42 protein-coding genes and 1 tRNA gene (2 of these 43 cut by a window edge) are annotated in these 57,671 nt (G+C 71.0%); 26 read left to right on the top strand and 17 right to left on the bottom strand.

Annotated features, from left to right (window positions below; genetic code table 11):
• The 6 genes from ACWGJY_RS07280 to lgt all read left to right on the top strand — a co-directional run.
• On the top strand, window positions 1-1,647 hold the 3' portion of the coding sequence (locus tag ACWGJY_RS07280; RefSeq protein ID WP_453259789.1) for a hydantoinase/oxoprolinase family protein. The gene continues 465 nt to the left of window position 1, outside the view; the window shows 1,647 of its 2,112 coding nt (coding positions 466-2,112); its start codon lies off the left edge, out of view; its stop codon occupies window positions 1,645-1,647.
• Window positions 1,644-3,425: a hydantoinase B/oxoprolinase family protein gene (locus ACWGJY_RS07275; RefSeq protein WP_453259788.1), complete on the top strand. Its 1,782-nt coding sequence runs from the start codon at window positions 1,644-1,646 to the stop codon at window positions 3,423-3,425. The genes ACWGJY_RS07280 and ACWGJY_RS07275 overlap by 4 nt, the downstream gene beginning before the upstream one ends.
• 12 nt (window positions 3,426-3,437) lie before the next feature.
• Window positions 3,438-4,769 carry an MFS transporter gene (locus ACWGJY_RS07270; RefSeq protein ID WP_453259787.1) on the top strand — a complete coding sequence of 444 codons (1,332 nt, stop codon included), beginning with the start codon at window positions 3,438-3,440 and terminating at the stop codon, window positions 4,767-4,769.
• Between the two features lie 58 nt (window positions 4,770-4,827).
• Window positions 4,828-5,403, top strand: a complete 576-nt coding sequence (locus ACWGJY_RS07265; protein ID WP_453259786.1) for a cysteine hydrolase family protein — start codon at window positions 4,828-4,830, stop codon at window positions 5,401-5,403.
• Between the two features lie 201 nt (window positions 5,404-5,604).
• A complete protein-coding gene (locus ACWGJY_RS07260) occupies window positions 5,605-6,537 on the top strand; it encodes a DsbA family protein (protein WP_453259785.1) in 933 nt (310 codons plus the stop codon).
• Window positions 6,538-6,668: 131 nt separating this feature from the next.
• Window positions 6,669-7,808, top strand: coding sequence for a prolipoprotein diacylglyceryl transferase (gene lgt / locus ACWGJY_RS07255; protein WP_453259784.1), 1,140 nt, complete (start codon window positions 6,669-6,671; stop codon window positions 7,806-7,808).
• 164 nt (window positions 7,809-7,972) lie between these two features.
• On the opposite strand, the gene ACWGJY_RS07250 is transcribed toward lgt, so the two are convergent.
• Window positions 7,973-9,289, bottom strand: a complete 1,317-nt coding sequence (locus tag ACWGJY_RS07250) for an ADP-ribosylglycohydrolase family protein (protein WP_453259848.1) — start codon at window positions 9,287-9,289, stop codon at window positions 7,973-7,975.
• 759 nt (window positions 9,290-10,048) lie between these two features.
• Between ACWGJY_RS07250 and ACWGJY_RS07245 the strand changes: the two genes are divergently transcribed.
• The 3 genes from ACWGJY_RS07245 to ACWGJY_RS07235 all read left to right on the top strand — a co-directional run bounded on the left by ACWGJY_RS07245 (window position 10,049) and on the right by ACWGJY_RS07235 (window position 17,137).
• A complete protein-coding gene (locus ACWGJY_RS07245; RefSeq protein ID WP_453259847.1) occupies window positions 10,049-10,780 on the top strand; it encodes a VIT1/CCC1 transporter family protein in 732 nt (243 codons plus the stop codon).
• A 290-nt stretch (window positions 10,781-11,070) separates the two neighbouring features.
• Complete coding sequence (gene gltB / locus ACWGJY_RS07240; protein WP_453259783.1) at window positions 11,071-15,684, top strand: glutamate synthase large subunit; 4,614 nt, start codon at window positions 11,071-11,073, stop codon at window positions 15,682-15,684.
• Window positions 15,677-17,137 (top strand): glutamate synthase subunit beta, encoded by a 1,461-nt coding sequence (locus ACWGJY_RS07235; RefSeq protein ID WP_453259782.1) that lies wholly within the window; start codon window positions 15,677-15,679, stop codon window positions 17,135-17,137. The genes gltB and ACWGJY_RS07235 overlap by 8 nt, the downstream gene beginning before the upstream one ends.
• A 172-nt stretch (window positions 17,138-17,309) precedes the next feature.
• Here ACWGJY_RS07235 and ACWGJY_RS07230 read toward each other — a convergent pair whose 3' ends face one another.
• Window positions 17,310-17,909, bottom strand: coding sequence for a hypothetical protein (locus tag ACWGJY_RS07230; protein WP_453259781.1), 600 nt, complete (start codon window positions 17,907-17,909; stop codon window positions 17,310-17,312).
• Between the two features lie 67 nt (window positions 17,910-17,976).
• Here ACWGJY_RS07230 and ACWGJY_RS07225 point away from each other — a divergent pair, with 67 nt between their 5' ends.
• Window positions 17,977-18,738 carry an ArsR/SmtB family transcription factor gene (locus tag ACWGJY_RS07225; RefSeq protein ID WP_453259780.1) on the top strand — a complete coding sequence of 254 codons (762 nt, stop codon included), beginning with the start codon at window positions 17,977-17,979 and terminating at the stop codon, window positions 18,736-18,738.
• Window positions 18,739-18,754: 16 nt separating this feature from the next.
• Here ACWGJY_RS07225 and ACWGJY_RS07220 read toward each other — a convergent pair whose 3' ends face one another.
• Window positions 18,755-19,336 carry a MarR family winged helix-turn-helix transcriptional regulator gene (locus ACWGJY_RS07220; RefSeq protein WP_453259779.1) on the bottom strand — a complete coding sequence of 194 codons (582 nt, stop codon included), beginning with the start codon at window positions 19,334-19,336 and terminating at the stop codon, window positions 18,755-18,757.
• 68 nt (window positions 19,337-19,404) lie between these two features.
• Between ACWGJY_RS07220 and ACWGJY_RS07215 the strand changes: the two genes are divergently transcribed.
• Entirely contained in the window at window positions 19,405-20,139 is a 735-nt protein-coding gene (locus tag ACWGJY_RS07215) for an SDR family NAD(P)-dependent oxidoreductase (protein WP_453259778.1), read from the top strand.
• A 72-nt stretch (window positions 20,140-20,211) separates the two neighbouring features.
• On the opposite strand, the gene ACWGJY_RS07210 is transcribed toward ACWGJY_RS07215, so the two are convergent.
• Both ACWGJY_RS07210 and ACWGJY_RS07205 read right to left on the bottom strand, forming a co-directional pair.
• On the bottom strand, window positions 20,212-20,688 hold the full coding sequence (locus tag ACWGJY_RS07210) for a PPOX class F420-dependent oxidoreductase (RefSeq protein WP_453259777.1): 477 nt from the start codon (window positions 20,686-20,688) through the stop codon (window positions 20,212-20,214).
• A 266-nt stretch (window positions 20,689-20,954) separates the two neighbouring features.
• Window positions 20,955-21,443, bottom strand: a complete 489-nt coding sequence (locus ACWGJY_RS07205) for a hypothetical protein (RefSeq protein ID WP_453259776.1) — start codon at window positions 21,441-21,443, stop codon at window positions 20,955-20,957.
• Window positions 21,444-21,605: 162 nt separating this feature from the next.
• Here ACWGJY_RS07205 and ACWGJY_RS07200 point away from each other — a divergent pair, with 162 nt between their 5' ends.
• Window positions 21,606-22,340, top strand: coding sequence for an MBL fold metallo-hydrolase (locus tag ACWGJY_RS07200; protein ID WP_453259775.1), 735 nt, complete (start codon window positions 21,606-21,608; stop codon window positions 22,338-22,340).
• A gap of 154 nt (window positions 22,341-22,494) precedes the next feature.
• Complete coding sequence (locus tag ACWGJY_RS07195) at window positions 22,495-23,190, top strand: alpha/beta fold hydrolase (protein ID WP_453259774.1); 696 nt, start codon at window positions 22,495-22,497, stop codon at window positions 23,188-23,190.
• 252 nt (window positions 23,191-23,442) lie between these two features.
• On the opposite strand, the gene ACWGJY_RS07190 is transcribed toward ACWGJY_RS07195, so the two are convergent.
• Complete coding sequence (locus tag ACWGJY_RS07190; RefSeq protein ID WP_453259773.1) at window positions 23,443-24,339, bottom strand: hypothetical protein; 897 nt, start codon at window positions 24,337-24,339, stop codon at window positions 23,443-23,445.
• Window positions 24,340-24,604: 265 nt separating this feature from the next.
• Between ACWGJY_RS07190 and ACWGJY_RS07185 the strand changes: the two genes are divergently transcribed.
• The 3 genes from ACWGJY_RS07185 to ACWGJY_RS07175 all read left to right on the top strand — a co-directional run bounded on the left by ACWGJY_RS07185 (window position 24,605) and on the right by ACWGJY_RS07175 (window position 29,298).
• Window positions 24,605-25,414 (top strand): S1 family peptidase, encoded by an 810-nt coding sequence (locus ACWGJY_RS07185; protein ID WP_453259772.1) that lies wholly within the window; start codon window positions 24,605-24,607, stop codon window positions 25,412-25,414.
• Window positions 25,415-25,625: 211 nt separating this feature from the next.
• A complete protein-coding gene (locus tag ACWGJY_RS07180; protein WP_453259771.1) occupies window positions 25,626-25,856 on the top strand; it encodes a hypothetical protein in 231 nt (76 codons plus the stop codon).
• A 340-nt stretch (window positions 25,857-26,196) separates the two neighbouring features.
• Window positions 26,197-29,298: an endo-alpha-N-acetylgalactosaminidase family protein gene (locus ACWGJY_RS07175; RefSeq protein WP_453259770.1), complete on the top strand. Its 3,102-nt coding sequence runs from the start codon at window positions 26,197-26,199 to the stop codon at window positions 29,296-29,298.
• A 61-nt stretch (window positions 29,299-29,359) separates the two neighbouring features.
• Here the strand turns inward: ACWGJY_RS07175 and ACWGJY_RS07170 are convergent, their stop codons facing one another.
• Window positions 29,360-31,171 (bottom strand): beta-galactosidase, encoded by a 1,812-nt coding sequence (locus ACWGJY_RS07170; RefSeq protein WP_453259769.1) that lies wholly within the window; start codon window positions 31,169-31,171, stop codon window positions 29,360-29,362.
• A gap of 211 nt (window positions 31,172-31,382) precedes the next feature.
• On the opposite strand from ACWGJY_RS07170, the gene ACWGJY_RS07165 reads away from it, so the two are divergent.
• The 6 genes from ACWGJY_RS07165 to pyk all read left to right on the top strand — a co-directional run bounded on the left by ACWGJY_RS07165 (window position 31,383) and on the right by pyk (window position 40,601).
• Window positions 31,383-32,270 carry a helix-turn-helix domain-containing protein gene (locus ACWGJY_RS07165; protein ID WP_453259768.1) on the top strand — a complete coding sequence of 296 codons (888 nt, stop codon included), beginning with the start codon at window positions 31,383-31,385 and terminating at the stop codon, window positions 32,268-32,270.
• 203 nt (window positions 32,271-32,473) lie between these two features.
• Complete coding sequence (gene pepN, locus ACWGJY_RS07160) at window positions 32,474-35,059, top strand: aminopeptidase N (RefSeq protein WP_453259767.1); 2,586 nt, start codon at window positions 32,474-32,476, stop codon at window positions 35,057-35,059.
• A gap of 200 nt (window positions 35,060-35,259) precedes the next feature.
• Window positions 35,260-36,693, top strand: coding sequence for a pyridoxal phosphate-dependent decarboxylase family protein (locus ACWGJY_RS07155; protein ID WP_453259766.1), 1,434 nt, complete (start codon window positions 35,260-35,262; stop codon window positions 36,691-36,693).
• The gene (locus ACWGJY_RS07150) at window positions 36,690-38,126 is read left to right on the top strand and encodes a lysine N(6)-hydroxylase/L-ornithine N(5)-oxygenase family protein (protein ID WP_453259765.1); all 1,437 of its coding nucleotides are present in this window, start codon (window positions 36,690-36,692) and stop codon (window positions 38,124-38,126) included. Before ACWGJY_RS07155 ends, ACWGJY_RS07150 begins: the two co-directional genes overlap by 4 nt.
• Window positions 38,127-38,294: 168 nt before the next feature.
• A complete protein-coding gene (locus tag ACWGJY_RS07145; protein WP_453259764.1) occupies window positions 38,295-39,020 on the top strand; it encodes an SIMPL domain-containing protein in 726 nt (241 codons plus the stop codon).
• A gap of 144 nt (window positions 39,021-39,164) precedes the next feature.
• Window positions 39,165-40,601, top strand: a complete 1,437-nt coding sequence (gene pyk / locus ACWGJY_RS07140; RefSeq protein WP_453259763.1) for a pyruvate kinase — start codon at window positions 39,165-39,167, stop codon at window positions 40,599-40,601.
• Between the two features lie 52 nt (window positions 40,602-40,653).
• Here pyk and ACWGJY_RS07135 read toward each other — a convergent pair whose 3' ends face one another.
• The gene (locus tag ACWGJY_RS07135; protein WP_453259762.1) at window positions 40,654-41,427 is read right to left on the bottom strand and encodes a transcriptional regulator; all 774 of its coding nucleotides are present in this window, start codon (window positions 41,425-41,427) and stop codon (window positions 40,654-40,656) included.
• Between the two features lie 109 nt (window positions 41,428-41,536).
• A tRNA-Leu gene (locus ACWGJY_RS07130) sits at window positions 41,537-41,611 on the bottom strand.
• 94 nt (window positions 41,612-41,705) lie between these two features.
• On the opposite strand from ACWGJY_RS07130, the gene ACWGJY_RS07125 reads away from it, so the two are divergent.
• Window positions 41,706-42,371 (top strand): ANTAR domain-containing response regulator, encoded by a 666-nt coding sequence (locus tag ACWGJY_RS07125; protein ID WP_453259761.1) that lies wholly within the window; start codon window positions 41,706-41,708, stop codon window positions 42,369-42,371.
• A gap of 90 nt (window positions 42,372-42,461) precedes the next feature.
• On the opposite strand, the gene ACWGJY_RS07120 is transcribed toward ACWGJY_RS07125, so the two are convergent.
• From ACWGJY_RS07120 to ACWGJY_RS07090, 7 genes are all read right to left on the bottom strand, one after another.
• Window positions 42,462-43,178, bottom strand: a complete 717-nt coding sequence (locus ACWGJY_RS07120; protein ID WP_453259760.1) for an ABC transporter ATP-binding protein — start codon at window positions 43,176-43,178, stop codon at window positions 42,462-42,464.
• Window positions 43,175-44,053, bottom strand: a complete 879-nt coding sequence (locus tag ACWGJY_RS07115; protein ID WP_453259759.1) for an ABC transporter ATP-binding protein — start codon at window positions 44,051-44,053, stop codon at window positions 43,175-43,177. Before ACWGJY_RS07115 ends, ACWGJY_RS07120 begins: the two co-directional genes overlap by 4 nt.
• A 4-nt stretch (window positions 44,054-44,057) precedes the next feature.
• A complete protein-coding gene (locus tag ACWGJY_RS07110; protein ID WP_453259758.1) occupies window positions 44,058-45,854 on the bottom strand; it encodes a branched-chain amino acid ABC transporter permease in 1,797 nt (598 codons plus the stop codon).
• 5 nt (window positions 45,855-45,859) lie between these two features.
• Window positions 45,860-46,789 carry a branched-chain amino acid ABC transporter permease gene (locus ACWGJY_RS07105; protein WP_453259757.1) on the bottom strand — a complete coding sequence of 310 codons (930 nt, stop codon included), beginning with the start codon at window positions 46,787-46,789 and terminating at the stop codon, window positions 45,860-45,862.
• 306 nt (window positions 46,790-47,095) lie between these two features.
• Window positions 47,096-48,316: a branched-chain amino acid ABC transporter substrate-binding protein gene (locus tag ACWGJY_RS07100; RefSeq protein WP_453259846.1), complete on the bottom strand. Its 1,221-nt coding sequence runs from the start codon at window positions 48,314-48,316 to the stop codon at window positions 47,096-47,098.
• A 499-nt stretch (window positions 48,317-48,815) separates the two neighbouring features.
• Complete coding sequence (locus ACWGJY_RS07095; protein WP_453259756.1) at window positions 48,816-49,289, bottom strand: PaaI family thioesterase; 474 nt, start codon at window positions 49,287-49,289, stop codon at window positions 48,816-48,818.
• 144 nt (window positions 49,290-49,433) lie between these two features.
• Window positions 49,434-51,734: an FdhF/YdeP family oxidoreductase gene (locus ACWGJY_RS07090; RefSeq protein ID WP_453259755.1), complete on the bottom strand. Its 2,301-nt coding sequence runs from the start codon at window positions 51,732-51,734 to the stop codon at window positions 49,434-49,436.
• Between the two features lie 285 nt (window positions 51,735-52,019).
• Here ACWGJY_RS07090 and polA point away from each other — a divergent pair, with 285 nt between their 5' ends.
• Window positions 52,020-54,758: a DNA polymerase I gene (gene polA, locus ACWGJY_RS07085; RefSeq protein WP_453259754.1), complete on the top strand. Its 2,739-nt coding sequence runs from the start codon at window positions 52,020-52,022 to the stop codon at window positions 54,756-54,758.
• A gap of 122 nt (window positions 54,759-54,880) precedes the next feature.
• Here polA and ACWGJY_RS07080 read toward each other — a convergent pair whose 3' ends face one another.
• Complete coding sequence (locus ACWGJY_RS07080) at window positions 54,881-55,180, bottom strand: hypothetical protein (protein WP_453259753.1); 300 nt, start codon at window positions 55,178-55,180, stop codon at window positions 54,881-54,883.
• Window positions 55,181-55,396: 216 nt separating this feature from the next.
• On the opposite strand from ACWGJY_RS07080, the gene ACWGJY_RS07075 reads away from it, so the two are divergent.
• Together ACWGJY_RS07075 and ACWGJY_RS07070 are read left to right on the top strand one after the other, a co-directional pair.
• On the top strand, window positions 55,397-57,241 hold the full coding sequence (locus tag ACWGJY_RS07075; RefSeq protein ID WP_453259752.1) for a lytic transglycosylase domain-containing protein: 1,845 nt from the start codon (window positions 55,397-55,399) through the stop codon (window positions 57,239-57,241).
• A gap of 331 nt (window positions 57,242-57,572) precedes the next feature.
• Window positions 57,573-57,671 carry the 5' portion of an SPW_0924 family protein gene (locus tag ACWGJY_RS07070; protein ID WP_362608132.1) on the top strand. The gene runs 36 nt beyond the window's last position, so the window shows 99 of its 135 coding nt (coding positions 1-99); the start codon lies at window positions 57,573-57,575; its stop codon lies off the right edge, out of view.

Below are 57,671 nucleotides of genomic sequence, written 5' to 3'. Positions count from 1 at the left end.
GCGGATCAGATCCGTGTCGCAGGCATCGAAGCCGTCGCCGTGTGCCTGATCAACTCCCATGTCCGCCCCGACGAGGAACAACGCGTGGCAGCTGAACTGCGCGATCTGCTGCCCGGGGTGTACGTCACTGCCTCCGTCGACATCTCTCCGCAGATGCAGGAGTTCGAGCGCACCAGCACAGCGGTCGTGAACAGCTACGTAGGGCCGCAGGTGCGCGACTACGTCACCGCGCTCAGCGAAGGGCTGCACCACGCGGGCATTACCGAGCCTCTCATGATCATGCAGTCCAGCGGCGGCCTCCTCGACGCGCCTTCCGTGGTGGAGCGCCCTGTTCAGATCATCGAGTCCGGCCCCGCAGCAGGCGTCATCGCCGTCCAGAAACTCGCCCAGCTGATGAAACTCGACTCTGTCGTGGCATTCGACATGGGCGGAACCACTGCCAAGGCTTCTCTCATCGAGGACGGAGAGCCATTTGTCGCTGCCGACTACGAAGTCGGCGGGGGCATGAACCTCACCCGCAGCATGGGCAGAGGCGCCGGCTACACCGTGCGTGTCCCGTCCATCGACATCGCCGAAGTGGGCGCCGGCGGAGGCAGCATCGTGTCCACCGATGCGGGAGGCTCCCTGAGGGTCGGCCCCGAGAGCGCGGGATCCCGGCCAGGCCCTGCTTGTTACGGCAACGGCGGCGACAGCCCCACCCTCACGGACGCCAATGTCGTACTGGGCTACCTGAGCCCCCAAGCCATCGCAGGCGGCCGCGTGGCCATCCGGCCGGACCTCGCGGAGAAATCCCTCGTAGCCGTCGCCCGGCAGCTGGACGTGGACATCCCCTCCGCCGCGCGCGGCGCCTACGAAGTTGCGGTCTCCAACATGACCAAGGCGGTCAAGGCCGTCACCAGTGAACGAGGCCGTGACCCGCGGGACGCCGTCATGGTGGCCTTCGGCGGGGCAGGCCCGCTCTACGGTGCGGCGCTGGCCAAGGAACTGGGCATCGACACTGTCATCGTCCCCGTACATACGGGACTGTTCAGCAGCCTCGGTCTCCTCGTGGCCGATACGGCACGGCAAATGGTGGTGCCTTACCGGCCCGAATTCGAGCAACTCGGTGCGCTCTCGGCTGAGTTCGACCGTATGGCCGAGGACGTCACGCGTGCGCTGCGCGAGGCCGTGCCGGGCTCCGAAGCTGATGTTCAGTGCATCCTCGACATGCGGTATCACGGCCAGCGGTTCGAACTCCCGGTCACGGTGCCGAACGGCAGCCTCACGCCCACCCTTATGGCCCAGGCGCGCGGGCAGTTCCACGCCGAACACCGCCGCACCTACGGCCGTGCGGGCAGCGATGACCTCGTCGAGATCGTGAATATCCGTGTCCGGGCCAGGGTGCGCAACCCCCTCACCATCGACCGCGCCCTGCATCTCGCGCCGGCGGCATCCAGGCCCGCAACCACCCGAGCGTGCCGGTTCGACCGAACGGAGACCACTCGGGTCATCGCCCGCACGGAACTCCACTCCCACCCCGTATCCGGGCCGCTGGTCATCGAGGACATGGATTCCACGACCCTCGTGCCGCCGGGAGCCACCGCACACCTCGACAGCCTCAACAACATCGTCATCAGCTGGACCACTGCCACGAAGGAATCGTCATGAGCCCGCGCCCCGTCCGTGACGCCGCCACGTTCGAGGTGTTCCGCAACGCAGTATCCGGACTCGCCGACGAGATGGCGATCACCATCCTGCGTACTGCCCACTCCCAGATCGTCGCCTCCAGCATGGACTTCTCCGCTGCGCTGTGCGACGCCTCCGGGCGGGTCATCGCCCAGGCCAACACGTGTCCCGTGCACCTCGGCTCCATCCCCGAGGCGATGCGTGCCGTCCGTGACGCCTTCGGGGACACCGTCCGCCCCGGCGATGTCTATCTCCTCAACGACCCTGACCTGGGCGGTATGCACCTGCCGGACATCTTCGCCGTCGCGCCGGTGTTCACCGACGGGCAGGACCTGATCGGCTACTCCGTCACTGTCGTCAACCACGCGGACGTGGGCGGATGGGCCGCAGGCTCCATGGCCGTGCAGTCCACGAGCATCTTCGCCGAGGGCGTTCAGATCCCGCCGTCCCGCCTCGTGGAAGCGGGCACGCTCAACGAGACGTTCCTTGCCCTGATCCTGCGCAACGTACGCGAGCCGGCCCTGCTGCGCGGCGACCTCGAAGCGCAGCTCGCCGCCTGTCACGCCGGCGGCGAGGGTTTGAAGGACCTTGCCGAGCGGCACGGTGGCGAGGAGTTGTCGGCCTTGACCGACGAACTTCTCGACTATTCGGAGACGCTCCTGCGAGCCGCACTCGCGCAGGCACCCGACGGCAGTTACGCGTTCGAGGACTACATCGACGACGACGGTCTGGGATCGCCTCCCATTCCCTTCAGGGTCACGGTGACCATCGCCGACGATGCGCTGCACCTGGATTTCACCGGATCGTCCCCCCAGGTCGCCTCGGCTCTCAATGCCACGGTTTCCTTCACCCAGTCCGCGTCCTACGCCGCCGTCCAGGGCGCCCTGGGATCCGATATCCCCGCCAACAGCGGTTTCTACCGTCCCTTCACCTTCACCATCCCCGAGGGCTCCATCCTCAACGGCAAGCGGCCCTCAGCCCGCGGCGCACGGGGCTTGGTCGCCTACCGCATCATCGACACCGTCCTCGGAGCACTGGCACCGGTCTTCCCGCACCGTGTGCCGGCTGCCGGCGACGGGGGTCCCGACTCCATCGCCATCGGCATCACACAGCAGGACGGATCCAGCGCGGTCCTGTGGGACGTCCTGTGCGGGGCCTGGGGAGCCAGACCCGACCGTGACGGTGTGGACGGCATCAGCCCACTTGGCGCGAACCTCGCCAACACACCGGTCGAAGAGCTTGAGCAGTCCGGGCACCTGCGCATCGACGGCTACGGCTACCTCCCCGACACCGGCGGCCCGGGGCGGTGGCGCGGCGGCCTGTCGACCTTCCGCGACATGACGATTCTGCACGCCGAGGCATCCGTACAGATCCGCTCCGACCGGCGCAAGCACCTGCCCTACGGCCTGGAGGACGGAGGTCGGGGCGCGCCGTCGTCCAACATCCTCAACGGCGGCACGGCGCAGGAAGAGATCCTGCCGGCGAAGGTCATCAAAACCCTGACCGCCGGCGACCGCCACCGTCACCTCACTGCCGGAGGAGGAGGCCACGGCAGTCCCTTCACCCGCGACATCGACCAGGTCCTCCACGACGTACTGGAGGGGAAAGTGACCGTCGCCGGAGCTGCCCGCGACTATGGCGTGGTCGTCGTCCCCGACGGAACCGTCGACGCCACTGCCACGGACGAACTCCGCTCCGCTCAGCGCGCAGGCGCTCATCCCCCGTGCCCGGCCGCAACTCCGACCACCCGCATCCCATGAGAGGTCACTGTCATGGCTGAGGTCATCGTCCCCGCTCTCCACGACCGATCCATGCGCCGTGTCTGGCGCAAAGTAGGCGCGCGCATCATCCCGTTCATCGGCGTCGCCTATGTCATGAGCTACATCGACCGCGCCAACCTCGGCTACATGGCCGAGCCCCTCACCAAAGAGCTGCACATCTCCAGCTCACAGATGGGGCTGGCCTCGGGACTGTTCTTCATCGGCTACGTCCTCGTCGAGGTGCCCAGCAACATGATGCTGCGCAGATTCGGGGCGCGGCGGTGGATCACGCGCATCCTCGTCACCTGGGGAGCGGTCACGATGGCGACAGCAGCCGTCCAGAGCGTCGGACAGCTCTACGCGATGCGGATCCTCCTCGGCTTCGCCGAAGCGGGCCTGGCCGCGGGGATCTTGCTCTACATGACCTTCTGGTTCCCCCGCAAACAACGGGCCTGGGCCATGTCGGCGTTCTTCATGATGATCCCCCTCTCCGGCATCTTCGGCTCGCCCCTGGCCGCCGCACTCCTGTCGTGGGGGAAGAACCTCACGGGACTTACCGGATGGAGGTCGCTCTTCCTCGTCGAGGGGGGCCTCACCATTCTGGCCGGAATCCTCATCTTCACCATGCTGCCCGACAAGCCCAGTGAGGCGAAGTGGCTGACAACGGCCGAGAAGGAGGCGATCGAGCGCCGGCTCATGCAGGAGAAGGCTGATCAAGAGAGCCACGGTGCACTCTCGGGAGTGTGGCAGGCGCTTTCCAGCGGGCGTGTCTGGGCCCTCGCGCTGGCCTTCTTCGCGATTGTCTTCGGGCTGTATCCCATTGCGTTCTTCCTGCCCACGATGATCTCCACCCTGACCGGAAGCATCTCCGGCGCATCGAATGCCGGCAGCGTGCTGCTCGCCGGCATCCCGTCCGCGATCGCGATCGTGGCCATGCTGACCTGGCCGAGGGTGACATCGCGCAAGTCGGTGGTGTTCTCCACCGTCGTGCCCATGGCCATGGGCATCCTTGGCCTGCTGCTGGCCACGTTCACCCGCAACAACGTCCTGTTCATCACCGCGTTCTGCCTCAGCATCTCCGGCATCTACACCGCCATGCCACAGTTTTGGCGCCTGCCTCCGCTGTGTCTGACGGGCGCAGCTGCCGCCTCGGGCATCGCTCTGATCAACTCCGTCAGTAACGTCAGTGGCTTCATCGGCCCCTACCTGACCGGAGCCATCGCCTCCGCAACAGGCAGCTACACCTACGCCCTGCTGACCATCGCGCTCATCATGGCTGCCGGAGTGGCGATCCTGCTCACCGCCGGGCGCCGGGCAGAGGAGGCAGGGACCGATCAGCCGTAGCCGTAGCCGTAGCCGTAGCCGTAGCCGTAGCCGTAGCTTGAGAAGAGGAGCAGATCACATGACCGACCGTGCCCGAACGGCACTTGTCGTCGGAGACATCCAAGCGGGCGTCTTGGCGAGCTACCCCTTCGTCCGGGAAACCATCGGTGCACTGCAGTCGCTCCTACCCGCAGCACGGCATCACGGTCTTCCTGTGATCTTTGTGCGCACCCACCTGCGAGCCTCCGGAATCGATGTCTCCGAAAACAACCTGCTCTTCCAGGGGTTTCACCAGGCCGGAAGCCTGTTCCACGAAGGAACGCCGGACACCGGGATCGCCGCTGAGCTGGACGTGCGTCCAGATGAGGCCATCGTCGGGAAGCGGCGCACCAGCGCCTTCACGGGCACCGACTTCGACCTGCTCCTGAGGGCCCAGCGCATCGACTCACTTGTGCTGACCGGCGTGGCGACCAGCGCGATGATCGCCGCAACGCTCTTCGACGCTCTCGATCACGACTACCGCGTCACCGTGGTGAGCGACGCCTGCGCCGACGCCGAGCCGGATGTCCATGACTTCTTCATGGAGCGCGTCTTCCCCGTACGCGGCGCTCGGGTAACGACATCGCAGGCATGGCTCGACGACCTGGAAGCATAAAAGTCCGACAGGCCCCCGCCCGTACCGCCCGCAAACCCACGGCAAGCCCGAGCACTCCCACCGCACCATGGCCGGCGGTACGGCCGGCGGCAGTGCGCGCGGCCGGTCCGGCGGTACGCAGGCCCGGCTGCTGTCCCTCGATAGGGCGAACATCGGTGCGGAGGGGTGCGGCGGCACCCCTCCGCTTCGTTGTCCAGGGGCGTGAGCCAGAAGAACCATGAGGGTAAGAAATCCGCCCGCGAGCGGCTGCAGGAACAGCGGGAAAAGGAGAAGGCGCGCGCCCGGCGCGGCCGGCAGGCCATCGTCGCCGGATCGGTGCTGGTGGTGCTGGCGATCGCCGGCGGCATCGCCGTCTGGGCGACCTCGTCCGGCGGCAGCGGGAGCAGCTCCGACAACGAGACGGCCCGCCCGAAACAGGCGAGCGGCGGCAGCAGACCCGCCATCACCGTCGGCGTACCCGACGCCCCCTCCACACTCACCGTGTGGGAGGACTTCCGCTGCCCCGCCTGCCAGCAGTTCGAGACCGGCTTCCGTCCGGCCATCCACGAGCTGGAGGACTCCGGCCGGCTCAAGAGCGAGTACCACCTCGTGACGATCATCGACGGGAACTCCGGCGGCAAGGGATCCCTCAACGCCGCCAACGCCGCCCTGTGCGCCCAGGACGCGGGGAAGTTCCGCGCGTACCACGACGTCCTCTACTCCCACCAACCGCCCGAGCCGCAGGACAAGTTCGCCGACAAGCAGTACCTCCTCCAACTGGCCGGCAAGGTCAAGGGGCTGGTGACCCCCGCCTTCACCACCTGTGTCAACGACGGCAGGTACGACCGCTTCGTGCAGAAGTCCAATGACGCCTTCGCCAAGTCCGGATACCGCGGCACCCCGACCGTCCTGCTCAACGGCAAGGACTTGTCGAAGGAGAAGGGCGGCCGGTTCACCCCCGCGGACCTGAAGAAGATGGTGCAGGACGCCAACAAGGGCAAGCAGCCGGGGAAAAGCGCCTCGCCGCACACCAGCACTTCGCCGCACACCGGCTCCACGCCGCACACGGGCACCTCGCCCCAGGGCAAGCAGGCCGGACGGAGCGTCACGCCCCAGGAGAAGCCGACCGCAACGAGCGCCACGCCGGGGTACTAGCCGGGTCCCCCCGAGGAAGGCCGCGGCCCTGTCGGACACGCAGCGTCATGGTGTGCGGACAGGGCTGTTACGCAGCCGTTGCCGGGCGGGTTGTCGTCAACCCCGCCCGGCGCGGTAGCGTCGTCCCTGCCATGGACCTCGCATTCATTCCCAGCCCGTCGGTCGGCGTCGTACATCTCGGCCCGATCCCGCTGCGCGGCTACGCATTCTGCATCATCATCGGCGTCTTCGTCGGCGTCTGGCTCGGCAACAAGCGCTGGGTGCAGCGCGGCGGCCGCTCCGGCACCGTCGCCGACATCGCCGTGTGGGCCGTGCCCTTCGGGCTGGTCGGCGGCCGCCTCTACCACGTCGTCACGACGTACGAGCCGTACTTCGGCCCGAACGGCCACCCGCTCGACGCCTTCAAGGTGTGGGAGGGCGGCCTCGGCATCTGGGGCGCGGTCGCGCTCGGTGCCGTGGGTGCCTGGATCGGCTGCCGCCGGCGCGGTATCCCGCTCCCGGCGTACGCCGATGCGCTGGCGCCCGGTCTGGCCCTCGGGCAGGCGATCGGCCGCTGGGGCAACTGGTTCAACCAGGAGCTGTACGGCAAGCCGACCGATGTCCCGTGGGCGCTGAAGATCAGCTCCGACCCGGCCATCGGACGGGTCGGCGGCACCTACCACCCGACCTTCCTGTACGAGTGCCTGTGGTGCATCGGCGTCGCGGCGCTGGTGATCTGGGCCGACAAGCGCTTCCGGCTCGGCCACGGACGGGCCTTCGCGCTCTATGTCGCCGCCTACTGCGCCGGCCGCGCCTGGATCGAGTACATGCGGGTCGACGAGGCGCACCACATCCTGGGCCTGCGGCTGAACGTCTGGACCGCGCTGATCGTCTTCATTCTGGCCATCGCCTATCTGGTGATCTCCGCCAAGAAGGCACCCGGCCGGGAAGCGGTCGTCGAGCCGGGGGCACAGCTCGCCGACGGCGAGGAGGGCCAGGAGGGCGAAGGCGCCGAAGGGGCGAAGGACGCCGACAGCGCCGACGGCGCGGACAGCACCGACAGCGCCGACGATGCCAAGGTCTCGGTCGAGAAGCCGTCGCCGAAGCCCTCACCGACGGCGGTGTCCGACGACGACGGTGCGACGGAGCCGGTTGCCGACGGGGCCGCAAAGGCCGCGGCGGCGGCCGAGTCCGCCAAGGACGAGCCGCGCGGCAACCAGGCTGCGGACCCGGCGGATGCCCCGGCGGATGCCGCCAAGCCCGCCGGGAGCGGCAGCACCAAGAAGTCCTGAGGCGGCCACCGGCTGCCGACCGCGCCGGGCGGACCCGATACGTCGGATCCGCCCGGCGCCGTGCTGTGCGGACCCGGCGGCAGCGGCTCGGTGGCGGCGCTCGGCCGGCTCCCGGGAGCGGGCCGGGAGCCGGGCGGCGGGCCGGGCGGCGGCCGCCGGGTCCGTCACCGTTCGCCCGCCTCCGTCATCGCCGGGATGGCCGAGATCGCGGTGAAGGCCTGCTCGTGGGTGCGGGCACGGGCCCGGTCGCGGGTGAAGATCTCCCGGGCGACGGTGGCCAGCGCGGCGCCGGGCGCCTGCAGATCGAGGCGGCTGGCACGGGCGACCTCCCCGCTCCACTCGGCCGGCACCGCCGACGCGCCGCGCAGGGCGCCGACGAGCGCGCCGCTCATCGTGGCGATGGAGTCGCAGTCGCGGCCGTAGTTGACCGAGCCGAGGACGGTGGACCGGAAGTCGCCGCCACCGGTCAGCAACATGCCGAGCGCGATGGGGAGTTCCTCGACGGCGTGCAGCCGGGAGGGGCGCCGGGCGCCGAGCGACGGATTGCGGTAGTCCGGGCCCACCGTGTCGAAGGGCGCGACCGCCGCACGCAGCCCCACCAGCGCCGACTCGGGGCCGGTGAGCGACGACGCGGCCTCGCAGACCGCCTCGATCGCGGCGCGGGTGCCGTCCTTGGCCAGCCGCAGCGCCTGGACGACGACCGAGGACGGGGTGGCGTCCGGCATGAACGCGGCGGCCACGGCAGCGGCGAACACCCCCGCCGCCTCCCGCCCGTACGAGGACTGATGGGCCCCGGAGATGTCCAGCGCCTCGGCGTACGCCCGGTCCGGGTTGCCGGCGTTGACGATGCCGGTCGGTGCCATGTACATCGCCGCACCGCAGTTGACGATGTTTCCGACGCCCGCCTCGCGCGGATCCGCGTGCCCGTAGTGCAGCCGCGCCACGATCCACTTCTCGGCGAGGAAGATCCGTTGCAGCGGCAGTGCCTCGGCCTCCAGCTCCGGGATCCAGCGCGGGGTGCCGATCAGATCCGGTACCAGGTGGTCGGCGATGTCATAGGCGTCGAGGTGATCGCGCACCGTCTCGTAGACCCGCACCAGCGCATGGGTCATCAAGGTGTCGTCGGTGACGTGTCCGTCGCCCTTGTGGTACGGCGCGATCGGACGGGCGGTGCGCCAGTCGTCGTGGAACGGTCCGACGATGCCCCCGACCGGGCCGCCGTGCCGCTTGACGATCTCCTCCGGTGACCAGCCCTCCACCGGCCCGGCGAGCGCATCGCCGACGGCGGCGCCGACCAGGCAGCCGGTCGCCCGGTCCTCCAGGGACGGCGGGGCGGGGACGGCGGGGGGCACCGGACCCGGGGGCACCGGCTTCGCGACCGGGGTGACGGAGATGGCCGGCAGGACCTGGGTGGTCTGGGCGGCCGGTGTGGCGGCGGCGCCCGGGGTCACGGCCGGTGTCTGCTCGCTTGCGTAGGTCATGTGCGGGTGAGTCCTTCCACGGTGGGGGTGGGGGAGGGCCGGCAGGGCGCCGGGCACGGCCTCCGGGAGGGCCGGCGGGTCGGCCGCTCCCGCGCCTTCGGGGGCGGTCAGCTCCGTACGGGCGAGCAGCCCGGCCGGCCCGACGAGATCGGTGCCGGCCGGGCGGGGCGGCGCACACCCGGACAGCACCCGGCAGGCGTCGCGCCACCCCCGGCGGCGGATCTGCGAGGGCTTCCTGTTCCCCGCAGGGGCGCCGGGCGCGTCGCCTCTCCGCAGGGGCGCCGGGCGCATCGCCGACGGCGAGGCCGGGCATCGCGCCGCGGGCCCGGTCGCGCCCACCGTCCCGCGCCGCGGCGGGGGGCGGCCGGGTCCGCGGGCGGAGGGTGCACTGCGCTCATGGTGCGTGCCGTTCTGTCGTACGGGCCGGACCGCCGCCCGGGACCGCGGGGCGCCGGCCGGTTCGGGCCGCTGCGCTGTATCCGTGCCACGCGGCGGCCCGGCTCTCCTGTCCCGGACGGCAGGGTCACCCGGTCGACTCCCCCGGACGGCACGGGCGACGGCGCTCCCGAGGGGCCCGGAAGGCTGTGTGACCCGGATCTCATCACCGACCGCGCGGAAAAACCGCAGGTCAGCGGGGTAAGTTCGGCCTTCCTTGCTAGCGGCGGAGGGTAAAGGGCGCATAACTTCGAGGTGTTGGAGGGGGAAGTGCCGCCATCGGCCCACACCTCGTTGCAGGGAGTAGGTACCGATATGTCCGTCATGGAGATCATGGATGCCGCGGCGCCGACGCATGTGGCGCACCGTGACAACCACACCCACCGCGATGTCAACGGCGGCTGGCTGCGCCCCGCCGTCTTCGGTGCGATGGACGGGCTGGTCTCGAACCTCGCCCTGATGACGGGTGTCGCCGGCGGTGCGCTGTCGCAGCAGACGATCATCATCACCGGCCTCGCGGGCCTGGCCGCCGGTGCGTTCTCGATGGCCGCGGGGGAGTACACCTCGGTGGCCTCGCAGCGTGAGCTGGTGCAGGCCGAGCTGGACATCGAGCGGTCCGAGCTGCGCAAGCACCCGAAGGACGAGCTGGCGGAGCTGGCGGCCCTCTACGAGTCGCGCGGGGTCGAGCCGGCCCTCGCCCGGCAGGTCGCCGAGCAGCTCTCCCGGGACCCGGAGCAGGCCCTGGAGATCCATGCCCGCGAGGAATTGGGCATCGACCCCTCCGACCTTCCTTCGCCCGCCGTTGCCGCGGTTTCCTCCTTCGGGTCGTTTGCGCTGGGCGCGCTGCTGCCCGTCCTTCCCTATCTGCTGGGGGCGTCCGCGATCTGGCCTGCGCTGCTGCTCGCGCTGGTCGGACTCTTTGCCTGCGGTGCGGTCGTGGCGCGCGTGACGGCGCGCTCCTGGTGGTTCAGCGGGCTGCGCCAACTGGCTCTCGGCGGCGCCGCGGCGGGTGTGACCTACGCCCTGGGAGCGCTGTTCGGAACCGTCGTAGGGTGACGGGTCATACGGGTGACTGCATAATTACCGCGTTACCCAGCGGTTTCGTTTTGTCGACGACCGGGCATAAGGCCCAGGCGTCGCGGGCAATGTCGCTCGCCGAACGCCGCCTTGTGGGACGGCCCGGATTCCGTCCGCGTACTGACTCACCGCACTTGCGGTGTCCGCATGTTGGAATCCCCTTTTCGCTTTTCGAGAAGGGGGCCATCCTGTAACCTGCACGAAATTTCGCGGAGGGCCAACGTCGTCCCTCGGCAATGCCTATGCCACGACGACGTATGGGAGAGCCGATGCGCTTCGCGTCCACGCACTCCGCGACCGCCAGCAGCGCCAGCAGCGCCGCGTGGTCGCCCATGGACGGGCGCCCTGCCCAGCAGGGGATGTACGACCCGCGTAATGAGCACGACGCCTGCGGTGTCGGCTTTGTGGCCACCCTCACCGGCGAGGCCAGCCACGCACTGGTCGAGCAGGCGCTCACCGTCCTGACGAATCTGGAGCACCGCGGTGCCACCGGCTCGGAGCCCGACTCGGGTGACGGCGCCGGCATCCTGCTCCAGGTGCCGGACGCGTTCCTCCGCGAGAACGTCACCTTCGAGCTTCCCGAGGCCGGCGCCTACGCCGTCGGCATCGCCTTCCTGCCGTCCGATGCCCAGGAAGCGGCCGACGCCGTCTCGCGCATCGAGACGATCGCCGGCGAAGAAGGTCTGGACGTCATCGGCTGGCGGGTGGTCCCGGTCGCCCCGCAGCTGCTGGGCAACGGCGCCCGCGCCACCATGCCCGCCTTCTCCCAGATCTTCGTGGGCGACGGCAAGAACACCGGGCTGGCGCTGGACCGCAAGGCCTTCGCGCTGCGCAAGCGCGCCGAGCGGGAGGCCGGGGTCTACTTCCCCTCGCTGTCCGCCCGGACGATTGTCTACAAGGGCATGCTGACCACCGGCCAGCTGGAGCCCTTCTTCCCGGACCTGTCCGACCGCCGCTTCGCCACCGCCATCGCGCTGGTGCACTCGCGGTTCTCCACCAACACCTTCCCGAGCTGGCCGCTGGCCCACCCGTACCGCTTCGTCGCGCACAACGGCGAGATCAACACGGTCAAGGGCAACCGCAACTGGATGCGTGCCCGCGAGTCCCAGCTCGCCTCGAAGCTCTTCGGCGCGGACAACGCCGAGCAGCTGGACCGGCTGTTCCCGGTCTGCACCCCGGACGCCTCCGACTCCGCCTCCTTCGACGAGGTCCTGGAGCTGCTCCATCTCGGCGGCCGGTCGCTGCCGCACTCCGTGCTGATGATGGTCCCCGAGGCGTGGGAGAACTCCCCCTCCATGGACCCGGCCCGGCGGGCCTTCTACCAGTACCACTCCACGATGATGGAGCCCTGGGACGGCCCGGCCTGCGTCACCTTCACCGACGGCACCCAGGTCGGCGCGGTCCTCGACCGCAACGGTCTGCGCCCCGGCCGCTACTGGGTCACCGACGACGGCCTGGTCGTGCTCTCCTCCGAGGTCGGCGTCCTGGACATCGACCCCGCCAAGGTCGTCCGCAAGGGCCGCCTGCAGCCCGGCCGGATGTTCCTCGTGGACACCGCCGAGGGCCGCATCATCGAGGACGACGAGATCAAGGCGCAGCTCGCCGCCGAGCAGCCCTACCAGGAGTGGCTGGACTCCGGCCTGATCGAGCTCGCCGACCTGCCCGAGCGCGAGCACATCGTGCACACCCATGCCTCGGTCACCCGCCGCCAGCAGACCTTCGGCTACACCGAGGAAGAGCTGCGCGTCATCCTCGCCCCGATGGCCAAGGCCGGCGCCGAGCCGATCGGCTCGATGGGCACCGACTCACCGATCGCCGCGCTCTCCGAGCGCCCCCGGCTGCTCTTCGACTACTTCACCCAGCTCTTCGCGCAGGTCACCAACCCGCCGCTGGACGCCATCCGCGAGGAGCTCGTCACCTCGCTGATCTCCTCCCTCGGCCCCCAGGGCAACGTCCTGGAGCCGACCCCGTCCTCCTGCCGCAGCGTGACCCTGCCCTTCCCGGTCATCGACAACGACGAGCTGGCCAAGCTCGTGCACATCAACGCCGACGGCGACATGCCCGGCATGAAGGCCGTGACCCTCTCCGGCCTCTACCGGGTCTCCGGCGGCGGCGAGTCGCTGGCCGCCCGGATCGAGGAGATCTGCGCCGAGGCCGACGCCGCCATCGACGACGGCGCCCGGCTGATCGTGCTCTCCGACCGCCACTCCGACGCCGAGCACGCGCCGATCCCGTCGCTGCTGCTCACCGCCGCGGTCCACCATCACCTCATCGGCACCAAGGAGCGCACCCAGGTCGGTCTGCTCGTCGAGGCCGGCGATGTGCGCGAGGTGCACCATGTCGCGCTGCTCATCGGCTTCGGTGCCGCGGCCGTCAACCCGTACCTGGCCATGGAGTCCGTCGAGGACCTGGTCCGGGCCGGCACGTTCCTGCCCGGCCTGGAGGCCGAGGCCGCCATCAAGAACCTCATCAAGGCGCTCGGCAAGGGCGTCCTGAAGGTCATGTCCAAGATGGGCATCTCGACCGTCGCCTCCTACCGGGGCGCACAGGTCTTCGAGGCCGTCGGCCTGGACGAGACGTTCGTCGAGAAGTACTTCCACGGCACCGCCACCAAGATCGGCGGCGCCGGCCTGGACGTCATCGCCAAGGAGGTCGCGGCGCGGCACGCCAAGGCCTACCCGGCCTCCGGCATCGCCGCCACGCACCGCGCGCTGGAGATCGGCGGCGAGTACCAGTGGCGCCGCGAGGGCGAGCCGCACCTCTTCGACCCGGACACCGTCTTCCGGCTCCAGCACTCCACCCGCTCGCGCCGCTACGACATCTTCAAGCAGTACACGCAGCGGGTGAACGAGCAGTCCGAGCGGCTGATGACGCTGCGCGGTCTGTTCTCCTTCGCCGCCGAGCGCCCCTCGGTCCCGATCGAGGAGGTCGAGCCGGCGTCCGAGATCGTCAAGCGCTTCTCCACCGGCGCCATGTCGTACGGCTCCATCTCCCAGGAGGCGCACGAGACGCTGGCCATCGCCATGAACCAGCTGGGCGGCAAGTCCAACACCGGCGAGGGCGGCGAGGACCCGGACCGTCTCTACGACCCGGCGCGCCGCTCCGCCATCAAGCAGGTCGCCTCCGGCCGCTTCGGTGTGACGTCCGAGTACCTGGTCAACTCCGACGACATCCAGATCAAGATGGCGCAGGGCGCCAAGCCCGGCGAGGGCGGCCAGCTGCCCGGCCACAAGGTCTACCCGTGGGTCGCCAAGACCCGGCACTCCACCCCGGGCGTCGGCCTGATCTCCCCGCCGCCGCACCACGACATCTACTCCATCGAGGACCTGGCCCAGCTGATCCACGACCTCAAGAACGCCAACCCGGCCGCCCGCATCCACGTGAAGCTGGTCTCCGAGGTCGGCGTGGGCACGGTCGCCGCGGGGGTCTCCAAGGCACACGCGGACGTGGTCCTGATCTCCGGCCACGACGGCGGTACGGGTGCCTCCCCGCTCACCTCGCTCAAGCACGCGGGCGGCCCCTGGGAGCTGGGCCTGGCCGAGACCCAGCAGACCCTGCTGCTCAACGGCCTGCGCGACCGGATCGTGGTGCAGACCGACGGTCAGCTCAAGACCGGCCGCGATGTCGTCATCGCCGCCCTGCTGGGCGCCGAGGAGTACGGCTTCGCGACCGCCCCGCTGGTCGTCTCCGGCTGCGTCATGATGCGCGTCTGCCACCTGGACACCTGCCCGGTCGGCATCGCCACCCAGAACCCGACGCTGCGCGAGCGCTTCAGCGGCAAGGCCGAGTACGTCGTCAACTTCTTCCAGTTCATCGCGGAAGAGGTCCGTGAGCTGCTGGCCGAGCTGGGCTTCCGCAGCCTCGACGAGGCCATCGGCCACGCCGAGCTGCTGAACACCTCCCGCGCCGTGAACCACTGGAAGGCGCAGGGCCTGGACCTGGCCCCGCTGCTGCACGTCCCCGAGCTGACCGAAGCTGCCGTCCGCCACCAGGTCATCGAGCAGGACCACGGCCTGGAGAAGGCGCTCGACAACGAGCTGATCAAGCTCGCCGCCGATGCGCTGGCCGCGGACACCGCCGAGGACGCCCAGCCGGTCCGGGCGCAGATCGCGATCCGCAACATCAACCGGACCGTCGGCACCATGCTCGGCCACGAGGTCACCAAGAAGTTCGGTGGCGCCGGCCTGCCCGACGACACCATCGACATCACCTTCACCGGCTCGGCCGGCCAGTCCTTCGGCGCGTTCCTGCCGCGCGGCATCACGCTGCGCCTGGAGGGCGACGCCAACGACTACGTCGGCAAGGGCCTGTCGGGCGGCCGGGTCGTCGTCCGCCCGGACCGCGGCGCGGACCATCTCGCCGAGTACTCCACCATCGCCGGCAACACCCTCGCCTACGGCGCCACCGGCGGCGAGCTGTTCCTGCGCGGCCGGGTCGGCGAACGCTTCTGCGTCCGCAACTCCGGTGCCACGGTGGTCTCCGAGGGCGTCGGCGACCACGGCTGCGAGTACATGACCGGCGGCCACGCCGTCATCCTGGGCGAGACCGGCCGCAACTTCGCGGCGGGCATGTCCGGCGGTATGGCGTACGTCATCGACCTCGACCCGCACCACGTCAACCGCGAACTGGCCGACGCGGTCACCACGCTGGACGACACCGACAAGCAGTGGCTGCACGACGTCGTGCGCCGCCACCAGGAGGAGACCGGCTCCACCGTCGCCGAGAAGCTCCTTGCCGACTGGGACACGGCCGCCGCCCGCTTCAGCAAGGTCGTCCCGGCCACTTTCCAGGCAGTGCTCGCCGCCAAGGACGCCGCCGAGCGAGCCGGACTCTCCGAGTCCGAGACCCACGAGAAGATGATGGAGGCGGCGACCAATGGCTGACCCCAAGGGCTTCCTGAACCACGAGCGCGAGATCGCCAAGACCCGCCCCGTCGAGGAGCGCGTCAAGGACTGGAACGAGGTCTACCAGCCCGGCTCCCTGCTGCCGATCATCAGCAAGCAGGCCTCGCGCTGTATGGACTGCGGTATCCCGTTCTGCCACAACGGCTGCCCGCTCGGAAACCTCATCCCCGAGTGGAACGACTACGCCTACCGCGAGGACTGGACCGGGGCCAGCGAGCGGCTGCACGCGACCAACAACTTCCCGGAGTTCACCGGCCGGCTGTGCCCCGCGCCCTGTGAGGCCGCCTGTGTGCTGGGCATCAACCAGCCGCCGGTGACCATCAAGAACGTCGAGGTCTCCATCATCGACAAGGCGTGGGACAACGGGGACGTCACCCCGCAGCCGCCCGAGCGCCTGTCCGGCAAGACCGTCGCCGTCATCGGTTCGGGCCCGGCGGGGCTCGCCGCCGCCCAGCAGCTGACCCGGGCCGGCCACACCGTCGCCGTCTACGAGCGCGCGGACCGTATCGGGGGTCTCCTCCGCTACGGCATCCCCGAGTTCAAGATGGAAAAGCGCCACATCAACCGCCGTATCGAGCAGATGCGCGCGGAGGGCACCAAGTTCCGTACCGAGGTGGAGATCGGCCGCGACCTCGACGCCAAGAAGCTGCGCAAGCGCTACGACGCCGTGGTCATCGCCGCCGGTGCCACCACCTCCCGCGACCTGCCGGTGGCCGGCCGCGAGCTGAACGGCATCCACTTCGCGATGGAGTACCTCCCGCTCGCCAACAAGGTGCAGGAGGGCGACCTGACCGTCGCCCCGATCACCGCCGAGGGCAAGCACGTGGTCGTCATCGGCGGTGGCGACACCGGCGCGGACTGCGTCGGCACCGCGCACCGCCAGGGCGCGGCCTCCGTCACCCAGCTGGAGATCATGGGCAAGCCGGGCGACGAGCGGAACCCGAACCAGCCGTGGCCGACCTTCCCGATGCTCTACAAGGTCACCTCCGCGCACGAGGAGGGCGGTGAGCGGCTCTACTCCGTCTCCACCACCCACTTCGAGGGTGACGAGGACGGCAACGTCCAGTGGCTGCACCTGACCGAGGTGGAGTTCAAGGACGGCCGCCCGGAGCCGAAGCCGGGCACCGAGCGGAAGATCCCGGCCCAGCTGGTCACCCTCGCCATGGGCTTCACCGGCACCGACCGGGAGAACGGCCTGGTCGAGCAGTTCGGCCTGGAGCTCGACGAACGCGGCAACATCGCCCGTGACGCGGACTTCGCCACCAACGTCCCCGGTGTGTATGCCGCCGGTGACGCCGGCCGCGGCCAGTCGCTGATCGTGTGGGCGATCGCCGAGGGCCGTTCCGCGGCCAAGGGCGTGGACCGCTTCCTGACCGGAGTCAGCGCCCTGCCGGCTCCCATCAAGCCGACGGATCGTGCACTGACCGTGTGACCGACCGTCCACCGGATGTCCCGTACAACGTCGTACGGCGGCATGGGGTACGGGGGCAACCCCGGACCTCATAACGCGGCGCCTGTCCCCTCCCCCGACCGGAGGGCAGGCGCCGCGGGTCTTTGCCGCAGGCTGCCCGGTCCACCGGACCGGCTCCGGCTCCCCGGGCGCCTTACGAGCCGCCGCGTGCGGCGGGGAAGCGCCGCCCCAACTGCCGCGCCAGCTCCCGGGCGGGCGCCGGCACGGCCTGCGGCGGGGGAGTGCCGGGCGGCCGGAAATCGTGCACCGGCGGCTGCCAGGCCCCCAGGTCGATCCGCCGGTCGCCCAGCGGCAGCACCCACCGCGGATCGGCATGCACCCGAAGCACCTGCGCCTCGATCTGCGTCCATGCCCCGTCCGTGACCGTCCGCTCCCCGAGCCGACGGGCCTCCAGCTGCACCGGACAGTGCACCAGCCGTGGCGGCCGCACCAGTTCGGACGGCTCCGTCCACGGCGCGTCCCAGGACGGAGCCGTCCACGGCGCGTCCGCGGAGCCGGGCAGGGCGCTCCCGCTCTCCTCGGCCCCCGTCCCGCCCGGCGGCAGATTGAAGACCACGTCCGGGCGCACCGCGAGATTCTGCGCGGTGCGGCCGCGGGCCGGCAGCCAGACGCTGACGACCGGTCCGAGCTCCCACCGGATACGCAGCTCGACCAGGACGAAGGTCCCGTCGTCGTTCTCCGTGGACAGCAGCGCCGGGGTGACCGAACTGCTCTTCTCCAGCGCGCCGTTCATGGTCCCGAGGATAGAAGCCGGATGGTTCGGTGCTCACCGAAATGTTATCAGAGGCTACTCTGTGTACATGAAACGATGGGACGCCGATCAGGAAAGTGCCGCGGAGACCCCCGACCTGGCCGCCCTCGCGGCGCTGCTCGCGGACCGCACCCGTGCCGCCATCTGTATGGCCCTGCTCGACGGCGGTGCGTGGACCGCCGGCGAACTGGCCGAATACGCCGCGGTGGCGCCGTCCACCACCACCGAGCACCTCAATCTCCTGGTCTCCGGCGGTCTGCTCGCCGAGGAGCGCCAGGGGCGGCGGCGCTACGTACGCCTGGCCGGACCGGAGACCGCGGAAACCCTGGAGAACCTCGCGGGCCTGGCCCCCTACCGCCGGGTCCCGGTCCGCTCCCTGGCCGAGGCCGCCCACCGCAGGGCCCTGCACCACGCCCGCACGTGCTACGACCACATCGCCGGTGTCCTCGGTGTCGCCATCGCCGAGGCGATGACCGAACGCGGCCTGCTGGGGCGGGATTACGGTCCGGTGCTGACGGGCGCCGGCGCCACCTGGCTGACCGCCCTCGGCATCCCCGACGCCGACCCCTCGGCCGCCCACCGGGCCCATGTCCGCACCTGCCTCGACTGGACGGTGCGCCGCCGCCATCTCTCCGGCGCGGTCGGTGCCGCCCTCTACCGGCATGCCCTGGAGCGGGGCTGGATCGCCAAGGCCGCCGCCACCCGCATCCTCACCGTCACCGCGGAAGGCCGTACGGCGTTCCGCGCGCAGCTCGGCCTGCCCGACGAGGCACTCTTCCCCTCCCTGGCCTTCTCCGCGCCCCGCGCCTGAGCGTCCCGGGGCGCGCTCAGGCCTCGCCGACCTGGCCGATCCGGTCGTCGCCGAGCTTGCGCTGGGTGTCCTGGAGCAGGATCCGCAGCAGACCGGCGAGCTGCTCCTGCTGCCCGGGGGTCAGGCCGTCGATCAACTCGGCCTCGCGGCACAGTACTTGGTCGACGGTGGCCTCGACCAGCTCATGGCCGGCCGGGGTCAGTTCGACCAGTACCGTCCGTGAACGGCCCTCGCCGGGACGCCGGGTGACCAGCCCCTCGCGCTCGGCGCGGGCCACCCGCTGGGAGACCGCACCCGCGGTGACCATGGAGCGGCGGCCGAGCTCCCGGGTGGTCAGGGTGTACGGCTCGCCACTGCGGCGCAGCACGCTGAGCAGGTCGAGGGTGGCCGGGTCCATCCCGGCGCGGGCCAGCACCCGGCGCCGGTCGTCGCCCAGCAGCTTCGCCAGCTGCCAGATCGGCGTCACGATCCCGATCGACGAGACCGGGGTGCCGGGGCGTTCGCGTTCCCAGGCGGCGGCGATCTCCTCGACGGGGTAGGAGGGGGCGCGGGCCGCCGGGTGGCCACAGTCGTCCCTCGCCTCGGAATCTCTTGCCACGGGTCCTCCCGGGAGTGTTATGTTCAGCTCTAAATTTAGACCTGAACATGATGGACGGAGCTCAGCATATGTCACGCACCATCCTGGTCACCGGCGGCGGAACCGGCATCGGACGCGCCGTCGCCCGGCACTTCGCGGGCGCCGGCGACAAGGTCATCGTCACCGGCCGGCGCCCCGGGCCGCTCGCGGAAACCGCGGCCGGCCACCCCACCGTCCGCCCGCTGGTGTGCGACCACACCGATCCCGGGGCACTCACCGCGCTACTGGCCGAACTCCCGGAGCGGATCGACATCCTGGTCAACAATGCCGGCGGCAACGCCGACCTCGGCACCGACCTCGACACGGCTGGAGCCACCGGCCTGGCGGCCTACGCCCGGGACTTCCGCGCCAACCTCGACGCCAACCTGGTCAGCGCCGCGCTGACCACCAAGGCGCTGGACGGCCGGCTGGCGGCCGGTGGCGCGGTGGTCCACATCGGATCGATCGCCGCCGACCAGGGCGCCGGCTCCTACGGGGCGGCCAAGGCCGGCCTCGCCTCCTGGAACGTGGAGCTGTCCCGGGTCCTCGGCCCCCGCGACATCACCGCCAACGTCGTAGCGCCCGGCTATATCGCCGGCACCGATTTCTTCCGGGACCAGCTCACCGACGAGCGCCGCGACCGCCTGGTGGCCGCCTCGGCGCTGGGCCGCCCAGGGGCCCCGGACGACATCGCGGGGACCGTGGCCTTCCTGGCCTCCCCGGCGGCCCGGCACCTCACCGGGCAGGTGCTGAATGTCAACGGCGGTACGCGCAGCACCCGTTGACGGTCGGCCGGCCGGCGGCGGGGGCGGCCGGAGTGCCGGGCTGCAGGCTGCGTTCCCGGCGGCCGGGGCGGGTCAGGCGTCGCCGTCCTGCGCGAGCCGGGCCGGGAAACCGCCGGTCGCGACCGGGCCCCAGCGCAGCGGTGTCACCCGGATCAGCGACTTGCCCTGCTTGCGCATCGCCTCCCGGTACTCGTCCCAGTCCGGGTGCTCCCCGGCGATGTTGCGGTAGTACTCGACGAGCGGCTCGACCGAATCCGGGGCGTCGATAACCTCGGCCTCGCCGTCGATCTGCACCCACGGACCGTTCCATTCGTCGGACAGCACGAGGACGCTGACCGACGAGACCCGGCGGGCATTACGGACCTTGGCGCGTTCCGGATACGTGGACATGACCAGCCGTCCGGAGTCGTCCACCCCGCAGGTCAGCGGTGAGCCCTGCGGGGTGCCGTCGCTGCGGCGGGTGAGCAGGATCGCGCGGTGGCGGGGGCGGACGAACTCCAGCAGTTCGGGCAGCTCGACACGGGTGTTGCGGGCGATGGAAGGGCTCATACCGCGAGCCTAGACGAGCAGGTCCCGCTGTCCCTTCGTCCGCCGGCGGGGCGGGCCGGAAGGGACAGCGGAGCTACTCGTCCGGGGGAGTGCGCCCGTAATCGTGAACCGATGACGGTGCACGGTGGACCGCTGACCGCTGACCGCTGACCGCTGACCGCTGACCGCTGACCGCTGACCGCTGACCGCTGACCGCGAACGGTGCACGGTGCACGGCGAAGCCGCGAACGGCGCAGTGGATGCGCCGTCGCGCCGCGTGCGGCCGGTCAGCCCTTGAGGAGTTGCTTGCCGGTCGCCGCGTCCACGACCTTGCGGCCGTCCAGCGCGCTCTTGAGGTGCACCGTCACCTTGTCGGTGGCCAGCTGCTCGGTGCACATCCCCTGGGCGCTCTTCCGCTTGCCCCAGCCGGTGATCACGACAAGGCCCTTCGCCTCATGGCTGCGCGCACCGAAGTGGACATCACAGGCGCTGTGCCCGACGGTGACCGTGATCTCCCGTGCCCCCGTGTTCTTGGGGCGCTCCGCGGCGACCAGCGGCAGCAGCGCCTGCTGCCGGCCGTGGACCGGGGAGACCTTCGGCCAGTCCCGCACTATCTGGTCCGCCCGCTGCTCGAACGCGTCCTGCTTCTTCGGCGGAGCCGCGGGGGCCACCTTCTGCTGGTTCTGGCCACAGCCGGACAGGGCGACGGCGCCGGCCGCCGTCAGCGCGAGCAGGGCGGTGAGGGTAGGGGTGCGGGAGAGGTGGGATCCTCGCATGACATGCCTCCTTGTGTCACGGATGGGACGTGGCAGGCACAAGACAGGTTCCGGCCGCTTTCCGCGGAGGCCGCCGGGGCCCGGGCCAGGCGCTCCGCCGCCCGGTCCGCCCACGGCGTAACACCGGCGGCCCCCGATCGCCCGCCCGCTAGCGTCCGGGCCATGGACACCCTCACCGAGGTCACCCCCACCATCTGGCAACTCCCCTTCCCCGTCGGGCACGTGTATGTCGTCGCCCTCCCCGACGACGGCTATGCGGTGGTCGACACCGGCATCCCCGGCTCGGCCCCCGCCATCCTCGGCGCACTCGCCCGGCTCGGCGGCCGGCCGCAACAGCTGCGGCAGATCGTGCTCACCCACTGCCACCTGGACCACATGGGCTCCGCCGCCGACCTCGCCGCCGCCACCGGAGCCCGCGTCCTGGCCGGTGCCCTGGACGCCCCGTACATCCGCGGCACCGCCCCCGAACCCGCGCCGGCGTTCACCCCCGCGGAACGGTCGCTGCACGAAGGGATCATGGCCGATCTGGCGGCCGCCGGGCTCCCGCCGCTGCGCCATGCCGAGGTCGATACCGTCCTGCACGACGGGGACACCCTCGACGGCTGGGGGGAACCGGTGCGGGTGCTGCACGTCCCCGGCCACACGCCCGGCGGGATCGCCCTGCACCTCCCCGCCGGCCGGGTGCTCTTCCCCGGCGACATCATCGGCACCGCCCCCGACGGCAGCCGCGCCGTCCTCGGCCCGGTCAATGTCGCACGCGAGGAGGCCGTGGCATCCTTCCGCCGGCTCGCCGCCCTCGACGACGTCGACACGGTGTGCGTACCCCACGGCATCCCCCTCCGTACCGGAGCACGGGAGGTACTGGCCGCGGCCACACCGGAGAAGGACTGGCTGTGAGGGAGAGAACGGCGGGCGCGGCGGCCGGGACGGACCGTGTCGGCGGGGGCGGCCGGCAGCACGATGGGTAATCTCGCGCGGGTGCGGCCCGGCCCGGAGAACCGGGCCGGGAACATCGGCGGGCGCAGAGCGCGGACCGAGGAGAGGCACGGGCATGCAGCTGCACACCCATGAATGGGGCACCGGCGAACGGACCGCGGTGCTGGTCCACGGGCTGATGTCCGATCACCGCACCTGGCACCGCGTCGGTCCGGCGCTCGCCGGCCGGGGCTATCGCGTCATCGCCGTCGATCTGCGCGGCCACGGCCGCAGCCCGCGCGGCGAGTACAGCACCGAGCTGTTCGCCGAGGACCTCGTGGAGACCCTGCCCGCCGCCCCCGAGGTCGTCATCGGGCATTCGCTGGGCGGCCTGGCGCTGTCCCTCGCCGCGGAGCGGCTGCAGCCGCGGCGGGCCGTCTACAGCGATCCGGCGTGGTCGTTCCCCCGGTTCCAGGAGCCCGTCGACCCGGCCCTGTTCATCACGTTCAAGAGGGGCGACCGGGCGATGCTGCGGACCTTCAATCCGCGCTGGAGCGACGCCGATCTCGACCTCGAACTGGCCACGGTCGCGGACTGGGACACCGCTACCGCCCTTGCGCTGTCCGCCGTGCACCGGCTCGACCATGTGCCCCCCGAGCCGGTCGTGCCGTCGCTGGTGCAGTTCGCGGGGGAGGGGTTCCTCTTCTCCGAGCAGGCGGCGGCCGAGCTGACCGGCCGCGGCTTCGAGGTCCGTACGGTGCACGGCGTCGGACACACCATCCACCGCGACGACTTCGACGCCTTCATGGCGGGGCTGGAGGGGTGGGTCTAGGTGCAATACCGCTTACTTACGGCGCACTCCAAGCCCCTGACCTGCGGCGATGCCCTCGTCGCAGGCCGCCAAAGGCCAGCTGAGTAAGCGGTATTGGGGCTAGGTGTGCTGTCCGGAGAGCACACCGGGGGCTCCTCTTCAGGGTCCCGCCGTTCGCCCGCAGGGCGGGCCGGACGCCGGGCGGGCCGGACGCCGGGCGGCAGACGGGACTTCGACGCCAGGCCCCGGGCCCGGCCGCCGGCTGCCCGTCCCTCACGTATCGCAGTCCAGCAGCGTCTTGCACAGCCCGCAGCGGGCCTGGAGCCGGCCGCGGACCGGGACGCGGATGCGCTGGTGGCAGGCGGGGCAGGGGAACGACACCCGCAGGGGCGACGGGCCCTCGAAGGCGTAGTCGCCGGTGGCGGGCGGCCGGCCGGCGCGCCGCGGATCCTGGGCCGCCCGGCGGTCCTTGGCGTAGCGCAGCCGGGCGGCCCAGCCGGCGGCGGCGAGCGGTGGCCGGCGCGCGTCCCGGCGGGCCCGCGCCGCGCCCGCCGTGTACGCGTCGTACGCCTGCGGGCTGGTGAACCACGGTGCCGGGTCCTCGCCGAAGAACCCGGCCCGCTTGGCGAGGACATAGCCGAACTCCTCCGGCGTCAGATAGCCGAGCTTCTGCGAGAACGGGCCGTGCTCGCGGTAGGCGTCCAGCAGCAGCCAGCCCGCGCCGAGATAAGCGGCGGCGGTGTCGGTGAGGATCTCGTTGTCGCGGGTGCCGGGGAACGACAGGTCCAGACGGTGCAGCGCAACATGCGTCACCTCATGGGCCAGCGCGGCACCGATGTCCTTGCGGTGTTTCCTGAAGCGGTCGTTGAGCTCGATGAAGTACTCGGGCCCCGCGGTGAGTTCGACGGCCGCGGCGTGTTCCATCTCGCGGAAGGTGATGACCACCCGGGCGTCCGGCAGATGCAGTTGGCGGACCATGGCGCGGGCGATCCGCTGGGCCCCCAGATGCAGGTCCTCGGTCTCGTCGAAGGCCACGTCGACCGGCAGCACGCTGGTGTCGAAGGTGCTCACCGTGTCGTACGACATGCGGGTGAAGAGCGCACGGACGGCCGCGCGCACCGTGTCGAGATGAGGGTATCCGCGCTCGATCTCACTGCCGCCCGTGGTCACCCCGCCACTGTACGGGGGGCCGGGAACGTCCGGTATGGGCCGTACGGGGCCCGTGTGGCGGGGGAGTTGGCCGGATGCACACCCTTGTCACTGTGATCGGCCGTTCCACATAATCACAGGGCGCTCCACGGACTCATCCCCCACTGGGTCCGGACGCCTTACGGCGTGCTGCCGCCCTCCACGCACCTTCCGCGGCGGCCACGTCCGGCTCCGGTGTTGGCATGGGCCCGTCATAGACGTGCAACCCCCCACGAAAGGAAGCCCGTTGCGCAGCTACCGGAAGCACTTCAGAAGAGCCACTGCCGCCGGCGCGGTCGCCCTGGCCGCCTTCAGCCTCCAGCCCGGCTCGGCCTCGGCGGCCCCCTCCCCGGCCCCGTCCGGCTCCGTCCACACCAAAGTCGTCGGCGGCACCAAGGCCGGCCAGGGGGAATTCCCCTTCATGGTCCGGCTGTCGATGGGCTGTGGCGGCGCGCTGTACGCCAAGGACATCGTGCTCACCGCGGCGCACTGCGTCGACGGCAGCGGAGCGAACACCTCCATCACGGCCACCGCGGGCGTCGCCGACCTGCAGGACTCGCACGCCGTCAAGGTGAACTCCACCCAGGTGCTGCAGGCCCCCGGCTACAACGGCAAGGGCAAGGACTGGGCGCTCATCAAGCTCGCCAAGCCCATCGACCAGCCCACGCTGAAGATCGCCGAGGACGACAAGCTCAACAACGGCGACTTCACCATCGCCGGCTGGGGCGCCGACAAGGAAGGCGGCGACCAGCAGCGCTACCTCCTCAAGGCGACCGTGCCGTTCGTCGACGACGCCACCTGCCAGAAGGCCTACGGTGACCAGCTGACACCGGGCGACGAGATCTGCGCCGGCAAGCTGGACACCGGCGGCGTCGACACCTGCCAGGGCGACTCCGGCGGCCCGATGTTCCGCAAGGATGACGGCGGGCAGTGGCTCCAGGTCGGCATCGTCTCCTGGGGCGAGGGCTGCGCACGGCCCGGCAAGCCCGGTGTCTACAGCGAGGTGAGCACCTTCGCCGCGGACATCAAGAAGGCCGCGGGCGAACTCGGCGGCTGACCGCCACGCACGCGAGACGAAGGGCCCGGGGAGCCGCCCGCTCCCCGGGTCCTTCGCCGGGCCCGAAGTCCCGGACCTCGGTCCCTTCGCCGTACGGCCGTTGGTCCGTCCGCCCCGGGACCAAGCTCGTGCCTTCGGCCGGGCCTTGGGCCGTTACGGATGACCGGACGACCTATGGGCGCCACCGCGGCGGCTTCCTACCGTGAACTGCATGACCACCGAGCGCCGCACCCGCCCCCTGGCACGCGACCGCGACCTCGACCGCGACCACGACCGCGATCGCGACTACTACCGCGATCGCGACTACGACCACCGTGCGACGGTCCTTGCCGCACTGCTCCTCGCCGCCTCCGCCGCGACCCTCGCCTATGTGCTGCTCGGGGGCCATCACGGCCCCGTCGAGCTGCCGGCCGACGTCTCCTCGAACGCGGCCCGGAGCTGATCCGCACGCACCCCGGCGCCGGTCCACCGGACCGCCCCGGCCACCGGCGGCGGTCCGCGCGCACCGCCGGCCTGCCGGACGGGTGCGGGCCCGTGCCCCCGAGGGCGCCGAGGAGGGAAGACATACCGATGGCTCCTCGCGGGCCCCGCGGCGGAGGATGGCGGGGAATTCACCGCCGTACTGCCCCTCGACGGCGGGGCGGCGGCCTGACGCCGCCCGCTCACGGGGGCCCACATCTGTCCAACACCTGCCCCTCCTTTGTCCATAGGCGCACGCCCCGCACGCGCAGCACGCTGTCCGCCGACAGGCAGTGCAGCAGGCACGAAGGAGGACAGCGCGCGTGAACGAGCAGACAGGCACCCCGCGCGGACCCAGCCGCAGAAAAGTTGTCGCCACCACCGCGCTCGCCGGGGCCGCCGGCGCCCTGCCGCTCGGCGCGCACCCCGCCACGGCCGCACCCCACGCCGACGAGGCGGTGCTCCGGTCCGACGCGCTGGAGGTCCGTGTCGACACCGCCTTCCCCCGCATCGTCTCCTACACCCACCGCGCCACCGGCGCCGTCCTGCACGGCCAGGACACCCCCGTCACCCAGGTCCTCATCGACGGCACCGCCCACACCCCGCACGTCACCCACCGCACCCGCGCCGACCGCGCCACCTACACCCTCGGCTTCGACGGCGGCGCCGGCCTCACCGTCGAGATCGCCGTCCGGGGAGAGGCGACCACCTGGCGGGTCACCGGCATCACCGACACCCCCGCGCTGCGCGTCGGCACCCTGGAGATCCCTGACCTCGCCCTGCTGAGCGTCCGCAGCGACCAGCCCGGCGCCGCCCTGCTCGCCGCCCGGATCGAACTCGACAAGGCCAAGAGCGGCGACACCCTGGTTCAGGTCACCGACAACACCCCCGCCGAGTCCGCACCCACCGGCTGCGCCTACGCCGTCGTCGCCACCGACGAGCTGGCCGGCGCCATCGAGACCAACACCTCCTACGACATGCCGGCCGGAGCCACCACCTGGGAGAACGGCCGGTTCCGGCGGCAGATCACCCGGGGCGACGGCTTCGTCAGGGCGCAGCTGTCCTGCGGCCAGTGGACGCACCGGGCGGCCGGTCAGCCGGCCCCACGAGCGGGAGGTGCCCCCATCGCCACCGACCCGCTGCCGTACGCGACCGTCATCGTCACCCGCGACCGCAACGGCGACGGCCGCATCGACTGGCAGGACGCCGCCATCGCGCTGCGCGACATCATGGTCATGCCGCTGGGCGCCGGCGAACAGCATCTGCGGGTCGTCCCGCACATCCCGTTCAACTTCGCCAGCCAGGCCACCAACCCGTTCCTCGCCACCCTCGACCACATCAAGCGGATCGCCCTGGCCACCGACGGGCTGCGGCAGTTCACCCTCCTCAAGGGCTACCAGTCCGAAGGCCACGACTCCGCCCACCCCGACTACGGCGGCAACTACAACACCAGGGCCGGCGGCCTCACCGACCTCAACACCCTGCTCCGCGCCGGAAAGAAGTGGAACAGCGACTTCGCGGTGCACGTCAACGCCACCGAGTCCTACCCCGTCGCCCACGCCTTCTCCGAGGAACTCGTCGACAAGAACGACAAGCAGTGGGACTGGCTCGACCAGTCCTACCGCATCGACGCCCGCCGCGATCTGGTCTCCGGCGACATCGCCCGGCGCTTCGCGCAACTGCGCAAGGAGACCGACCCCGCGCTGAACACCCTCTACCTCGACGTCTTCCGCGAGTCCGGCTGGAACTCCGACCGCCTCCAGCGCCAGCTGCGCGACCAGGGCTGGCAGATCGCCACCGAATGGGGCCACGGCCTGGAACGCTCCGCCCTGTGGTCGCACTGGGCCAACGAGACCGACTACGGCCCCGACACCTCCCGCGGCATCAACTCCCGGCTGATCCGCTTCCTGCGCAACCACCACAAGGACGTCTTCGCCGACAAATGGCCCACGCTGCTCGGTTGTGGCCGGATGGGCAACTTCGAGGGCTGGGTCGGCAAGACCGACTGGAATGCGTTCTACAAGATCATCTGGACCGACGCCCTGCCCGCCAAATACCTCCAGGCGTACCCGATCAGCACCTGGGGCCCGCACGAGATCACCTTCGAGGGCCCCACCAAGACCTCCGTCAGCGATGCGGGCGGCACCCGCACGATCACCACCGACGGCCGGCCGGTCTACGACGACGGCACCTACCTGCTCCCCTGGGAACCCCGCCGGGCCACCGACCCGCACCGGCTCTACCACTACAACCCCCGCGGCGGCACGACCACATGGACCCTGCCCCGCGGCTGGTCCGGCATCCCGGCCGTACACGCCTACCGGCTCACCGACCAGGGCCGGACCGAGGAAACCCGGATCCCCGTCCGCGGCGGCAGGATCACCCTCACCGCCCGGCCCGGCGTGGCCTACGTCGTCCACCGCGGCAAGGCCTTGGCACAGCGGGACCCCGCCTGGGGTGAGGGCACGCCCCTGACCGACCCCGGCTTCCACTCCGGGAATCTGGCCGGCCGGCAGGTCACCGGCCCCGCCTCCGTCCAGCTCAGCAAGGCGGGCGACTACGAACTGGTCATCGACGCGGGCCCCGCCGCCACCGTCGCCCAGAAACTCACCCGGCTCGCCCCCGGCAGCTACGCCGCCTCGGTACAGGTCGAGGTCGGCGCCACGGCGGGCGAGCGGCGACGGGCCGCCCTGGAGATCCGTACCGCCGACGGCATCACCGCGGCCAACTGGACCGACACCTCCACCGCCGGCAACTACGTCGCCGCCGACCGGAAGTCCGGCACCCGCTTCCAGCGCCTCTTCACCCGCTTCACCGTCCCCGAGGGCGGCGGCCCGGTCACCCTCACCCTCACCGCGGCGGCCGGCCGGGCCCGGGTCCGCTTCGACAACCTCCGCGTCGTGGCCGCCGAACCCACCGCCGAGAAGGGCGCCCTGGCCTACGAGGACTTCGAGCACGTCCCCCAGGGCTGGGGCGTCTTCGTCAAGGGCGACGCGGGCGGCAGCACCGACCCCCGCACCCATATCGCCCAGCGGCACGCCCCGTTCACCCAGCGCGGCTGGAACGGCAAGGCCGTCGACGACGTCCTCGACGGCGGACAGTCGCTCAAGTCACGCGGCGAGAACACCGGGCTCGTCTACCGGACCCTCCCGCACACCGTTCGCTTCACCCCCGGCCGCCGCTACCGGGTCACCTTCCGCTACGCGAACGAAAAGGCGGGCCAGTACGCATGGATCACCGCCGTCGACGAGCCCGCGCCCCGCGAACTGACCCGCACCCCGCTGCCCGTCGCCGGCCAACCCGCCACCCACACCTACGAGTTCACCGCACCGGCCCACGGCGAGGCATGGGTGGGGCTGCGCAAGGTGGCCGACGACGGGGCCGCGGAGTTCGTCCTCGACACGTTCGAGGTACGTGAGGTGTGAGGTACGCGAGGTGTGACGCACCGTGTGGGGGGTGCGGCGCCCCGCCCCCCACACACACCTCTCAGCGTCCCGCCGCACAGGGATACAGACCGGGCGCCCCCGCCTCTTCCCCCACCAGCGCCGGGGCGCCCTCCCACTCCCACAACAGCAGCTCATTGGCGCCCTCGCGCAGCACCGGACCCGGCACATACAGGGTGCGCTGCGGCCCCAGGGCCCAATAACGCCCCAGACAGAAACCGTTGATCCAGGCGACACCATGGCTCCACCCCGGCAGCGCAAGATCGGCGTCACCGGGCCGCCCGGCCACCGTCACCGTCCCCCGGTACAGCCCCGCCGCCCCGCCCGCCCCCGCCACCGCCCGGAACGGGACCTTCGCCAGCGCCCCGGCCTCCTCCATCGCGTCCAGCCGCAGGCCCCGCGACCGTACGCCGTGCAGGAACTGCCGCTCGTGCAGCAGCCCGCCCACGATCCCCTTGGACTCACCGAGCCGCGGCCCGTAGTTGACCCGCCCCAGCGACGCCACCCACAACTCCACCGACGCGGGCCCGGCCACCTCCCCGATCACGGCGTCCTCGGTGTCCACCACCGGTCCGCGCACCCCGTCGACCCACACCACCGCCCGGTCCCGCAGCCCGCTCACCCGCAGCGGATAGCGGCCCCGCGGCCCCGGCACCGCCACCCGGTAGCGCACCACACCCCGGTCCACGCCCAGCTCCTCGAACGTCGCCGGACCGCCCCCCTCGACCTCCGCACCCCCCAGCGCCTCCATCACGTCCCCCGCCGGCGCCCACTCCCCGACCACCGCACGCGCCGGTGCCGGCAACACCCGCGGCGGCTCCGGCACCGGGGGCAGCGGCCCGTCCGCCCACCCGGCGAGCACCTCCCGGAACCGCCAGAACTTCTCCGTGGCACGCCCCCGTTCATCGACCGGCGCCTCGTAGTCGTACGAGGTGACCGTCGACCGCAACGGCCCGTCCTGCAGCTCGCCCGCCCGGTTCGCCCCCGCCCACCCACCGAAATTCGTCCCGCCGTGCGCCATATAGATATTGACCGACGCCCCGCACTCCAGAATCTCCCGCAGCGCCGCCGCGGCATCCTCCGGAGCGCGCGGCACCTGCGTCCGCCCCCAGTGCGTGAACCACCCGCACCAGAACTCCATGCACATCAGCGGCCCCTGTGCCTGATGGCGCCGCAGCACCGCCAGCGCCTCCCGGGCCCCGGACCCGAAGTTGACGGTGGCCAGCACGCCCGGAACCGCACCACCGCTCAGCATGTGCTCCTCGGGCCCGTCCGAGGTGCACAGCGGCACCCGCACCCCCAGCTCACGCAGCCGGTCCACCAGCCACGCCAGATACGCGGCGTCGCTGCCGTACGAGCCGTACTCGTTCTCCGCCTGCACCATGATCACCGGGCCGCCGCCCGGACCGCCAGGCTCTGCCGCCGGTGTGCACTGCCGCGCCACGACCTGCGGCAGCAGCCGCGCGAACCAGGCGTCCACGGCCCGCAGATACTCCGCATCCCGCGTCCGCACCCGTCGCCCCAGCGGCCCGGTCAGCCACTGCGGCAGCCCCCCGTTCTCCCACTCCGCGCAGATGTACGGCCCCGGCCGGACGATCGCCCACAACCCCGCCGCCCGCACCGCGTCCAGGAACCGCCCCAGCGCCTCCGGGTCCTTGAACTCACCGGGCCGCGGCTCGTGCAGATTCCACGGCACATAGGTCTCCACACAGTTCAGGCCCATCGCCCGGAGCATCGCCAGCCGGTGGTCCCACTGCGCCTCGTGCACCCGGAAGTAGTGCAACGCCCCGGACAGCAGCCGCACCGGCCGCCTGTCCAGCACGAAGTCCCGCTCGCCCACCTCGAACCGCGTCACGTCACCCGCCCTTGAGTCGTCTGCCGTGCGCCACCGGCCGGGCGCTCACGGTCACCGGCCACCCTTGCCCTCTGGCGGTGTGACGGTCCATGGACAAAGATCGGCTGCGATTGGACGGTTCGGCGGTTCGGCGGTTCGACGGAGCGGTACGGAGCGGTACGGAGCGGTACGGAGCGGTACGGAGCGGTACGGAGCGACGGGAGGTCCGGGCATGTACCACACCTGGATGCGCTACTTCACCCCGAGCCCGGTCCACCACCGGCTCGGCCTGGTGTGCCTGGGCGTCGGCCTCCAGCACGGCACCCTGCCCACGGTCGGCCCGCGCACCCTCGACCACCATGTCGCCATCGTCATCAGCGCCGGCCGCGGCTGGTTCACCGCCCCCGACGGCCGGCGCCGCGTCGTGACCGCCCCCGCCCTGCTGTGGATCGTGCCGGGGGTGCCGCACCACTACGGGGCCGACCCGCAGACCGGCTGGGACGAGAGCTTCGTCGACTTCACCGGCCCGGCCGCCGCGACCTACACCGAACTCGGCTACATCGAACCGGACCGCCCGCTCGTACCGCTCGCGGACACCGGCCCGGCCCGGACCGCCATCGGCCGGATCGCCCGCGCGGCGCGGCGCGGCAATCCGCTCCTGGAGGTGGAGACCTCCGCCGCGGTCCACGAACTCCTCGTCGCACTGCGCCGGGCACGGGCCGATACCGACGCCGACGGCGACCCGGTCCTCCAGGCGCTCGCCCGGGACGCGTTCCTGCCCCTCTCGGTCGCCGAGCACGCCGCCCGGCACGGCATGACCCCCGCGGAACTCCGCACCGCCGTACGACGCGGAGCCGGCTGCAGCCCCAAGGACTACCTGCTGGGCATACGCCTGGGCCGGGCCAAGGAACTCCTGGTGGGAACCGAACTCCCGGTGGCGGCCGTGGCCCGCCGGGTCGGCTACGACGATCCGGCGTACTTCAGCCGCCTGTTCACCCGCCGGGTCGGCACCGCCCCCGTACGCTTCCGCGACCGCCAGATCCGCAGCGTGCCCGGCGGCTGGTCCACACAGATCCCGGACCCGGATGACCCACCACTGGTCAGGGGGTGGAACGGCTGAGAGGGCTTGCCGGGGCTGTCACGGGACCCCACACGGCGCCGGCCCCCACCAAGCCGGACGGCACACACGAAACACCAGCCACGAGCCCCCGCCCCCGCCGGCCGGACCGTACGAACGACCGCCAACGCCCAACCCCCACCCCCCCCAACCCCAACCCCCAAACCCCAGTGCACCAGCCACCACCCGTACGGCAGCATGACGTCATGCCCGCACTACAGCGCGACGAGGCGCAGACCCGAGCCCGGCTCATCGACGTCCACCGTTACGACATCGCACTCGACCTCACCCGGGGTGAGGACCGGTTCGGCTCCCGTACGGTCATCCACTTCGCCGCGCGCGCGGACGGCGACACCTTCGTCGAGCTCAAGCCCGCCGAGCTGCACTCCGCCACCCTCGACGGCCGCCCCCTCGACCCCGCGGCGCTGGACGGCAACCGCCTCCCGCTCACCGGCCTCACCCCCGGCACCCACGAACTGCGCCTGGACGCCACCATGCGCTACTCCCGCACCGGCGAAGGCATGCACCGCTTCACCGACCCGGCCGACGGCGAGAGCTACGTCTACACCCAGCTGTTCCTGGACGACGTCCAGCGCGTCTTCGCGGCCTTCGACCAGCCCGACCTCAAGGCCGTCTTCGCCCTCACCGTCAACGCCCCCACCGACTGGTCCGTCCTCGGCAACGGCCTCGCCACCCAGGGCGACCCCGGCCACTGGACCCTCGCCCCGACGCCGCTGATCAGCACCTACCTCGTCGCCGTCGCCGCCGGCCCCTGGCACTCGGTGCGCACCGAACACGCCGGACTGCCCTTCGGCATCCACTGCCGCCGCTCCCTGGCCCCGCACCTCGACGCCGACGCCGAGGAGATCCTCGACGTCACCCGCCGCTGCTTCGACCGCTACCACCAGATCTTCGACGAGCCCTACCCCTTCGACTCCTACGACCAGGCCTTCGTCCCCGAGTTCAACGCCGGCGCCATGGAGAACCCCGGCCTGGTCACCTTCCGCGACGAATACGTCTTCCGCTCCGCCGTCACCGACACCGAACGCCAGTCCCGCGGTGTGACCATCGCGCACGAAATGGCCCACATGTGGTTCGGCGACCTCGTCACCCTCCAGTGGTGGGACGACATCTGGCTCAACGAGTCCTTCGCCGAATACATGGGCTACCAGGTCCTGGCCGAAGCCGCCCGCGGCGGATCCGAGGGAACTCCCCCCAGAACGTGGGGCACCGACACCTGGACCAAATTCGCCATCGCCCGCAAGAGCTGGGGCTACAACGCCGACCAGCGCCCCTCCACCCACCCCGTCGCCCCCGCCCCCGAAGACGTCCCCGACACCGCCTCCGCGCTCCTCAACTTCGACGGCATCTCCTACGCCAAGGGCGCCTCCGCACTGCGCCAGCTCGTCGCCTGGATGGGGGAGAAGGACTTCCTCGCCGGCATCAACGACCACTTCGCCCGGCACCGCTTCGGCAACGCCACCCTCGCCGACTTCATCGACTCCCTCTCCCGCGCCACCGACCGCGACGTCCACGCCTGGGCCGAACGCTGGCTGCGCACCACCGGAGTCGACACCCTCACCCCCGTCGTACGGGAAGCCGCGGACGGCCACTGGAGCGTGTCCGTCGAGCAGACCGGAAGCCAGGACGGCACCCGCCCCCACCGGCTCACCCTCGGGCTCTACGACCACGACCGCACCACCCCGGGCCGCCTCGTCCCGCGCGAGCCGCTGTCCCGGGACGTGCCCGACGACGGCACCCACTCCGCCACGGGCGGCCGCCCCGCCCTGCTCCTCCTCAACGACCGGGACCTCACCTACGCCAAGGTCCGCCTCGACCCGGTCTCCTGGGACACCGCCCTCGGCGCACTGTCCGGCCTCCCCGACCCACTGACCCGCGCCGTCGTGTGGAACGCCGCCCGCGACATGGTCCGCGACGGCGAACTCGCCCCCACCGCCTACCTCGACGCCGCCCGCGCCCACCTCCCGTACGAGCCCGACCTCGCCCTCGTCCAAGGCGTCCTCGCCTTCGCCCGCACCCAGATCGCCGACCGCTACCTCCCCACCGACCGGCGCCACACCGCTCTCGCCACCCTCACCGCCCTCAGCCGCGACATACTCCGCCGCACCGAAGGCCCCGAACACGGCTCCGAAGCAGGGCTGCGGCTCACCGCCGTACGCGCCTTCATCGACAGCGCCACCACCCCCGAGGGCATCCAGGACTGGCTCGACGACGGCAGCGTCCCCGGCGGCCCCCGCCTCGACCCCGAACTGCGCTGGCGCATCCTCGCCCGGCTCGCCACCCTCGGCGCCGCGCCCCTCGGCGAACTCCGCGCCGCCATCGACGCCGAACTCGCCCGCGACCCCAGCGCCACCGGACGCGAAGGCGCCGCCCGCTGCCACGCCGCGCTCCCCGACCCGGCCGCCAAACAAGCCGCCTGGGACGCCCTGTTCACCACCGACGACAAGACCGCGCTCTCCAACTACCTCTTCACCGCCACCGCCGACGGCTTCTGGGCCCCCGAACAGCTCGACCTGCTCCGCCCCTACGTCACCCGCTACTTCACCGACGTCCCCGCTCTCGCCGCCGCCCGCGGCCCCGCCCTCGCCGAAGCCGCCGGCCGCCACGCCTTCCCCGCCGTCTTCGTCGAGGACCACACCCTCCAGCTCGGCGAGGCCTGTCTCACCGACGGCGACCCGACCCCCGCACTTCGCCGCAAGCTCACCGACCAGCTCGACGATCTGCGCAGGGCGCTACAGGTACGGGCCGCGGCCGGGAACGACACCCCCTAGCTCACGGTTCGGGTGCCGCCGCACCGGCAGGCCGGCGGCACCCGAAGGCACCCGAACATCTGCGGTACACCCGTACCACTTACGGGTGGTATGACCGCAACCAGTGGATACCAGCTGTACAGGGAAAGTAACTTAGGGCCACCTAAGGGCTCGTCCGCATGGGACCGACGCCCCAACTCCCCTGACAGAAGAGCACATTGATGACTGTGCCCCCTGCCGGCACCGCCCTCGCAGGCGGCACCAACGGCCCCCGCGCACTCCGCCCCCTCCTCGACACCGTCCTCGACGCCCTCACCACCGGCGCCGAGGACCGCGCCGGCCCCCTCCCGCCCGGCGGCCCCGACGCCGTCACCCGCGCCGTACACGACGCCTGCCACCCCCTGCTCCCCGACCACGGCACCGGCCCGCACGCCGCCCTGCGCACCCTCGTCCACACCCTCGCCGCCGGCGCCGCCGACCCCGCCGACCCCCACTGCGCCGCCCATCTGCACTGCCCGCCACTGGCCCTGGCCACCGCCGCGGACCTCGCCGCCGGCGCCCTCAACCCCTCCATGGACTCCTGGGACCAGGCCCCCGCCGCCTCCGCACTGGAGACCCTCACCAGCCGCGCACTCGCCGCGCTGGTCTACCCCCGGGCCGCCGAGCCGGACGCCCTGATCACCACCGGCGGCACCGAATCCAACCAGCTCGCCCTCCTCCTCGCCCGCGAAGCCGCCGCCCCCGACGGCACCGCGACCGACCCGCACCGGCCCGCCCGCCCCCTCCAGGTCGTCTGCGGCGCCAACGCCCACCACAGCATCCACCGCTCCGCCTGGCTCCTCGGCCTCCCCGAACCCCTCACCCTCCCCACCCCCGACGGCATCCTCACCCCCGACACCGTCCACACCTGCCTCGCCAACCTCGCCGGACGCACCGGACCCGTCCTCCTCACCGCCACCGCAGGCACCACCGACTCCGGCGCCATCGACCCCCTCCCCGCCCTCGCCGACGTCGCCGCACGACACGGTGCCCGCTTCCACATCGACGCCGCCTACGGGGGAGCCCTCCTCTTCAGCGACACCCACCGCAGCGCGCTCCACGGCCTCGCCCGCGCCCACACCGTCGCCCTCGACCTGCACAAACTCGGCTGGCAACCCGTCGCGGCCGGCCTCCTCGCCGTCCCCGGCCCCGCCACCCTGGCCCCCCTCGCCCACCAGGCCGACTACCTCAACGCCGACGACGACACCGAAGCCGGCCTCCCCGACCTGCTCAGCCGCTCACTGCGCACCACCCGCCGCCCCGACATCCTCAAAATCGCCGTCACCCTCAAAGCCCTCGGCCGCCACGGCCTCGGCGAACTCGTCGACCGCACCCTCGCCGCCGCCCGGACCCTCGCCGACCTCATCGAGGCCCACCCCCGCTACGAACTCCACTCCCGCCCCACCCTCAGCACCGTCCTCTTCCGCCCCGCCGGCACCGACGACACCACCCTCGCCACCATCCGGCGCACCCTCCTCACCGACGGACAGGCCGTCCTCGGCCGCGCCACCACCCCCACCGGCCTCTGGCTCAAAGCCACCCTCCTCAACCCCCACACCCAACCCGGAGACCTGACCACCCTCCTCACACTCGTGGAAGGCCACACCCCCCGATGAGCACCACCCCGCACCCCGAAACCCCCCTCACCACCGACACCACGAGCCCCGACGAACCCCTCGACCTCGCCGGCATCGGCATCGGCCCCTTCAACCTCTCCCTCGCCGCCCTCGCCCACCCCCTCACCCCCCTGCGCACCGCCTTCTACGACCAGCGCCCCGCCTTCCACTGGCACCCCGGCCTCCTCATCGACGGCGCCACCCTCCAAGTCCCCTTCCTCGCCGACCTCGTCACCCTCGCCGACCCCGCCAGCCCCTGGACCTTCCTCAACTACCTCAAAACCCGCGAACGCCTCTTCCCCTTCTACTTCGCCGAGCGCTTCCACATCCACCGCGCCGAATACGACGCCTACTGCCGCTGGGTCAGCGAAAACCTCCCCGCTCTCCGCTTCGGCCACCAGATCGACGCCGTCCGCTGGAACCCCGAACACGAAGTCTTCGAAGTCGACTTCACCCAGCTCGACGCGGAAGGCGAAGCCGAAGCCCTCGGCCGCACCTACGCCCGCCACCTCGTCCTCGGCATCGGCACCACCCCCCACATCCCCGTCCCGCTCCGCCCCCTCGCCGAAGCCCCCGCCGTCCCCGTCATCCACTCCGCCGACTACCTCGACCACCGCGAAAGCCTGCTCGCCGCCGACCACCTCACCGTCATCGGCGCCGGCCAGTCAGGCGCCGAAATCTTCCTCGACCAGCTCCGCGCCCGCCCCGCCGGCCGCGAAGGCCTCCACTGGCTCGCCCGCACCCCCGCCTTCGCGCCCATGGAATACAGCAAACTCGGCCTCGAACACTTCACCCCCGACTACACCCGCTACTTCCACGCCCTCCCCGAACGCGTCCGCAACGACCTCGTCCCCGGACAGTGGCAGCTCCACAAAGGCATCGACCACGACACCCTCGGCGCCGTCCACGACGAGCTCTACCGCCGCACCCTCGACGGCGGCTGGCCCGACGCCACCCTCACCCCGGGAGTCTTCGTCCGCACCGCAGGCCGCGTCGGCACCACCAAAGTCGAACTCCACCTCGACCACACCCAGCAAGGCACCCGCTCCCGCCTCACCACCGACGCCGTCATCCTGGCCACCGGCTACCGCGAACGCCGCATGGACACCCTGCTCGCCGCCATCGACCCCTACGTACGCCGCGATTCCGGCGCCCGCCCCCGCATCGACGCACACCACCGACTCGTCCTCGACCCCGCCGTCACCGGCTCGGTCTACGTCCAGAACGCCGAAACCCACACCCACGGCGTGGGCACCCCCGACCTCGGCCTCGCCGCCTGGCGCAGCGCCACCATCCTCAACTCCCTCACCGACAACACCCCCTACCCCCTCCCCACCCGCACCGCCTTCACCACCTTCGGCCTCCCCCAGCCGTCAACGGGACGCACCGGCATGGTCCCCCGCCAGGGCTCCACCCTCGTCCCCCGACGCTGACCCGCCCCGCGCCTCCCGCCCACGTCAACTCCGTGCCGCGGCGCCGGGCCCACAGGGGCGGGGCAGCCGCGGACCCGGACGAGACCACGGCCACCCCCGACACCTCAACCAGGCATCACGCACCACGAACCACGCACCGCACGCCCACCCCGAAACCCGGAGCCCCCCATGACCACCGACGACACCCCCACCACCACAGGCACAGGCATCACCCCCACCGCCCTCCCGTACGGCACCCCCGACACCCCCCGCCTCGCCGTACGCGGCGAAGCCGGCCTCGACGTCGACCCGGAAATCGCCCGCATCGCCGTCACCATCAGCGCCCGCGGCACCGACCGCACCGCCGCCCACACCGACCTCACCCGCCGCAACGAACAAGCCCTCACCCTCATCAAGAGCTACGGCGACGCCCTCGAAAAACTCGAAACCGGCACCTTCAGCCTCACCCCCCAGCTCACCGAGAAAGGCCGCCACGAACGCATCCGCGCCTACCACGGACGTGTCACCCACACCGCCACCCTCAACGACTTCACCGCCCTCGGCGAACTCACCACCCGCCTCGCCGACCTCGACCTCACCCGCGTCGACGGCCCCTGGTGGGACCTGCGCCCCGACTCACCCGCCCACCGCAACGCCCGCACCCAAGCCGTCCGCGAAGCCGTCCAGCGCGCCCGCGAATACGCCGAAGCACTCGGCGCCCGCCTCGACGCCCTCCTCGAAATCGCCGACCTCGGCGCCGAGAACACCGCCCCCGCCGCCCCCGCCATGCGCTCCTTCGCCGGTTACGGCGGCGCCACCCAGGAATCCGCCCCCGCCCTCGACCTCGCACCCCAGCGCCAGGCCGTCCACGCCCACGTCAACGCACGCTTTACGATGACCCGTCCCGCACTGTGAGACCACGCGCACGAGAATGACATTCCGCTCATCGGAGCGCCCTCGCGCGCATTCCATTACTTGTCAACAGCCTTTCACCAAGCGCTCGTTGAGCAGTCACTTCCCTACCGTTACCTACCGCCCGGTAAGTCATAGAGTCGAAACATGCGCCGAGCAAAGATCGTCTGCACACTGGGACCCGCCACCGACTCGTACGAGCAGATCAAAGCCCTCGTCGACGCCGGAATGAACATCGCCCGCTTCAACCTCAGCCACGGCACCTACGCCGAGCACGAAGCACGGTTCGACCGGGTACGCAAAGCATCCGAAGAAACCCTCCGCAACGTCGGTATCCTCGCCGACCTTCAAGGTCCGAAGATCCGACTCGGCCGATTCCGCGAAGGCCCGGTACTTCTCGAACGCGACGACGAGTTCACCATCACCGTCGAACCGTCCGTCGAAGGCGACCGCCAGATCTGCGGCACCACCTACCACGGCCTCGCCACCGACGTCACCACCGGCGAACGCATCCTCGTCGACGACGGAAAAGTCACCCTCGAAGTCATCGGTGTCGACGGACCCCACGTCCGCACCAAGGTCATCGAAGGCGGCATGGTCTCCGACCACAAGGGCCTCAACCTCCCCGGCGTCGCCGTCTCCGTCCCCGCCCTCTCCGAAAAAGACCAGGACGACCTCCGCTGGGCCCTGCGCTACGGCGCCGACATCATCGCCCTCTCCTTCGTCCGCAACGGCCGCGACATCGAAGACGTCCACCGCATCATGCGCGAGGAAAACCGCTTCCTCCCCGTGATCGCCAAAGTCGAAAAACCCCAGGCCGTCGACAACATCGACGACATCGTCGCCGCCTTCGACGGCATCATGGTCGCCCGCGGCGACCTCGGCGTCGAAATGCCCCTGGAAACCGTCCCGATCGTCCAAAAGCGCGCCATCAAACTCGCCAAGCGCAACGCCAAACCGGTCATCGTCGCCACCCAGATGCTCGACTCGATGATCGACAACTCCCGCCCCACCCGCGCCGAAGCCTCCGACGTCGCCAACGCCGTCATCGACGGCACCGACGCCGTCATGCTCTCCGGCGAAACCAGCGTCGGCAAATACCCCACCGAAACCGTCAAGACGATGAGCCGCATCGTCGAAGCCGCCGAGGAAGACCTCCTCGCCAAGGGCCTCCCGCCACTCACCGAGGCCAACAAGCCCCGCACCCAGGGCGGCGCCGTCGCCCGCGCCGCCGCCGACATGGGCGACTTCCTCGGCGCCAAGTTCCTCGTCGCCTTCACCCAGTCCGGCGACACCGTCCGCCGCCTCTCCCGCTACCGCTCGCCCATCCCGCTGCTGGCCTTCACCCCCGACCCGGCCACCCGCTCCCAGCTCAACGTCAGCTGGGGCGTGGAAACCTTCCTCGGCCCGACCGTCAACTCCACCGACGAGATGGTCGCCCAGGTCGACGAACAGCTTCTGCGGATCGGCCGCTGCCAGAAGGGCGACGTCGTCATCATCACTGCCGGCTCCCCGCCCGGAGTCCCCGGCTCCACCAACCTCGTCCGCGTCCACCACATCGGCGAGGACGACTCCCCGAAGTAGCCCCACCCGCACCGCGCTCCCGCTGGGCCGAGGTACCTGACTGCCGTCCCCGTCAGTACTTCGGCCCGATGTGTCGGTCCATGAGGGCGACGGAGTCTTTGCGGGCCACGGAGATGTTCTGCGCTCTGCGGGATTGCCGGGCGGGCTTCCACTCGACGCCGAGCTTGTCGAGCGTGTCCGTGTAGAGCCGGAGGATGTCGGTGGACATGTTGGTGAAGAAGTACCGCGGATACTCGTAGCGCTTGCGCTCGCCGCGTACCAAACGAGTCGTCCAGTTGGTGATCCGGCAGCCGTCGGAGTGGATGAGCCCGCGGAGGAACTCCCAGGGGTGCTCGTCCACGATGTGCTGCTGCCACGTTTCGAGGGCGATCGGCCGCTCGTGTTTCTTGCCGGGGCCGTGCTGAGGGAAGAGACAAAGCCAATGATGGCTGTAACTCGTCACCATGACGCAGCCCTCGCGCTGGATGACGCACACGCTGTTCATGGGGCGGACGGCCTTTACCGTCTCGCGGCACGCGACGATCAGTCCTGGCCAGGCATCCGCGCAGGCGATGCGCAGGGCATATCCGTGCCGTCGAGGCTGTCTGCTGAGGCAGCCGTCGCCGAGATAGAGGCCGAGTAAGTACGCGTATGCCGTAGCTGCCTCAGGAAGTCGCGGAACTCGCTCGCATCGCGGGCATTCCGTCTTGCGCGAGAGGGGCTCGATGCGGGTCTGCCAGGAGCGGATTGCAGACCGGGATATCCCGGTCCGCATGCTCACTGCGTTGAGGCTGCGGCCTTGGGCGATGAGGGCGAGGGCGTGCTCGCGGGTTTCCCGGTCGTACATGAATGCGAGCCTGATGGCGGTGGTGCCCAGTGATGGGCTTTCGCCGATCCCGTCACCGGAAAGGGTGACGGCGGATATCGCTAACGCGACCTTCGAATCGAAGAGAAAGTGCCCCAGGTGGGATTCGAACCCACACTTTCGGCTGTTTGAGAGCCGCCTCTCTAACCAGTTGGAGTACTGGGGCCTTAGAAAGGAAGGATACCTGCTGCCCTGCGTGGTCCTACCCTACAGGAGCTAGGTAGGCTCATGGGGCACCACCTGCCTGAACGAGGAGTCCCGTGAGCGCCGCCGAGCCCGAGCAGCCCGTCGCCGATGACGATCAGTCGCACGTCCCGCCGCTGACCACGCGCGTCGTGATCGCCGAGGACGAGGCCCTCATCCGTCTCGACCTCAAAGAGATGCTGGAGGAAGAGGGCTACACCGTCGTCGGTGAGGCCGGGGACGGGCAGACCGCCGTGGAGCTGGCCCGGGAGCACCGTCCCGATCTCGTGATCCTGGACGTGAAGATGCCGGTGCTGGACGGTATCTCGGCGGCGGAGAAGATCGCCGAGGAGAGCATCGCGCCGGTGCTGATGCTGACCGCGTTCTCGCAGCGTGAGCTGGTGGAACGGGCGCGGGATGCGGGCGCGATGGCGTATCTGGTGAAGCCGTTCTCGAAGACGGATGTGGTTCCGGCGATCGAGATGGCGGTGAGCCGGTTCACCGAGCTGAAGACGCTGGAGCAGGAGGTCGCGGACCTCACGCAGCGGCTGGAGACGCGGAAGCTGGTGGACCGGGCGAAGAGCATTCTGCAGACGCAGTACGGGCTGACGGAGCCGGCTGCGTTCCGGTGGATCCAGAAGACGTCGATGGACCGGCGGCTGTCGATGCAGCAGGTCGCCGAGGCGGTCATCGAGGACGCCGAGGAGAAGAAGCAGCAGAAGGAGCAGCAGAAGGACCAGTAGCCAGGGCAGCCGGTTTCGTGCTGAGCGTGCGAGTGGCCCCGTACCGAGTGTCTTCGGTGCGGGGCCGCTCGCGTTCAGGCGCGGTGCGGGTCAGTCCTCGCCGAGGTAGGCCTTGCGGACGGATTCGTCGTGGAGGAGGGAGGCGCCGCTGCCGGAGAGGACGATGCGGCCGATTTCCATGACGTGTCCCTGGTCGGCGAGGGAGAGCGCGGCCTGTGCGTTCTGTTCGACGAGGAGGATGGTGGTGCCTTGGGAGCGGAGTTCGCGGATGGTTTCCATGATCTTCTGCATCATGATCGGGGAGAGGCCCATGGAGGGTTCGTCGAGCATGAGGAGTTTGGGGCGGGACATGAGGGCGCGGCCCATGGCGAGCATTTGCTGTTCGCCGCCGGAGAGGGTGCCGGAGGCTTGTTTGCTGCGTTCGCCGAGGATGGGGAAGAGGTCGTAGACGCGCTGGATGTCGGCGTCGATGCCGGCGGTGTCCTTGCGGAGGAAGGCGCCGAGCTGGAGGTTTTCGGCGATGGTGAGGCGGGGGAAGAGGCGGCGGCCTTCGGGGGAGTGGGCGAGGCCGTGCTCGACGATCTTGTGGGCGGGGACGCCGTTGAGGGGTTCGCCGTCGAAGGTGATCTTGCCGGCGAGGGGTTTGAGGAGGCCGGAGAGAGTGCGCAGGGTGGTGGTTTTGCCGGCGCCGTTGGTGCCGATGAGGGTGACGGCCTCTCCTGCTTCGACGGAGAACGAGATGCCTTTGACGGCTTCGATCTTGCCGTAGGCGACGCGGAGGTCCTCGACTTGGAGCAGTGCGGTCATGGGGTGTCTCCGGTGTCTCCGGTGTGTCCCTGGGGCGGCTGGTCCGGTGGGGGTGGCCCGTCCGGTGTGGTCATGGCGTCGACGGGTGTGCCGAGGTAGGCGGCGATGACGCGGGCGTCGGCCTGGACGACCTCGGCGGTGCCTTCGACGAGTTTCTGTCCTTGGACGAGGACGGCGACGCGGTCGCAGAGGTTGAAGATGAAGCGCATGTCGTGCTCGATGACGAGGACGGCGGTGCCTTGCGCGCGGATGGCGCGGACGAGGTTCTGGGTGGCGCGGGTTTCCTGGGGGTTCATGCCGGCGGTGGGTTCGTCCAGGAGCAGGAGTCCGGGTTCGCTGGCGAGGGCGCGGGCGATTTCGAGCTTGCGTTGTTCGCCGTAGGGGAGGTTGCGGGCGAGGTGGTCGCGTTGGTGGGCGAGTCCGGTGAATTCCAGGAGTTCCATGGCGTGTTCCTCGCTGGTGCGCTCGGCTTTTTTGAAGCCGGGGCCGCGCAGCAGAGCTGACCAGAGGCCTTCCTTGGTGCGGGTGTGGCGTCCGACGAGGACGTTTTCGAGGACGGTCATGTTGGCGAAGAGGCGGATGTTCTGGAAGGTGCGGGCGACGCCGGCCTGGGTGACGAGGTGGGGTTTGCGGGAGAGGCGGGTGCCTCGGTAGCTGACGGTGCCTTTGGTGGGCACGTAGAGGCCGGTGAGGCAGTTGAAGAAGGTGGTTTTTCCGGCTCCGTTGGGGCCGATGAGGCCGACGATTTCGCCGGTGCCGACGGTGAGGCTGACGTCGCGTACGGCGGTGAGTCCGCCGAAGCGCATGGTGACGCCGTCGGCTCGCAGGACGGTGTCGGTGTCAGTGGCGGGTGCGAGGGTGGGTGGTGTGGTCATGTCGTCACGCCTTTGCCTGGGTGGCGCCGAGGGTGGCGTCTGCGTCGGGGAGGCGCTGTTCGGGTACGTCGAGTTGGCCGGTTTCGCGGAATTCGAGTTGTTTTCTGCGGTCGGGGATGAGGCCTTCGGGGCGGAAGCGCATGAGGAGGACGAGGGCGATGCCGAAGAGGAGGAGTTGGTAGTCCTGGAGGAAGTCGAGTTTGGCGGGGATGAGGAAGAGGAGGGCGGCGCCGACGAGGGGGCCGCTGAGGGTGCCCATGCCGCCGAGGATGACGGCGGCGAGGAGGAAGGCGGAGTTGGGGGGTTGGGGGCCGGCGAACTGGAATTGTTCGGGGGTGGCCGTGGTGACGACGTGGGCGTGGACGGTGCCGGCGAGTCCGGCGAGGGATGCGCCGAGGGCGAAGGCGAGGAGGCGGAGGCGGAAGCTGTTGATGCCCATGGCGATGGCGGCGGTTTCGTCCTCGCGGATGGCGATCCAGGCGCGGCCGATGCGGGAGGCGGCGGCGCGCCGGAAGACGAGGACGACGAAGGCGGTCACGAGGATCATCAGCAGGTAGTAGTTGCCGTAGGTGGCGAGGGGGATGCCGAGGATGTTGTGGGGTTCGCCGAGGTTGAAGCCGAAGATTTCGAGGTTGGGGATGTTGGGGATGCCCATGGCGCCGTTGGTGATGTCGGGGCCGGTGGTGCCGTTGAGGTTGAGCATGGCGATGCGGAAGATCTCACCGAAGCCGAGGGTGACGATGGCGAGGTAGTCGCCGCGCAGGCGGAGGGTGGGGGCGCCGATGAGGACGCCGAAGACGAGGGAGGCGGCGGCGCCGGTGAGCAGGGCCGCCCAGAAGGGGAAGCGGAGTCCGAGGGCGGATTCGGGGGAGCCGGAGACGAGGGCGGCCGCGTAGGCGCCGACGCCGAGGAAGGCGACGTATCCGAGGTCGAGGAGGCCGGCCAGGCCGACGACGACGTTGAGGCCGAGGGCGACGGTCGCGAAGATCAGGATGTTGGCCCCGATGATCGTGTACTGGTCGGTGTCCTGGGTGAAGGGGAAGCAGGCGGCGGCGAGGAAGGCCGCGCCGAGGGCGACGCCGCGGTGGGTGTGGGTGAGTGCGGTGAGGCGGGCGAGGAGTCCGGCCCGGTTGACGGCGGGGAGGGCGAGCGCCATGAAGATCAGGTAGCCGACGAAGGGAGCGCCGTCGTCGGTGTCGATGCCGTAGGTGAAGGCGGTCAGACCGGCGGCGAAGGCGGCGGCGATGATCAGGATCTCGGCCCAGGAGGGGAGTTCGCGGGTGCGGCGCCGCAGGGGGACGGCGGCGAGGGTGGCGGTGAAGCGCTGCCAGGGGCTTGCGGGTGGCCGGCCGGTGGTCCGGTCGGGGGGTAGTGCGAGGGCGCCGGCGAGGGTGAGGAGGGAGGCGGTGCCGGCGAGGACGCCGCCGGGTTCGAGGTTGACCAGTCCGCCGAGCTGGACGGCGATGGCGATGAGGGTGAACCAGGTGGCGGCGAAGGTGGCGAGGGCGGCGAGGAGGGTGGGGGCGTGGCGTCCTGCGGGGGTGAGCCATTGGAGGCCCCGGATGCCGAGTGCCGAGGTGGCGAGGAGGAGGGTGAGGATGCCGCCGGCGAGGGTGATGATCTGCAGGCCGGCGGGGGAGCCGTAGTAGGTGAGGTCGCCCGGGAAGTCGCTGCTCCAGGTCCAGGGGAGACCGGTGGAGACGGCGGTGGCGAGGGCGCCCGTGGCGGTGGTGAGGCGTGCGGTGCGTGCGGGCAGGGGTATCAGTCCGCGGGCGGGGGGTGTGGTGGTGTGAGTGGTCATCGCTATCACGCCCGATCCGCGACGCGTTCGCCCAGGAGGCCTTGTGGTCTCAGGAGGAGTACGAGGATGAGGAGGACGAAGGCCCAGACGTCCTTCCAGGCTCCGCCGCCGAATTGCTGCATGCCGGGGATCTCTTCGATGTAGGCGGTGGCGAGGGCTTCGGCGATGCCGAGGACGATGCCGCCGAGCATGGCGCCGTAGATGTTGCCGATGCCGCCGAGGACGGCTGCGGTGAAGGCCTTGAGGCCCATGATGAAGCCCATGCGGAACTGCACCTCGCCGGTGCGCAGCCCGTAGGCGACGGCGGCGACGCCGGCGAAGGCGGCGCCGATGGCGAAGGCGAGGACGATGATGCGGTCCGTGTTGATGCCCATGAGTTTGGCGGTGTCGGGGTCCTGGGCGGTGGCCTGCATGGCGCGGCCGCTGCGGGTCCTGGCGACGAAGAAGCCGAGGGCGATCATGCAGGCGGGGGCGGCGATCAGGACGAAGACGTCGCCGCGTTGGACCGTGGCGCCCAGGATGTCGAAGGAGTGGCCCTTGAACTGGGGGAAGACGCGGGCCTGTTTGCCGTCGGGGTACCACTTCCAGATGGCTTGCTGGAGGGCGATGGACAGGCCGATGGCGGTGATGAGGGGAGCGAGGCGGGGGGCGCCGCGCAGCGGGCGGTAGGCGAATCGTTCGGCGGCGATGCCGACGAGGACGGATACGGCGATGCCGCCGAGGAGCATGACCGGCAGGGCGAGGGCGAGTGAGGTGCCGGCCGGCAGGGCGAGGAAGACGCTGAGCGCTCCGAAGCCGCCGACCATGAATATCTCGCCGTGGGCGAAGTTGATGAGCTGGACGATTCCGTAGACCATCGTGTAGCCGATCGCGATGAGTCCGTACATCGCGCCGAGGATGAGTCCGTTGGCCAGCTGTTGCGGCAGTTCGCTCACCGCAGGGCCTCCGTTGGGTGGGAGTGAGGGGTCCGGGCTGAGGGGAGTGGGGGATCCCGGCCGGACAGGAGTGGGGGATCCAGTCCTGAGGGGAGTGGGGGATCCCGGCCTGAGGGGAGTGAGGGATCCAGGCCCGACGGGAGTCGGGGATCCGGCCCGGGAGAGTGCGGGGCCCAGGCCAGGGGGAGTGAGGGATCCGGGCCGGGCGGGAGCGAGGGGAATCCGGGGTGCCCGGTGTGCCGCGGGCCGCGCCAGGGTCGTTCGTGCGCCCTGGCGCGGCCCGGGGTGGTGTGGTGGTGCGGTCGGTCAGCTCTTGTCGAACTTCTTGAATTCGGCGCTGAAGCGGGAGGCCCAGACGCCCTTGTCGACCTGGTACGCGGTGATCATGGTGTTGGTGGTGTCGCCGTATTTGTCGAAGGCGATGGGTCCGGTGACGCCGTCGAAGGTGACCTTGTTCATGGCGTCGACGACCTGCTTGCGGGCGTCGTCGGGGAGCTTGCCGCTGTTGCCCTCGACGACCTTCTTGACGGCCTGGACAACGGCCCAGGTCGCGTCGTAGGTGGAGCCGCCGTAGGCCTCGTAGGCCTCCTTGAAGCCGGCTGCCTTGTAGCCGGCGATGAACTTCTTGGCGGAGGGGAGTTGCTCGACGGGCTTGCCGACGGAGGAGGCGTAGTCGCCCTGTGCCTTCTTGTTGAGCTTGATGTAGTCGCCGCTGTACATGCCGTCGCCGCCCATCAGCGGGGCGGTGACGCCGCCGTCCTTGAGCTGCTGGCTGAGGGGGCCGGACGCGGGGTACTCGCCGCCGTAGAAGACCAGGTCGGGCTTGGCGGACTTGACCTTGGAGACGACGGCCTTGAAGTCACGGTCGTCGGGGCTGACGTGTTCGGTGCCGGCGATTTTGCCGCCGAGCTTGCTGAACTGGTCCTTGAAGGAGGAGGCGAGACCGACGCCGTAGGTCTTCTGGTCGTCGATGACGTAGGCCTTCTTGGCCTTCATCTTCTCCCACGCGTACTGGCCGTCGAAGGCGCCCTGCACCTCGTCGGTGGTCGCGGTGCGGAAGTAGGTGGGGAACTGGCGGACGCGCTTGTTCTGCTTCCAGTCCTTGCCCTGGGTGAGGTCGGGAGTGGTGTTCGCCGGGGAGATCAGCGTGAGGTCGTTCTGCTGGGAGACCTGCTGCATGGACTGGGCGACGCCGGAGTTGAGGGGGCCGACGATGCCGAGGACGGCCTTGTCGCCGGCGAGTTTGGTGGCGTTCTGCTGGCCGACGTTGGGCAGGGCCTTGTCGTCGAGGGCTTCGAGCTTGAAGGTGACGCCCTTGACCTCGCCGGCTTTGTTGGCCGTGTCGACGGCGAGCTGGGCGGAGTTGCGGATGCCCAGGCCCAGCGCGGAGAGTTCGCCGGTGGTGGGGGCGTCGAGGCCGATCACGACGGTGGTCTTTCCTGCGCCGCTCTTGTTGTCGTCGCCGCGTGAGCCGCACGCGGAGAGCGTGAGGGCGCCGGTGGTGACTGCGGTGGTGAGAATGAGCAAGGAACGGTGATGCACGATCAGTCCTTTCCCTGGCGCGGCCACGTCTGTCGCATGGCCGTTTCGCTCGCCGGGCTGTACGGGCCGTAAAGGGTCCGTGCTCGCAGCGTGCCCGGCGGCGCGGTGACTGGCGGTGACTCTAGAGCGGTGTTCGCCGCACCGGCAGAGTCGCTGACGAGGATGTGACGCTCTTGTTATGACCTTCGATGAGCGTTATGCCGTTATGGTCCTTACGCCGGAGGGTGAACGCGGTGCGGAGGGTGAACTCGCACTTCCGTGGGGGGATGGGCGTGCGGTGACGAAACGGCGTCCGGATAGCGGATGGGGTGGGTGCGGCGGCGCCGGGGCCCATGGGGGGTACGGGAGTTGGGGCCGGCCCCGTAGGTCGTCCGTGTGACGCAGCGTTACGGGAATGCGTGCGGCCCCGCACCCGGGGGCCGGGTGCGGGGCCGTGGCGGTGGCCGGTGTGGTGCGCCTGCCGTGGTGCGCCTGCTGTAGTGGGTCAGCTGCGGTAGGCGTCGGCGTCCGTGTCGCGCAGCATGCAGGTCAGGCGGGCGGTGCAGACCCGCTTGTCGTGTTCGTCGGTGATGACGATCTCGTAGGTGGCGGTGGACCGGCCGCGGTGTACGGGGGTGGCGACGCCGGTGACCGGACCGGAGCGGGCCGCGCGGTGGTGGGTGCAGTTGAGGTCGACACCGACCGCGATCTTGGTGGGTCCGCCGTGCAGCATGGAGCCGACGGAGCCGAGGGTTTCGGCGAGGACGGCGGAGGCGCCGCCGTGCAGGAGCCCGTAGGGCTGGGTGTTGCCCTCGACGGGCATGGTGCCGACGATGCGGTCGGGGGAGGCTTCGGTGACCTGGACGCTCATCCGTTCGCCGAGGTGTCCGGCGGAGAAGAACGCGGGCAGGTCGAGGCCGAGGCCGGCCCACTGGTCGAGGACCTCCTGTGGAAACTTGGTCGTGCTGCGCTCACCCATGCCTACGGCTCCGTTCGCTCGCCCGTGATCGTCGTCGATCCGTGCCTGTTCCTATCAGGCCGCTGAGCAAGCGCTCGGCGCGGGGTTGTTGTTCCCGCCGGACGGGCGGGTGGCGGTCAGTTCTGGCGGTCGGTCCTTTGGCGGTCAGTCCTCGCGGGGGCTCTCCAGACGGATCACGAGGGACTTCGCGGCGGGGGTGTTGCTGGTGTCGGCGGTGTGGTCGAGCGGGATGAGGACATTGGTCTCGGGGTAGTAGGCGGCCGCGCAGCCGCGGGCCGTCGGGTAGTGCACGACGCGGAAGCCGGCCGCGCGCCGCTCGCTGCCGTCCGTCCATTCGCTGACCAGGTCGGCGTACGCCCCGTCGGCCAGGCCTCGTTCGCGGGCGTCATCGGGGTGGACGAGGACGACGCGGCGGCCGTTCTTGATGCCGCGGTAGCGGTCGTCGAGGCCGTAGATGGTGGTGTTGTACTGGTCGTGGGAGCGCAGCGTCTGCAGCAGCAGCCGGCCCTCGGGGACGGCGGGGTATTCGACGGGTGCGGCGGTGAAGTTGGCCTTCCCGGTGGCGGTGGGGAAGCTGCGGCTGTCGCGGGGGGCGTGCGGGAGGGCGAAGCCGCCGGGGCGGGCGACCTTGGTGTTGAAGTCCTCGAAGCCCGGGATGACATGGGCGATGCGGTCGCGGATTGTCGCGTAGTCCTTTTCGAAGTCCTCCCAGGGGGTGCGGCTGTCCGGGCCCAGGACGCGGCGGGCCAGGCGGGCGACGATGGCAGGCTCGGAGAGCAGGCCGGGGTCGGCGGGCGCCAGACGGCCGCGGGAGGCGTGCACCATGCCCATGGAGTCCTCGACGGTCACGAACTGTGCGGTGCGCTTCCCGTCCGGGCCGGTCTGCAGATCGCGTTCCGTACGGCCGAGGGTCGGCAGGATCAGCGCACGGGCGCCGGTGATGACGTGCGAGCGGTTGAGCTTGGTGGAGACATGGACGGTCAGCCGGGCGCGGCGCATGGCGGCCTCGGTGACGTCGGTGTCCGGGGTGGCGGAGACGAAGTTGCCGCCCATCGCGAAGAACACCTTGGCCTGTCCGTCGCGCAGTGCGCGGATGGCGCGGACCACGTCGAGTCCGTGCTCGCGGGGCGGGGCGAAGCCGAACTCCTTCTCCAGGGCGTCGAGGAAGGCGGGCGCGGGCCGTTCGAAGATGCCCATGGTGCGGTCGCCCTGGACGTTGCTGTGGCCGCGTACGGGGCAGACGCCGGCTCCGGGGCGGCCGATGTTGCCGCGCAGCAGGAGGAAGTTGACGACTTCCTGGATGGTGGGGACGGAGTGCTTGTGCTGGGTCAGGCCCATCGCCCAGCACACGATGGTGCGGCGCGAGCCGAGGACCATGGCCAGGGTCCGGTCGATCTCCTCGCGGGTCAGGCCGGTGGCGCGCAGCGTCTCGTCCCAGTCGTCGTCGGCGCGGGCCGTGCGCGCGAACTCCTCGAAGCCGTGGGTGTGTGTGCGGATGAAGTCCTCGTCGAGGGCGCCGTCGGTCTCGAGGACGAGGCGGTTGAGGGCGCGGAAGAGCGCCTGGTCGCCGCCGAGGCGGACCTGGAGGAAGAGATCGGTGAGCGCGGTGCCGCCGCCGGCCAGGCCGCGCGGGGTCTGCGGGTTCTTGAAGCGTTCCAGGCCGGCTTCGGGCAGCGGATTGATCGAGATGATCTTCGTGCCGCCGGCCTTGGCCTTCTCCAGGGCGGTGAGCATCCGCGGGTGGTTGGTGCCCGGGTTCTGCCCGGCGACGATGATCAGGTCGGCCTGGTAGAGGTCCTCCAGCCGGACGCTGCCCTTGCCGATGCCGATGGTCTCCGTCAGGGCGGAGCCCGATGACTCGTGGCACATGTTGGAGCAGTCGGGGAGGTTGTTGGTGCCGAATTCGCGGGCGAAGAGCTGGTAGAGGAAGGCGGCCTCGTTGCTGGTGCGGCCGGAGGTGTAGAAGACGGCCTCGTCGGGGGAGTCGAGGGCGGTCAGCTCCTCGCCGACGATGTCGAAGGCCCGCTCCCAGGTCACCGGCTCGTAGTGGTCGGCGCCCTCGGCCAGGTACATGGGGTGGGTGAGGCGGCCCTGCTGGCCGAGCCAGTAGCCGCTGCGGGTCGCGAGGGAGGCGACGGAGTGGGCGGCGAAGAAGTCCGGGGTGACGCGGCGCAGGGTGGCCTCTTCGGCGACGGCCTTGGCGCCGTTCTCGCAGAATTCGGCGGTGTGCGGCTTGTCGGGTTCGGGCCAGGCGCAGCCGGGGCAGTCGAAGCCGTCGGGCTGGTTGACGCGCAGGAGGGTGAGGGCGGTACGGCGTACGCCCATCTGCTGCTGGGAGATGCGCAGGGCGTGGGTGATGGCCGGCAGGCCCACGGCAAAGTGCTCGGGTTCGCTGACCTCGGGCGCGTCCTGGACGGGGTCCGATGCGGGCGGCTTGCCTGCCATGGCGCTCTCCCTTGAGCCGTGAGCTGATGCTCGCTCCGCCGGGCGCGGCGGATCGTTGCCGTACGCATCAGATCCTGTCACGGACATGTGGGGCGGTGTAGGGGCGAGGGGGTGCGGCTCCGCGGGGCGGGCGGGGAGTGCGGAGCGGTCGGGGGCGGCGTCCGGCGGGGGACGTGGGGGACGTGGGGGACGCGGGGGACGGGAAACAGGGACGGGACCCGGTCCGGCGGGGAGCCGTGGCCGTCGCGGCGGGGATTGTCAGTGGGGCGTGGCAGGATCGGGGGCGTGGCAGCAAAGGCAGCGAAGAAGAGCGAAGCGACCGGCGGGCAGGCGACGGCGGGCGGCCGTCCCCATCTGCTCCTGATGGACGGGCATTCCATGGCATACCGGGCGTTCTTCGCCCTGCCCGTGGAGAATTTCACGACCGTCACGGGACAACCGACCAATGCGATCTACGGCTTCGCGTCGATGCTCGCGAACACCCTGCGCGACGAGGCGCCCACGCATTTCGCGGTGGCCTTCGACGTCTCGCGCAAGACCTGGCGCTCCGAGGAGTTCGCCGACTACAAGGCGAACCGTTCCAAGACGCCCGACGAGTTCAAGGGCCAGGTCGAGCTGATCGGCGAGCTGCTCGACGCGATGCATGTCAAGCGGTTCGCGGTCGCGGGCTTCGAGGCCGACGACGTCATCGCCACGCTCACGGAGCAGGCCACCGCGCAGGGCTTCGAGGTCTCGATCGTCACGGGCGACCGCGACTCCTTCCAGCTGGTCTCCGACGACGTCACGGTCCTCTACCCCACCAAGGGCGTCTCCGAGCTGACGCGCTTCACCCCGGAGAAGGTCTTCGAGAAGTACGGCCTGACCCCGGCGCAGTACCCCGACTTCGCCGCGCTGCGCGGCGACCCGTCCGACAACCTCCCCGGTATCCCGGGCGTCGGCGAGAAGACCGCCACGAAGTGGATCAACCAATTCGGTTCGTTCGCGGAGTTGGTGGAGCGCGCCGAGGAGGTCAAGGGCAAGGCGGGCGCCAACCTCCGCGAGCATCTGGAGGCCGTGAAGCTCAACCGCCGGCTCACGGAGATGGTGCGCGATGTCGAGCTGCCCTGCGGCCCGGCGGAGCTGACCCGCGAGGCGTACGACCGTGAGGCGCTCACGGTGTTTCTCAACGGGCTGGAGATCCGCAACCAGGGCCTGCGCGACCGGCTGCACGCCGTCGACCCCGGAGCGGCCGAGGCCGCCGAGGAGACGTCCCCGGCGCCCGGCGTCGAGGTGGACGGCACGGTCCTCGGCACCGGCGAACTCGCTCCGTGGCTGGCCGAACACGGCACGGGACCGCTCGGCGTGGCCACGGTCGATGTGTGGACGCTGGGCAGCGGCAGCGTCGCCGAGGTGGCGCTGGCCGCTCCCGGCGGCCCGGCCGCCTGGTTCGACCCGTCCCAGCTCGACGAGGCCGATGAGCAGGCCTTCGCCGCCTGGAGCGCGGACGCCGCCCGCCCCAAGGTGATGCACAACGCCAAGGGCCTGATGCGGGTCTTCGGCGAGCACGGCTGGCGCATCGAGGGCGTCACCACGGACACCGCCCTGGCCGCCTACCTGGTCAAGCCCGGCCGCCGCTCCTTCGCGCTGGACGCGCTGTCCCTCGAATACCTGGGACGGGATCTCGCCCCGGCCGCGGCGGGCGACGGCCAGCTGGCGTTCGGCGCGGACGAGGAGGCCGAGGCGGACGCCCTGATGGGACAGGCCCGTACGGTCCTCGACCTGGGGACGGCCTTCGAGGCGAAGCTGGCGGAGGTCGGCGCGTCCGGGCTGCTGCGCGATGTGGAGCTGCCGACCAGCGAGCTGCTGGCCCGGATGGAGCGGGCCGGTATCGCCGCGGACCGGGGCCGGCTGGAGCGGATGGAGCAGCAGTTCGCGGGCGCGGTGCAGCAGGCCGTCAAGGAAGCGCATGCCGCCGCGGGCCATGAGTTCAACCTCGGTTCGCCCAAGCAGCTGCAGGAAGTCCTCTTCGGCGAGCTGGGCCTGCCCAAGACCAAGAAGACCAAGACGGGCTACACCACCGACGCCGATGCCCTCGCCTGGCTGGCGGCGCAGACCGACAACGAACTCCCGGTGATCATGCTCAGGCACCGTGAGCAGGCCAAACTGCGCACGACCGTCGAGGGCCTGATCAAGACCATCGGCGCCGACGGCCGGATCCACACCACCTTCAACCAGACCGTGGCCGCCACCGGCCGGCTGTCCTCCACCGACCCCAACCTGCAGAACATCCCCGTGCGTACGGACGAGGGCCGGGCGATCCGCCGCGGCTTCGTCGTCGGTGAGGGCTTCGAGTCGCTGCTGACCGCCGACTACAGCCAGATCGAACTGCGGGTGATGGCACACCTCTCCGAGGACGAGGGCCTGATCGAGGCGTTCACCTCCGGCGAGGACCTGCACACCACCGTCGCCTCCCATGTCTTCTCCGTCGACAAGACCAAGGTCGACCCGGAGATGCGCCGCAAGATCAAGGCGATGTCCTACGGCCTGGCGTACGGCCTGTCGGCGTTCGGCCTCTCCCAGCAGCTGGGCATCCAGCCGGACGAGGCCCGCAAGCTGATGGACAACTTCTTCGAGCGGTTCGGCGGGGTGCGCGACTACCTCCAGCGTGTGGTGGAGGAGGCCCGCGCCACCGGCTACACCGAGACGATGCTCGGCCGCCGCCGCTACCTCCCCGACCTCAACAGCGACAACCGCCAGCGCCGCGAAATGGCCGAGCGGATGGCGCTGAACGCCCCGATCCAGGGCACCGCCGCCGATATCGTCAAGATCGCGATGCTGCGGGTCGACGCGGCGCTGCGGGCCGCGGAGCTCCAGTCCCGGATGCTGCTCCAGGTCCATGACGAAATCGTCGTCGAGGTCGCCCCCGGCGAGCGCAAGAAGGTCGAGGAACTGCTCCGCCGGGAGATGGCCGCGGCAGCCGAACTGAGCGCCCCGCTGGATGTCTCGGTCGGCTCCGGCAAGGACTGGGAGTCGGCGGCGCACTGAGCACGGCAGAGGCCGGAGCGACGGCCGGAGCGGGCGCGCACCGCCCGCTCCGCTCCGGCCGTGTTCGCCCGCCCCGCTCCGGCCGCCCTCGCCCGCTCCGCTGCGTCCGCCGTGCCGGTCCCTCACCGGTGGCGTCGGTCGGCGGGTTCGGGTGCCGTCCGGGTGGACATGGCCTCCGGGCCCGCCGTCGTCGTACCGGCCGCCGCCGAGGCCGCCGTGCGGGCTGCCGGAGGACGGGGGAGAAGCCGGGAGCGGCGCTCCCGCCACACCAGCAGACGTACGCCCGCCGCAGACCACAACAGCCCGGCAGCGAGCCCCGCGCCCGCGCCGAAGAGCACGGCCGGCAGGTGGTCGAACCGGCCCGCCGCCGGGCCGTACACGCCATGCGCCCGCAGGGTGCGGTGTACCGCGCCGCCCAGCACGCACAGCGCGAGCCAGACGCTCAGCCGCAGCCGCAGCCCGGCGGCATGGCGGAGCGCGAATGGCGCGGCGCCCTCCTCGGTCGTTTCGGATCATTATGTGTCCGATGTTGGTGGTAGATGCCGGGCCCGAGTTGTCGTAGTCTCGCCTGAGTTGGAGCGCTGGGGAGCGCGATACCGCGTCATGGGCGCGGTAGGGCAACGCGGAGGGGACCACATATGGCAGCCACATTCCGAAGGCGGTTCCAAAGGGGAGCGGCCTCAACGGCCGTGGCGGCCCTGGTGGTCGCCGCCCTGACCGCCTCTCAGGGGCCGGCCGCCACCGAGGTCGCGGCCGCCGGGAAGCAGGATCCGGCCCCGCCCGCCGGGACCCCCATCGACGGTGGTTCGGCCTACTTCACCGACCGGCCGCCGCTCAACAGGCCGCTACCGCACCACGAAGCGCACGGCACCGGCCACGGCACCGGCCAGGGCACCGCCATCGGCACCGGCCCCGCAGAGGCCGGCCTGCCCGCCACCGTCCTCGCCGCGTACAAGAAGGCCGCGTCCACGGTCGACGCGTCCGATCCGGGCTGCCGGCTGCCCTGGCAACTGCTCGCCGGCATCGGCAAGGTCGAGTCCGGGCAGGCGCGCGGCGGCGCGGTCGACGCCGAGGGCACCACCCTTCAGCCGATCCTCGGCCCGCAGCTCAACGGCCACGGCTTCGCCCTGATCACCGACACCGACGGCGGCCGCTACGACGGCGACCGCACCCACGACCGTGCCGTGGGCCCGATGCAGTTCATCCCCTCCACCTGGTCCAAGGGCGGCCCCGACGGCACCGGTTGGGGCGCCGACGGCAACGGCGACGGCAAGAAGGACCCCAACAACGTCTTCGACGCCGCGCTCGCCGCGGGCCGCTACCTCTGCGCCGGCGGCCGCGATCTGTCGTCCCAGGCCGACCTGGACCGGGCGGTCCTCGGTTACAACGACTCCGAGGACTATCTGCGGACGGTGCTGTCCTGGTACGCGTTCTACCGCCACGGCACCCACGAGGTCCCGGACGGCCGGGGCGTCCTTCCGGTGCACCGGGGCGGCGACGGCCGGACCGGCGGTGACGGCGAGGGCCGGACCGGCGGCGGTGCGCGGCACGGCAACGGCTCCGGTACGCCCGGCAGGAAGCCGGGTTCCGGTGGATCATCGGGTACGGACGCCGGCAAGCCCGGCAAGGGGCAGCAGAACCACGGCAGGCCCGGGGGGCCGGGCAACACCGGCCACACGCCGGGCAACACCGGCCACACCCCCGGCGGCACGGGTACGCCCAAGCCGGAGCCCGCACCCAAGCCCCCCACCGGGCCCGCCCGGCTCACGGCTCTCGAACGGGTCGGCGACCAGGACCTGAGCGCCCTCGCGGGCACCGAGTTCACCGCGTCGCCGCGGGTACGCGCCAAGGACGCCGCGGGCAAGGCCGTCGCCGGTGCACCTGTCCGCTTCACCCTCCCCGCCGCCACCGACGCCCGCTTCCCCGGCAACGCCACCACCGTCACCGTCACCACCGACAAGGACGGCCTCGGCACCGCCCCCCGGCTGCGCGCGGGCGACAAGGCCGGCGCCTTCACCATCCGGGCCACCGCCGTGGGCCGCACCGCCCCCGCCGTCGCCTTCGGCGCCACCGTCAAGGCCAAGCCGGCCCCGAAGGCCGACCGGCTCGCCCGTACCTCGGACAAGGAGCTGACGGCGACCGCCGGCCATGCCTTCGCCGAGGACGCCGTCGAGGTCAAGGCGACCTACCGGGGCAGGATCGCGGCCGGCGCGATGGTCACCGCGACCATGGTCACCGACGACCCCGAGCAGCCCGTGGAGAACGACGAGGGCCCCTACTTCAAGGACCCCGAGGCCACCGGCGACGACAAGGACAAGCCGGTACGCACGCTCACCGGGCTCACCACGGACCCCGACGGCCTGCTGAAGCTCCCGAAGATCTACACGGACACCCGCGCGGGCACGTTCCTGCTGCGGCTGACCACGGCCGACGGCGCCGTACTCACCGTCAAGCTGAAGGTCGCCGCCCCGGCCGCCTCCTGACCGGTGACCGGGTCTCCTGACCGCGCCGCCTGACCGGGCCCTCCGGTCGGTCATGCGGCCGGTTCGTCACGCGGCCGGTCCGTCACGGCCGGTGGTCGGTCACGCGGCCGGTCCGTCATGCGGCCGGTCCGTCACCGCCCCACCGGCCAGGCCGCCCCGGCCCGGCCCCCCGGCCCGGCCGACCAGCCGGGCCGGCCTCCGCGCCGGCCCCGCACCGCCGTCCTGCCCTCCGTCCAGGGCAGGACGGCGGTGCAACGTGTTCTCATCTCGGCCGCCCGTTGCTACGGTGCCACCGCCCTGACGCCGTATCAGCTCTCCGGGAGGCCTGGCCATGCGCGCCCTGACAGCAGCCGCGGTCGGACTGGCCGCGGCGCTCGCCCTCGTCCTCACCCTCACGGCGACCGGCGCACCCAGCGGCACCACCTCCCCC

The sequence above is a fragment of the Streptomyces sp. NPDC054765 genome (assembly GCF_053612065.1).
The sequence above is the reverse complement of the archived record's forward strand: the minus strand, read 5'-3'. Positions and strand labels throughout refer to the sequence as shown.

What these genes read in the sequence shown, in the direction of transcription:
- ACWGJY_RS07275 (WP_453259788.1), top strand. Translation starts at nt 1,644, where the DNA reads ATGAGCCCGCGCCCCGTCCGTGACGCCGCCACGTTCGAGGTGTTCCGC.
- ACWGJY_RS07270 (WP_453259787.1), top strand. Translation starts at nt 3,438, where the DNA reads ATGGCTGAGGTCATCGTCCCCGCTCTCCACGACCGATCCATGCGCCGT.
- ACWGJY_RS07265 (WP_453259786.1), top strand. Translation starts at nt 4,828, where the DNA reads ATGACCGACCGTGCCCGAACGGCACTTGTCGTCGGAGACATCCAAGCG.
- lgt (WP_453259784.1), top strand. Translation starts at nt 6,669, where the DNA reads ATGGACCTCGCATTCATTCCCAGCCCGTCGGTCGGCGTCGTACATCTC.
- ACWGJY_RS07250 (WP_453259848.1), bottom strand. Translation starts at nt 9,289, where the DNA reads ATGACCTACGCAAGCGAGCAGACACCGGCCGTGACCCCGGGCGCCGCC.
- ACWGJY_RS07245 (WP_453259847.1), top strand. Translation starts at nt 10,049, where the DNA reads ATGGAGATCATGGATGCCGCGGCGCCGACGCATGTGGCGCACCGTGAC.
- gltB (WP_453259783.1), top strand. Translation starts at nt 11,071, where the DNA reads ATGCGCTTCGCGTCCACGCACTCCGCGACCGCCAGCAGCGCCAGCAGC.
- ACWGJY_RS07235 (WP_453259782.1), top strand. Translation starts at nt 15,677, where the DNA reads ATGGCTGACCCCAAGGGCTTCCTGAACCACGAGCGCGAGATCGCCAAG.
- ACWGJY_RS07230 (WP_453259781.1), bottom strand. Translation starts at nt 17,909, where the DNA reads ATGAACGGCGCGCTGGAGAAGAGCAGTTCGGTCACCCCGGCGCTGCTG.
- ACWGJY_RS07225 (WP_453259780.1), top strand. Translation starts at nt 17,977, where the DNA reads ATGAAACGATGGGACGCCGATCAGGAAAGTGCCGCGGAGACCCCCGAC.
- ACWGJY_RS07215 (WP_453259778.1), top strand. Translation starts at nt 19,405, where the DNA reads ATGTCACGCACCATCCTGGTCACCGGCGGCGGAACCGGCATCGGACGC.
- ACWGJY_RS07210 (WP_453259777.1), bottom strand. Translation starts at nt 20,688, where the DNA reads ATGAGCCCTTCCATCGCCCGCAACACCCGTGTCGAGCTGCCCGAACTG.
- ACWGJY_RS07205 (WP_453259776.1), bottom strand. Translation starts at nt 21,443, where the DNA reads ATGCGAGGATCCCACCTCTCCCGCACCCCTACCCTCACCGCCCTGCTC.
- ACWGJY_RS07200 (WP_453259775.1), top strand. Translation starts at nt 21,606, where the DNA reads ATGGACACCCTCACCGAGGTCACCCCCACCATCTGGCAACTCCCCTTC.
- ACWGJY_RS07195 (WP_453259774.1), top strand. Translation starts at nt 22,495, where the DNA reads ATGCAGCTGCACACCCATGAATGGGGCACCGGCGAACGGACCGCGGTG.
- ACWGJY_RS07180 (WP_453259771.1), top strand. Translation starts at nt 25,626, where the DNA reads ATGACCACCGAGCGCCGCACCCGCCCCCTGGCACGCGACCGCGACCTC.
- ACWGJY_RS07165 (WP_453259768.1), top strand. Translation starts at nt 31,383, where the DNA reads ATGTACCACACCTGGATGCGCTACTTCACCCCGAGCCCGGTCCACCAC.
- pepN (WP_453259767.1), top strand. Translation starts at nt 32,474, where the DNA reads ATGCCCGCACTACAGCGCGACGAGGCGCAGACCCGAGCCCGGCTCATC.
- ACWGJY_RS07155 (WP_453259766.1), top strand. Translation starts at nt 35,260, where the DNA reads ATGACTGTGCCCCCTGCCGGCACCGCCCTCGCAGGCGGCACCAACGGC.
- ACWGJY_RS07150 (WP_453259765.1), top strand. Translation starts at nt 36,690, where the DNA reads ATGAGCACCACCCCGCACCCCGAAACCCCCCTCACCACCGACACCACG.
- ACWGJY_RS07145 (WP_453259764.1), top strand. Translation starts at nt 38,295, where the DNA reads ATGACCACCGACGACACCCCCACCACCACAGGCACAGGCATCACCCCC.
- pyk (WP_453259763.1), top strand. Translation starts at nt 39,165, where the DNA reads ATGCGCCGAGCAAAGATCGTCTGCACACTGGGACCCGCCACCGACTCG.
- ACWGJY_RS07135 (WP_453259762.1), bottom strand. Translation starts at nt 41,427, where the DNA reads ATGTACGACCGGGAAACCCGCGAGCACGCCCTCGCCCTCATCGCCCAA.
- ACWGJY_RS07120 (WP_453259760.1), bottom strand. Translation starts at nt 43,178, where the DNA reads ATGACCGCACTGCTCCAAGTCGAGGACCTCCGCGTCGCCTACGGCAAG.
- ACWGJY_RS07115 (WP_453259759.1), bottom strand. Translation starts at nt 44,053, where the DNA reads ATGACCACACCACCCACCCTCGCACCCGCCACTGACACCGACACCGTC.
- ACWGJY_RS07110 (WP_453259758.1), bottom strand. Translation starts at nt 45,854, where the DNA reads ATGACCACTCACACCACCACACCCCCCGCCCGCGGACTGATACCCCTG.
- ACWGJY_RS07095 (WP_453259756.1), bottom strand. Translation starts at nt 49,289, where the DNA reads ATGGGTGAGCGCAGCACGACCAAGTTTCCACAGGAGGTCCTCGACCAG.
- ACWGJY_RS07090 (WP_453259755.1), bottom strand. Translation starts at nt 51,734, where the DNA reads ATGGCAGGCAAGCCGCCCGCATCGGACCCCGTCCAGGACGCGCCCGAG.
- ACWGJY_RS07075 (WP_453259752.1), top strand. Translation starts at nt 55,397, where the DNA reads ATGGCAGCCACATTCCGAAGGCGGTTCCAAAGGGGAGCGGCCTCAACG.